The 55,501-nt window shown below is 69.2% G+C and carries 55 protein-coding genes, 1 other RNA gene and 1 riboswitch (2 of these 57 running past the window's edge); of the genes, 21 read left to right on the top strand and 35 right to left on the bottom strand.

All coding sequences use genetic code 11. The features are described 5' to 3' along the window. From HRU81_01120 to sucC, 3 genes are all read right to left on the bottom strand, one after another. Positions 1-831 carry the 5' portion of an NAD+ synthase gene (locus HRU81_01120; protein ID QOJ30819.1) on the bottom strand. The gene continues 789 nt to the left of window position 1, outside the view, so the window shows 831 of its 1,620 coding nt (coding positions 1-831); it begins with the start codon at positions 829-831; its stop codon lies beyond the left edge, outside the window. Positions 832-928: 97 nt separating this feature from the next. Then, the gene (gene sucD, locus HRU81_01115) at positions 929-1,798 is read right to left on the bottom strand and encodes a succinate--CoA ligase subunit alpha (GenBank protein ID QOJ30818.1); all 870 of its coding nucleotides are present in this window, start codon (positions 1,796-1,798) and stop codon (positions 929-931) included. After that, positions 1,795-2,964: an ADP-forming succinate--CoA ligase subunit beta gene (gene sucC / locus HRU81_01110; GenBank protein QOJ30817.1), complete on the bottom strand. Its 1,170-nt coding sequence runs from the start codon at positions 2,962-2,964 to the stop codon at positions 1,795-1,797. Before sucC ends, sucD begins: the two co-directional genes overlap by 4 nt. 161 nt (positions 2,965-3,125) lie before the next feature. On the opposite strand from sucC, the gene HRU81_01105 reads away from it, so the two are divergent. The 8 genes from HRU81_01105 (at position 3,126) to zapD (ending at position 12,515) form a co-directional block, all read left to right on the top strand. After that, on the top strand, positions 3,126-4,784 hold the full coding sequence (locus HRU81_01105) for a PAS domain-containing protein (protein ID QOJ30816.1): 1,659 nt from the start codon (positions 3,126-3,128) through the stop codon (positions 4,782-4,784). Continuing rightward, a complete protein-coding gene (locus HRU81_01100) occupies positions 4,781-6,103 on the top strand; it encodes a sigma-54-dependent Fis family transcriptional regulator (GenBank protein QOJ30815.1) in 1,323 nt (440 codons plus the stop codon). Before HRU81_01105 ends, HRU81_01100 begins: the two co-directional genes overlap by 4 nt. Before the next feature lie 242 nt (positions 6,104-6,345). After that, the gene (locus HRU81_01095; GenBank protein QOJ30814.1) at positions 6,346-6,855 is read left to right on the top strand and encodes a pilin; all 510 of its coding nucleotides are present in this window, start codon (positions 6,346-6,348) and stop codon (positions 6,853-6,855) included. Between the two features lie 156 nt (positions 6,856-7,011). Further along, on the top strand, positions 7,012-8,733 hold the full coding sequence (gene pilB, locus HRU81_01090; protein QOJ30813.1) for a type IV-A pilus assembly ATPase PilB: 1,722 nt from the start codon (positions 7,012-7,014) through the stop codon (positions 8,731-8,733). Between the two features lie 201 nt (positions 8,734-8,934). Beyond that, on the top strand, positions 8,935-10,053 hold the full coding sequence (locus HRU81_01085; protein ID QOJ33228.1) for a type II secretion system F family protein: 1,119 nt from the start codon (positions 8,935-8,937) through the stop codon (positions 10,051-10,053). Further along, positions 10,040-10,948 (top strand): prepilin peptidase, encoded by a 909-nt coding sequence (locus HRU81_01080; GenBank protein ID QOJ30812.1) that lies wholly within the window; start codon positions 10,040-10,042, stop codon positions 10,946-10,948. The genes HRU81_01085 and HRU81_01080 overlap by 14 nt, the downstream gene beginning before the upstream one ends. A gap of 26 nt (positions 10,949-10,974) precedes the next feature. Beyond that, complete coding sequence (locus HRU81_01075) at positions 10,975-11,604, top strand: dephospho-CoA kinase (protein QOJ30811.1); 630 nt, start codon at positions 10,975-10,977, stop codon at positions 11,602-11,604. 107 nt (positions 11,605-11,711) lie between these two features. After that, complete coding sequence (zapD, locus tag HRU81_01070) at positions 11,712-12,515, top strand: cell division protein ZapD (protein ID QOJ30810.1); 804 nt, start codon at positions 11,712-11,714, stop codon at positions 12,513-12,515. On the opposite strand, the gene mutT is transcribed toward zapD, so the two are convergent. From mutT to HRU81_01055, 3 genes are all read right to left on the bottom strand, one after another. Further along, the gene (gene mutT, locus HRU81_01065; GenBank protein ID QOJ30809.1) at positions 12,501-12,932 is read right to left on the bottom strand and encodes an 8-oxo-dGTP diphosphatase MutT; all 432 of its coding nucleotides are present in this window, start codon (positions 12,930-12,932) and stop codon (positions 12,501-12,503) included. The two genes, zapD and mutT, sit on opposite strands and share 15 nt — an antisense overlap. Beyond that, complete coding sequence (gene secA, locus HRU81_01060; protein QOJ30808.1) at positions 12,911-15,682, bottom strand: preprotein translocase subunit SecA; 2,772 nt, start codon at positions 15,680-15,682, stop codon at positions 12,911-12,913. Before secA ends, mutT begins: the two co-directional genes overlap by 22 nt. Positions 15,683-15,893: 211 nt before the next feature. Continuing rightward, positions 15,894-16,814 carry a peptidoglycan DD-metalloendopeptidase family protein gene (locus HRU81_01055; GenBank protein ID QOJ30807.1) on the bottom strand — a complete coding sequence of 307 codons (921 nt, stop codon included), beginning with the start codon at positions 16,812-16,814 and terminating at the stop codon, positions 15,894-15,896. Positions 16,815-16,944: 130 nt separating this feature from the next. Next, positions 16,945-17,030: riboswitch (cyclic di-GMP riboswitch) on the bottom strand. Positions 17,031-17,104: 74 nt separating this feature from the next. Between HRU81_01055 and HRU81_01050 the strand changes: the two genes are divergently transcribed. Further along, positions 17,105-17,428, top strand: coding sequence for a DUF721 domain-containing protein (locus HRU81_01050; GenBank protein ID QOJ30806.1), 324 nt, complete (start codon positions 17,105-17,107; stop codon positions 17,426-17,428). Positions 17,429-17,443: 15 nt separating this feature from the next. Here HRU81_01050 and HRU81_01045 read toward each other — a convergent pair whose 3' ends face one another. The 19 genes from HRU81_01045 to rsmI form a co-directional block, all read right to left on the bottom strand. Then, a complete protein-coding gene (locus HRU81_01045) occupies positions 17,444-18,355 on the bottom strand; it encodes a UDP-3-O-acyl-N-acetylglucosamine deacetylase (GenBank protein QOJ30805.1) in 912 nt (303 codons plus the stop codon). A 252-nt stretch (positions 18,356-18,607) separates the two neighbouring features. Beyond that, positions 18,608-19,786: a cell division protein FtsZ gene (gene ftsZ, locus HRU81_01040; protein QOJ30804.1), complete on the bottom strand. Its 1,179-nt coding sequence runs from the start codon at positions 19,784-19,786 to the stop codon at positions 18,608-18,610. Positions 19,787-19,849: 63 nt separating this feature from the next. Beyond that, complete coding sequence (gene ftsA, locus HRU81_01035) at positions 19,850-21,085, bottom strand: cell division protein FtsA (GenBank protein ID QOJ30803.1); 1,236 nt, start codon at positions 21,083-21,085, stop codon at positions 19,850-19,852. Next, a complete protein-coding gene (locus HRU81_01030; GenBank protein ID QOJ30802.1) occupies positions 21,078-21,863 on the bottom strand; it encodes an FtsQ-type POTRA domain-containing protein in 786 nt (261 codons plus the stop codon). The genes ftsA and HRU81_01030 overlap by 8 nt, the downstream gene beginning before the upstream one ends. After that, positions 21,853-22,818: a D-alanine--D-alanine ligase gene (locus tag HRU81_01025; protein ID QOJ30801.1), complete on the bottom strand. Its 966-nt coding sequence runs from the start codon at positions 22,816-22,818 to the stop codon at positions 21,853-21,855. Before HRU81_01025 ends, HRU81_01030 begins: the two co-directional genes overlap by 11 nt. Further along, positions 22,815-23,714, bottom strand: a complete 900-nt coding sequence (murB, locus tag HRU81_01020) for a UDP-N-acetylmuramate dehydrogenase (protein ID QOJ30800.1) — start codon at positions 23,712-23,714, stop codon at positions 22,815-22,817. The genes HRU81_01025 and murB overlap by 4 nt, the downstream gene beginning before the upstream one ends. An 11-nt stretch (positions 23,715-23,725) precedes the next feature. Further along, positions 23,726-25,138, bottom strand: coding sequence for a UDP-N-acetylmuramate--L-alanine ligase (gene murC, locus HRU81_01015; GenBank protein ID QOJ33227.1), 1,413 nt, complete (start codon positions 25,136-25,138; stop codon positions 23,726-23,728). 8 nt (positions 25,139-25,146) lie between these two features. After that, positions 25,147-26,232, bottom strand: a complete 1,086-nt coding sequence (murG, locus tag HRU81_01010; GenBank protein ID QOJ30799.1) for an undecaprenyldiphospho-muramoylpentapeptide beta-N-acetylglucosaminyltransferase — start codon at positions 26,230-26,232, stop codon at positions 25,147-25,149. Beyond that, a complete protein-coding gene (ftsW, locus tag HRU81_01005; GenBank protein ID QOJ33226.1) occupies positions 26,229-27,392 on the bottom strand; it encodes a putative lipid II flippase FtsW in 1,164 nt (387 codons plus the stop codon). Before ftsW ends, murG begins: the two co-directional genes overlap by 4 nt. Positions 27,393-27,415: 23 nt before the next feature. Then, positions 27,416-28,777: a UDP-N-acetylmuramoyl-L-alanine--D-glutamate ligase gene (gene murD / locus HRU81_01000; GenBank protein ID QOJ33225.1), complete on the bottom strand. Its 1,362-nt coding sequence runs from the start codon at positions 28,775-28,777 to the stop codon at positions 27,416-27,418. Then, on the bottom strand, positions 28,777-29,859 hold the full coding sequence (locus tag HRU81_00995) for a phospho-N-acetylmuramoyl-pentapeptide-transferase (GenBank protein QOJ30798.1): 1,083 nt from the start codon (positions 29,857-29,859) through the stop codon (positions 28,777-28,779). Before HRU81_00995 ends, murD begins: the two co-directional genes overlap by 1 nt. Positions 29,860-29,867: 8 nt before the next feature. Then, the gene (murF, locus tag HRU81_00990; protein ID QOJ30797.1) at positions 29,868-31,241 is read right to left on the bottom strand and encodes a UDP-N-acetylmuramoyl-tripeptide--D-alanyl-D-alanine ligase; all 1,374 of its coding nucleotides are present in this window, start codon (positions 31,239-31,241) and stop codon (positions 29,868-29,870) included. Next, positions 31,238-32,728, bottom strand: coding sequence for a UDP-N-acetylmuramoyl-L-alanyl-D-glutamate--2,6-diaminopimelate ligase (locus HRU81_00985; GenBank protein QOJ30796.1), 1,491 nt, complete (start codon positions 32,726-32,728; stop codon positions 31,238-31,240). Before HRU81_00985 ends, murF begins: the two co-directional genes overlap by 4 nt. Next, positions 32,725-34,464, bottom strand: coding sequence for a penicillin-binding protein 2 (locus HRU81_00980; GenBank protein QOJ30795.1), 1,740 nt, complete (start codon positions 34,462-34,464; stop codon positions 32,725-32,727). Before HRU81_00980 ends, HRU81_00985 begins: the two co-directional genes overlap by 4 nt. Next, complete coding sequence (ftsL, locus tag HRU81_00975) at positions 34,461-34,736, bottom strand: cell division protein FtsL (protein ID QOJ30794.1); 276 nt, start codon at positions 34,734-34,736, stop codon at positions 34,461-34,463. Before ftsL ends, HRU81_00980 begins: the two co-directional genes overlap by 4 nt. Then, on the bottom strand, positions 34,733-35,662 hold the full coding sequence (rsmH, locus tag HRU81_00970; GenBank protein QOJ30793.1) for a 16S rRNA (cytosine(1402)-N(4))-methyltransferase RsmH: 930 nt from the start codon (positions 35,660-35,662) through the stop codon (positions 34,733-34,735). The genes ftsL and rsmH overlap by 4 nt, the downstream gene beginning before the upstream one ends. Before the next feature lie 58 nt (positions 35,663-35,720). After that, a complete protein-coding gene (gene mraZ, locus HRU81_00965; protein ID QOJ33224.1) occupies positions 35,721-36,176 on the bottom strand; it encodes a division/cell wall cluster transcriptional repressor MraZ in 456 nt (151 codons plus the stop codon). A gap of 324 nt (positions 36,177-36,500) precedes the next feature. After that, positions 36,501-36,871: RNase P RNA component class A (gene rnpB, locus HRU81_00960), an RNA gene on the bottom strand. 36 nt (positions 36,872-36,907) lie between these two features. Beyond that, positions 36,908-37,756 carry a 16S rRNA (cytidine(1402)-2'-O)-methyltransferase gene (gene rsmI / locus HRU81_00955; protein QOJ30792.1) on the bottom strand — a complete coding sequence of 283 codons (849 nt, stop codon included), beginning with the start codon at positions 37,754-37,756 and terminating at the stop codon, positions 36,908-36,910. Between the two features lie 208 nt (positions 37,757-37,964). On the opposite strand from rsmI, the gene HRU81_00950 reads away from it, so the two are divergent. From HRU81_00950 to HRU81_00940, 3 genes are read left to right on the top strand one after another with little or no spacing between them, the layout of a single operon-like run. Next, positions 37,965-39,122, top strand: coding sequence for a penicillin-binding protein activator (locus HRU81_00950; GenBank protein QOJ30791.1), 1,158 nt, complete (start codon positions 37,965-37,967; stop codon positions 39,120-39,122). A 6-nt stretch (positions 39,123-39,128) separates the two neighbouring features. Next, positions 39,129-39,524: a YraN family protein gene (locus tag HRU81_00945; GenBank protein ID QOJ33223.1), complete on the top strand. Its 396-nt coding sequence runs from the start codon at positions 39,129-39,131 to the stop codon at positions 39,522-39,524. Positions 39,525-39,563: 39 nt separating this feature from the next. After that, a complete protein-coding gene (locus HRU81_00940; GenBank protein ID QOJ33222.1) occupies positions 39,564-40,148 on the top strand; it encodes a phosphoheptose isomerase in 585 nt (194 codons plus the stop codon). A gap of 16 nt (positions 40,149-40,164) precedes the next feature. Here the strand turns inward: HRU81_00940 and HRU81_00935 are convergent, their stop codons facing one another. The 7 genes from HRU81_00935 to HRU81_00905 form a co-directional block, all read right to left on the bottom strand. Then, positions 40,165-40,581 carry a ClpXP protease specificity-enhancing factor gene (locus tag HRU81_00935; protein ID QOJ30790.1) on the bottom strand — a complete coding sequence of 139 codons (417 nt, stop codon included), beginning with the start codon at positions 40,579-40,581 and terminating at the stop codon, positions 40,165-40,167. An 11-nt stretch (positions 40,582-40,592) separates the two neighbouring features. Beyond that, positions 40,593-41,192: a glutathione S-transferase N-terminal domain-containing protein gene (locus tag HRU81_00930; GenBank protein QOJ33221.1), complete on the bottom strand. Its 600-nt coding sequence runs from the start codon at positions 41,190-41,192 to the stop codon at positions 40,593-40,595. An 87-nt stretch (positions 41,193-41,279) separates the two neighbouring features. Further along, positions 41,280-41,999: a cytochrome c1 gene (locus HRU81_00925; GenBank protein ID QOJ33220.1), complete on the bottom strand. Its 720-nt coding sequence runs from the start codon at positions 41,997-41,999 to the stop codon at positions 41,280-41,282. A 76-nt stretch (positions 42,000-42,075) separates the two neighbouring features. Continuing rightward, positions 42,076-43,341: a cytochrome bc complex cytochrome b subunit gene (locus HRU81_00920; protein QOJ30789.1), complete on the bottom strand. Its 1,266-nt coding sequence runs from the start codon at positions 43,339-43,341 to the stop codon at positions 42,076-42,078. Continuing rightward, on the bottom strand, positions 43,338-43,934 hold the full coding sequence (gene petA / locus HRU81_00915; GenBank protein ID QOJ30788.1) for a ubiquinol-cytochrome c reductase iron-sulfur subunit: 597 nt from the start codon (positions 43,932-43,934) through the stop codon (positions 43,338-43,340). Before petA ends, HRU81_00920 begins: the two co-directional genes overlap by 4 nt. 168 nt (positions 43,935-44,102) lie before the next feature. Next, a complete protein-coding gene (gene murA / locus HRU81_00910) occupies positions 44,103-45,356 on the bottom strand; it encodes a UDP-N-acetylglucosamine 1-carboxyvinyltransferase (GenBank protein QOJ30787.1) in 1,254 nt (417 codons plus the stop codon). 17 nt (positions 45,357-45,373) lie between these two features. Further along, complete coding sequence (locus HRU81_00905; GenBank protein QOJ30786.1) at positions 45,374-45,616, bottom strand: BolA/IbaG family iron-sulfur metabolism protein; 243 nt, start codon at positions 45,614-45,616, stop codon at positions 45,374-45,376. Between the two features lie 135 nt (positions 45,617-45,751). Here HRU81_00905 and HRU81_00900 point away from each other — a divergent pair, with 135 nt between their 5' ends. Genes HRU81_00900 through rapZ form a run of 7 tightly spaced genes read left to right on the top strand, consistent with a single transcriptional unit; the run spans position 45,752 to position 51,718 of the window. Beyond that, positions 45,752-46,735: a KpsF/GutQ family sugar-phosphate isomerase gene (locus HRU81_00900; protein QOJ30785.1), complete on the top strand. Its 984-nt coding sequence runs from the start codon at positions 45,752-45,754 to the stop codon at positions 46,733-46,735. A gap of 2 nt (positions 46,736-46,737) precedes the next feature. Continuing rightward, positions 46,738-47,253: an HAD hydrolase family protein gene (locus HRU81_00895; protein QOJ30784.1), complete on the top strand. Its 516-nt coding sequence runs from the start codon at positions 46,738-46,740 to the stop codon at positions 47,251-47,253. A gap of 7 nt (positions 47,254-47,260) precedes the next feature. After that, entirely contained in the window at positions 47,261-47,818 is a 558-nt protein-coding gene (gene lptC, locus HRU81_00890; GenBank protein QOJ30783.1) for an LPS export ABC transporter periplasmic protein LptC, read from the top strand. Beyond that, entirely contained in the window at positions 47,808-48,569 is a 762-nt protein-coding gene (locus tag HRU81_00885) for a hypothetical protein (protein QOJ30782.1), read from the top strand. The genes lptC and HRU81_00885 overlap by 11 nt, the downstream gene beginning before the upstream one ends. After that, positions 48,566-49,291, top strand: a complete 726-nt coding sequence (lptB, locus tag HRU81_00880) for an LPS export ABC transporter ATP-binding protein (protein QOJ30781.1) — start codon at positions 48,566-48,568, stop codon at positions 49,289-49,291. Before HRU81_00885 ends, lptB begins: the two co-directional genes overlap by 4 nt. A gap of 25 nt (positions 49,292-49,316) precedes the next feature. Continuing rightward, positions 49,317-50,825: an RNA polymerase factor sigma-54 gene (locus tag HRU81_00875; GenBank protein ID QOJ33219.1), complete on the top strand. Its 1,509-nt coding sequence runs from the start codon at positions 49,317-49,319 to the stop codon at positions 50,823-50,825. After that, a complete protein-coding gene (rapZ, locus tag HRU81_00870) occupies positions 50,816-51,718 on the top strand; it encodes an RNase adapter RapZ (GenBank protein ID QOJ30780.1) in 903 nt (300 codons plus the stop codon). Before HRU81_00875 ends, rapZ begins: the two co-directional genes overlap by 10 nt. A gap of 10 nt (positions 51,719-51,728) precedes the next feature. Here rapZ and HRU81_00865 read toward each other — a convergent pair whose 3' ends face one another. Together HRU81_00865 and HRU81_00860 are read right to left on the bottom strand one after the other, a co-directional pair. Further along, positions 51,729-52,997: a patatin-like phospholipase family protein gene (locus HRU81_00865; GenBank protein QOJ30779.1), complete on the bottom strand. Its 1,269-nt coding sequence runs from the start codon at positions 52,995-52,997 to the stop codon at positions 51,729-51,731. Positions 52,998-53,106: 109 nt separating this feature from the next. Next, positions 53,107-54,114: a 2-hydroxyacid dehydrogenase gene (locus HRU81_00860; protein ID QOJ30778.1), complete on the bottom strand. Its 1,008-nt coding sequence runs from the start codon at positions 54,112-54,114 to the stop codon at positions 53,107-53,109. Positions 54,115-54,244: 130 nt separating this feature from the next. On the opposite strand from HRU81_00860, the gene HRU81_00855 reads away from it, so the two are divergent. Together HRU81_00855 and HRU81_00850 are read left to right on the top strand one after the other, a co-directional pair. After that, positions 54,245-54,868: a porin family protein gene (locus HRU81_00855; GenBank protein ID QOJ30777.1), complete on the top strand. Its 624-nt coding sequence runs from the start codon at positions 54,245-54,247 to the stop codon at positions 54,866-54,868. A gap of 71 nt (positions 54,869-54,939) precedes the next feature. Continuing rightward, positions 54,940-55,488, top strand: coding sequence for a peroxiredoxin (locus HRU81_00850; protein QOJ30776.1), 549 nt, complete (start codon positions 54,940-54,942; stop codon positions 55,486-55,488). On the opposite strand, the gene HRU81_00845 is transcribed toward HRU81_00850, so the two are convergent. Beyond that, positions 55,480-55,501: the 3' portion of an MFS transporter gene (locus tag HRU81_00845; protein ID QOJ33218.1), read on the bottom strand. It continues 1,244 nt past the right edge of the window; the window shows 22 of its 1,266 coding nt (coding positions 1,245-1,266); its start codon lies off the right edge, out of view; it ends in the stop codon at positions 55,480-55,482. The genes HRU81_00850 and HRU81_00845 overlap by 9 nt on opposite strands.

Raw genomic sequence — 55,501 nt, 5'->3', positions numbered from 1 at the left:
GTAGTCGCGCACACCGAGCACCAGCGCGCCGTAGACGCTGGCATCGTCGGCGAGCAGCGGCTCGACCTGCCCTGGCAGTGCCTGCAGGCGCCCGTCGCTGCGTGCCAATGCACAGGAGTAAAGGCCGGCCTCGAAGGCCGGCGCGCGCATGCGCACGCTGCCGCCGGCATCCACCAGGCAGGAGCCGCCGTCGAATACCAGCTCGTCCTGCCCGCCCACGAGGTTGGCGTAGGCGATGGGCAGGCCGGTCTCGCGCGCGCGCCCGGCCAGCACGGCTTCGCGCTGCGCCTGCTTGCCCACCTCGAAGGGCGAGCCGTTGGGCACGACGATGAGCTCGGCACCGGCGTCCCGCAGGGCGAGGCAGGGGCCGGCCGTCCACAGGTCCTCGCAGATGCCGATGCCGATGCGCACGCCGGACAGCGTGGCGACCACCGGGCCGTCGCCCGGCTGGAAGTAGCGCTTCTCGTCGAAGACGCTGTAGTTGGGCAGCAACTGCTTGCGATAGTTGGCGAGGAGCCGGCCGTCGGCGAGAAGCGCGGCGGCGTTGTAGACCGCGCCCCCGGCATACTCGGGGTAGCCCACCAGAACCGCAATGCCGGTGGCCGCTGCGCGCACTTCCGCGAGGGCGTTGGCCACCTGGCGACGCAGGCCGCCGTGGAGCAGCAGGTCCTCGGGCGGATAGCCGCAGAGCGCCAGCTCGGGAAACACCACGAGGTCGGCACCCGCTTCGCGCGCCGCGGCGATGGCGGCGGTGATCCGCCGGACATTGCCGGGCACGTCGCCAACCAGCAGGTTGACCTGCGCGAAGCTGACATTGAAGGTGCCGGTCATACGGTTTCGGTCTGCCGCTGCCCTTGCATGCCTCGCCCCGCTTGCACCGTGGTCCGGAGAGGGAGTTACCGAAACCGTAACACCGGCACCTTGTCCGTCAGCCGAGGAGCTCCTTCATGGCCTGGCCGAGTTCGGCCGGCGAGCGCACGGCGCGCACATGGGCCTCCTCGAGCGCGGCGTACTTGGCTTCCGCGGTGCCGGCGCCTCCGGAGATGATGGCGCCCGCGTGGCCCATGCGCTTGCCCGCGGGCGCGGTCACCCCGGCGATGTAGGCCACCACCGGCTTGGTGACGTGGTCACGGATGTAGCGGGCGGCGGCCTCCTCGTCGCTGCCACCGATCTCGCCCACCATGATGATGCCCTCGGTCTGCGGGTCGTCCTGGAACAGCGCCAGGCAGTCGATGAAGTTCATGCCGCGGATCGGGTCGCCGCCGATGCCGACGCAGGTGCTCTGGCCGAGGCCGATGCTGGTGGTCTGGTAGACCGCCTCGTAGGTCAGCGTGCCCGAGCGCGAGACGATGCCGATGCGGCCGGGCTTGTGGATGAAGCCGGGCATGATGCCGATCTTGCACTCGCCCGGGGTGATGATGCCCGGGCAGTTCGGGCCGATGAGGCGGCAGCGGTAGTCGCCGAGCACGGCCTTGACCTTCACCATGTCCTGGACCGGGATGCCCTCGGTGATGCACACCACGAGCTCGATGCCGGCATCGGCCGCGGCGAGGATGGCATCGGCGGCGGCCGGGGCCGGCACGAAGATCACGCTGACGGTGGCGCCGGTGGCCCTGACCGCCTCCGGCATGGTGTCGAATACCGGCAGGCCGAGGTGGCTCTCGCCGCCACGTCCGGGCGTGACGCCGGCAACGACCTGCGTGCCGTACTCCAGGCACTGCTGCGCATGGAACTGGCCCTGCCGGCCGGTGAGGCCCTGGCAGATGACGCGGGTATTGCGGTTGACGAGGATGCTCATGACTGGATCCCGGCTGCGGCCACGACCTTGCGCGCGGCATCGGTGAGATCGGCGGCGGCGGTGATGTCCAGGCCGCTCTGCGCCAGCAGCTTGCGTCCCTGCTCGACGTTGGTGCCCTCGAGGCGCACCACCACCGGCACCTTGACGCTCACCTCGCGCACCGCCTGGATGATGCCCTCGGCGATGAGGTCGCAGCGCACGATGCCGCCGAAGATGTTGACGAGGATGGCGCGCACGGCCTGGTTGCTGAGGATCAGCTTGAACGCCGCCGCCACCCGTTCGGGCGTGGCGCCGCCACCGACGTCGAGGAAGTTCGCCGGCTCCCCGCCGTGGAGCTTGATGAGGTCCATGGTGGCCATGGCGAGCCCGGCGCCATTGACCATGCAGGCGATGTTGCCGTCGAGCGAGACGTAGTTGAGGTCATGCTCGGCGGCCCGCCGTTCCATCTCGTCTTCCTGCGAGGGATCGCGCATGGCCTGCAGTTCGGCGCGCCTGAACAGCGCGTTGTCCTCGATGTTGATCTTGGCATCCAGAGCCAGCAGGTTGCCCTCGGCGGTGACGATCAGCGGATTGACCTCGATCAGGCTGGCGTCGCAGTCGCAGAACAGGCGGTAGAGCTTCTGGCAGATGTCGATGAACTGCTTGATCTGGTCGTTGTCGAGGCCCAGCGCGTAGCCCATCTGGCGCACCTGGTAGGCCTGCAGGCCCGCAGCCGGATGCACGGCGGTGCTGAGGATCTTCTCCGGGGTCTTCGCCGCGACCTCCTCGATGTCCATGCCGCCGGCCGCCGAGGCCAGGAAGGACACCCGCTGGCGGTTGCGGTCCACCAGCAGCGAGAGGTAGAGCTCGCGCTGGATGCTGCTGCCCACCTCGACGAACACGAGGTTGACCGGCAGGCCCGCCGCGCCGGTCTGCTTGGTCTTCAGGCGGGAGCCGATCATGCCGGCGGCGGCGGCCCGCACCTCCTCGGCGCTGCGGGCGAGCTTCACGCCACCCGCCTTGCCGCGACCACCCGCGTGCACCTGGGCCTTGACCACCCAGAGGCCACCGCCGAGCCGGTCGGCTGCGGCGCTGGCCTGGGCGGGAGTGGCGGCCACCTCGCCCCGGGTGACCGGGATGCGGTAGCGTGAGAACAGCTGCTTGGCCTGGTATTCGTGCAGGTTCATGGGTGGAGCGCGCGCCTTGGCTGCAAGTGCGCGTATTGTGGGGGAATCCGGGGTTTAGTCAAACGCGCCGCGGCGAACCGGCCCGACGACCCGCAGTGTGAAGCCGGTCACGACTGCACCCTGCCGATCCGACATAATCCCCTTTCTTCGCGGAAGACCCGATGGCCATTTCCGAGCAAACCATACCGGCCCCGTTCCGGGCGGCGGGCGAGGCTACCCGGTCACTCGCCCCCGACGCCTCGCGTCGCGTCGTGCGCCTGGTCGCGGTGTTCCGCGTGCTCGTCGGCCTGGCCCTGCTGGCCGTGTCGCTGGTTTCCGGTGATGCGCCGCTGCTCAACGAGCGGCTGCCCGGGGAATTCCGCGGCACCGCCGCGCTCTATTCGCTGGCCGCCATCGCCATCCTCGTCTACCAGCGCCGCCAGCCGATCGCCGGCCCGCTGCGCGTTCCCGCGCTGCTCTTCCTCGACATCGTGGCCATCGTCGTGCTGATCCACACCGGCGCCGGCATCCGCAGCGGCATAGGCGGCCTGCTGGTGGTATTCGTCGGCGCCGCCGCCCTGACCCTGTCCGGGCGCCATGCCTTCCTGGCAGCTGCCATCGCCACGCTGGCGGTGCTGCTGGAGCAGACGCTGGCCTTCTCCCAGCGGCTGGCGCCGGTCAACGACTTCATCGCCGCCGGCATGCTCGGCGCGGTGATCTTCGCCATCGCCGCCGCCGCCTTTCCGCTGGCCAGGCGCCTGGAGGAAAGCGAGGCACTGGCGCACCAGCGGGGCATCGACCTCGCCAACATGGCCCAGCTCAACGAGTACATCATCCGCAACCTGCGCGAGAGCATCGTCGTGGTGGACGCCGCCGACCACGTGCGCCTGATGAACCAGCCGGCAGCCGAGCAGCTGGGTGTGCGGACCCAGGCCACCGGCCAGCCGCTGCGGCGCATCTCGCCCGAACTCGCGCGCCTGCTGGAAGGCTGGCGCCGCGGCGAGGACTCGCGCCGCCAGCTGCCGACCTTCGTCTCGGCGGATGGCAGCACCCAGGTCAACAGCTACCTGGCGCCGCTGGAGGGCCGAGAGGACGGCCCGGTGCTGATCTTCCTCGAGGACGCGGGGCTGCTGGCGGAGAAGGTGCAGCAGTCGAAGCTCGCGGCCCTGGGGCGCCTCACCGCCAGCATCGCCCACGAGGTGCGCAACCCGGTCGGCGCCATGAGCCATGCGGGCCAGCTCCTCGAGGAATCACCGGCCATCGGCCCGGAGGAGCGCCGCCTGCTGCAGATCATCCGCACCAATTCCCGCCGCGTCAGCGACATCGTCGACAACATCCTGCAGCTGTCGCGCCGCGAGGAAAGCAAGCCGCAACTGCTGTCGCTGCGCAGCTGGACCAGCGCCTTCGTCACCGAATTCACCACCACCCTCGAGCTGTTCGAGGGCCAGGTGGCGGCCGTCACCAGCGAGGATGTCGAGGTGCGCATGGATCCCGGCCATCTGCACCAGGTGGTGTGGAACCTGTGCGAGAACGCGGTGAAGTACGCCAGCGAGGCCGCGGGCGGCATCGCCGTGGAGCTGTCCTGGGGCCGCATGCCCGGCAGCCGCCGGCCGTACCTGGAGGTCGCCGACCGCGGCCCCGGCATCCACGAATCGCTCATCGACCGCGTGTTCGAGCCGTTCGCCACCGGCCCCGCCGGTGGCACCGGCCTCGGGCTGTTCATCTCCCGGGAGCTCTGCGAGTGCAACCGCGCGGCGCTCATCCTCGAATCGCGCAAGGGTGGCGGCAGCCTCTTCCGCATCGTCTTCGCCGACCCGGCACGCTGGGGGAGTGACGCATGAGCAGGCCCCTGGCGCTGGTGGTGGACGACGAGCCCGACATCCGCGAGCTGCTGACCATCACCCTGCAACGCATGGACATCGACAGCCGCGCCTGCGGCGACATTGCCACCGCCAAGGCCCAGCTCCGCGGCGGCGATTTCCAGCTCTGCCTCACCGACATGCGCCTGCCCGATGGCGACGGCCTCGACCTCGTCGCCTGGATGCAGGCCTCGGGGCTGCGCACCCCGGTGGCGGTGATCACCGCGCATGGCAACGTGGAGACGGCGGTGCGGGCACTCAAGTCCGGCGCCTTCGACTTCATCTCCAAGCCGCTGGACCTCGCCAACCTGCGCAAGCTGGTCGCCAACGCGCTGAAGCTCTCCAGCGTCGAGCCGGCGGCGCCCGCCGGCCGCGCACGACTGCTGGGGGAATCGGCACCCATGCAGAAGCTGCGCGAGATGATCACCCGCGTGGCGCGCAGCCAGGCCCCGGTGCACATCACCGGCGAATCGGGCACCGGCAAGGAACTGGTGGCGCGCATGATCCACGACCTGGGCGCGCGCGCCGCGGGACCCTTCATGCCGGTGAACTGCGGCGCCATTCCCGGCGAGCTCATGGAGAGCGAGTTCTTCGGGCATCGCAAGGGCTCCTTCACCGGAGCGGTAGCCGACAAGCCGGGCCTGTTCCAGGGCGCCGACGGCGGCACGCTGTTCCTCGACGAGATCGCCGAGCTGCCGCTGCCCATGCAGGTGAAGCTGCTGCGGGTCATCCAGGAGAAGACCATCCGGCCGATCGGCCAGCCGCAGGAAGTGGCGGTCGACGTGCGTATCCTCTCGGCCACGCACAAGGACCTGCGCGCGCTGGTGGCTGCCGGCCAGTTCCGCGAGGACCTGTTCTACCGCATCAACGTCATCGAGCTGCGGGTTCCTCCCCTGCGGGAACGGGGCAGCGACGTGCTGCTGCTGACCCACCACCTCCTGGAGCGCCAGGCGCGCGACCTGGGCGTCCCGGTGCCGAAGCTGAGGGCGGAAGCCGCCGCGAAACTTGCCGCTTATGCCTTCCCGGGCAATGTCCGCGAGCTGGAAAACATCGTCGAGCGCGCGGTGGCACTCTCTGCCGAAGGCGACATCGCGGCCGAGGACATCCAGATCCATGCCAGCACGGCTGACCTGGCCGCCAGCAACGCCAGCGGCCTCGGCGAGCGCATCGACTCGGTGCAGCGCGAAGCCATCCAGAAGGCGCTGGAGGCCAATCGCTTCAACAAGACCGCCGCCGCGAGGCAGCTGGGCCTGACGCTCCGGGCCCTGCGCTACCGGATGGGCAAGCTCGGCATGGAGTGAGCGGCCGCAGCCCGGCTGACCAGGATGGTCACATCCTGACGCAGTACGTCACCCGCCAGCGGCGCCAGCCCATTCATTATGTCGAGGGGACTTGGCAGCCTGTCTTAATGCAGGCGGCAAATCCTTGTGGTACCGGCACTTGCGCCATCGACCGTGCGGGTGGCACAGCCCTTGCACTCACTCCACCCGAAATGGTCTTTTGCCATTCGCATTGCCACCACTTGAAACAGGAGCATCACACCATGAAGACGATCCAGAAGGGCTTCACGCTCATCGAGCTGATGATCGTGGTCGCCATCATCGGCATCCTGGCCGCCATCGCCATCCCGGCGTACCAGGACTACACCATTCGCTCGCAGGTGACCGAAGGGCTCACGCTGGCTGCCTCCGCCAAGGCGGCGGTGGCCGAGTCCTTCGCCAACAGGGGCCAGGCCCCGGCCGACCGCGCTGCCGCGGGCATGACGGCGACGGCGACGGACACCAGCGGCAATTACGTCACGCAGGTCGACGTTGCCAACGGCACCATCACCATCACCTATGGCAACAGCGCCAACTCGGTGATCGGTGGCGAGACCCTCAGCCTGACCCCGTATGAGTCTGCCGACCTGAGCGTCGTCTGGCGCTGCGGGAATGCGGCTGCTCCCGCCAATACGGCCCTCCTGGGTACGGCTGGCGGTGGCGCCACCGCGGCCTACGCGGCGCCGTCGGCCGGCATGCTGAACAAGTACCTGCCTGCCGCCTGCCGTCCGTAATCGCCGGTTTCTCGAGACCCGGGAGAGGGGGCTTCGGCCCCCTCTCCTTTTTGTGCGTGTTGTGCGCACCACGACCGGTTGCGCTGGCGGCGTCCACGGGATAAGACGGTATACTGTCGCGATTCGAGCCCCAGGGAACGCCCGCCGCCAGGACACATGGCCGTCAGCCCTACCTCATCGCCCCTCTCCGGCCTGTCGCGGCGCCTGGTCCAGGACGGCATCGTCGCCGAGGAAACCATCGTGCAGGCCATTCAGGCCAGCAAGGCCGACCCGGGCGGCCTGGTGCCCTACCTCGTGTCCCGCAACCTGGCCGATCCGCGCCAGATAGCCATCGCCGCAGCCAGCGAGTTCGGCATCCCCCTGCTCGATCTCGATGCCATGGAAACCGACCTCGACGCCTTCAAGTCGGTGGACCGCCAGCTGCTGGCCAAGCACCGGGTGCTGCCGCTCCTGCTGCGGAGCAAGCGGCTGTTCCTCGGCATGGCGGACCCGACCAACCTGCAGGCGATAGACGAGATCAAGTTCCAGACCAGCTTCCGGGTGGACCCGGTCGTGGTGGAACAGAACAAGCTCGAGCAGATCGTCTCCAGGACCCTGGATGCCGTCGACACCTCCATGAGCAACATGGCGGACGACGACTTCGACCTGGAAAGCCTCGAGGTCACCGGCGGCGACGAGGACGCTGTCGACGAACCAGGCCGCGACGACACGGTGGACGCACCCGTGGTGCGCTTCGTGAACAAGGTGCTGCTCGATGCCATCAAGCGCGGCGCCTCGGATATCCATTTCGAGCCTTACGAAAAGATCTATCGCGTCCGCACCCGCCTCGACGGCGTGCTCAAGCAGGTGGCGGCCCCGCCGCTGGCGCTGTCATCGAAGGTCGTGGCGCGCCTGAAGGTCATGGCGCGCCTGGACATCGCCGAGCGCCGACTGCCGCAGGACGGGCGCATCAAGATGAAGCTGTCGAAGAACCGCGCCATCGACTTCCGCGTCAACACCTGCCCGACGCTGTTCGGCGAGAAGGTGGTACTGCGCATCCTCGACCCCAGCAGCGCCAAGCTCGGTATCGATGCGCTGGGCTACGAGGAGCAGCAGAAGAAGGCGTATCTGGATGCGCTGGCCAAGCCCTACGGCATGATCCTGGTCACCGGCCCCACCGGCAGCGGCAAGACCGTCTCGCTCTACACGGGCCTCAACATCCTCAACACCGAGGACCGCAACATCTCGACCGCGGAGGATCCGGCGGAAATCAACATGCCGGGCGTCAACCAGGTCAACGTCAACCCCAAGGTGGGGCTGACCTTCGCGGCCGCCCTGCGGGCCTTCCTGCGCCAGGACCCGGACGTGATCATGGTCGGCGAGATCCGCGACCTGGAAACCGCCGAGATCGCCATCAAGGCGGCCCAGACCGGTCACCTGGTGCTCTCCACGGTGCACACCAACGATGCGCCGAAAACGCTCTCCAGGCTGGTGGACATGGGCGTGAAGCCCTACGCCATCGCCAGTTCCGTGCACCTGATCATCGCCCAGCGCCTGGCCCGGCGCCTGTGTGAAAGCTGCAAGGAAATCAAGGATATTCCGGAGGAGGCCCTGCTCCAGGAGGGCTTCACGACGCACGATGTGCACGGCGGGCTGCGCATCTATGGCCCGGTGGGCTGCAAGGCCTGCACGGACGGCTACAAGGGCCGGGTCGGCATCTATCAGGTGATGCCCATCACCGAATCCATCTCGCGCATCATCCTCGAAGGCGGCAGCGCCCAGGAGATCGCCGAGCAGGCCAGCAAGGATGGAATCTGGGACCTGCGTCGCTCCGCGCTGCAGAAAGTCAAGGACGGGGTTACCAGCCTGGAAGAGATCAACCGGGTTACGATTGATTGATTTTCTGCGGGACAGGTCCCGGCGGGCGCGCGACGGGACCGTAAGATTGGGTGAACGGGCCGATGTTTCCCGAGATCGGCCAGAAACGGTCATGGTGCGGTCATGGCACAGAGCATAGCCACCAAGCAGGCCGCCTTCCTGTGGGAAGGCACCGACAGCCGGGGCAACCGGGTACGCGGCAAGAGCGTGGCGGCCACCGAGGTGGCGGTGCGCGCCGAATTGCGCAAGCAGGGCGTCGTCCCGGTCAAGATCAGGAAGCAGTCCACCCTGTTCAAGGGCAAGGGCAAGGTGACCGCGGGCGACATCGCCCTCTTCAGCCGCCAGCTCGCCACCATGCTGCAGGCGGGCATCCCGCTGGTGCAGGCCTTCGAGATCGTCGGCGCGGGCCATGACAACCCTGCGATGCAGAAGCTGATCCTCTCCGTCAAGCAGGACCTCGAGGGCGGTACCTCGCTGGCGGAGTGCCTGGCCAAGCATCCGCTGTACTTCGACGACCTCTATCGCAACCTGGTCGAGGTCGGCGAACATTCCGGTTCGCTGGACAACCTGCTCGACAAGGTGGCCACCTACAAGGAAAAGACGGAGATCATCAAGAAGAAGATCAAAAAGGCGCTGTTCTATCCAACGGCGGTCATCGTCGTGGCCATTATCGTCACCACCATCCTGCTGATCTTCGTGATCCCGCAGTTCGAGGCCCTCTTCAAGGGCTTCGGTGCCGACCTTCCGGCTTTCACGCGCATGGTCATCAACCTCTCCAATTTCATGCAGGAGAAGGGCATCTACCTGCTGCTGCTGCTCGCAGGCGCCGTGGTCGGCTACATCCAGATGAACAAGCGCTCGCGCAGGCTGCGCGAGATCCAGGACAAGCTGGCGCTGAAGCTGCCCATCGTCGGTGATATCCTCACCAAGGCGGCCATTGCCCGCTTCGCACGCACGCTGTCGACCATGTTCAGCGCTGGTGTGCCGCTGGTGGAAGCCCTGCAGTCGGTGGCAGGTGCCACCGGCAACGTGATCTTCGAGCGGGCCGTCCTGGACATGAAGGACGAGGTGGCAACCGGCCAGCGGCTGCAACGAGCCATGGAGAACACCGGCATGTTCCCCAACATGGTGATCCAGATGATCGCCGTGGGCGAGGAATCGGGCTCGCTCGACTCCATGTCGGCCAAGGTTGCCGATTTCTACGAGGCGGACGTCGACAACGCCGTCGACGCCATGAGCAGCCTCCTCGAGCCACTCATCATGGCCATCCTCGGCGTGCTGGTGGGCGGCCTGGTGGTGGCCATGTACCTGCCGATCTTCAAGATGGGTGCCGTGGTCTGACGGACCCGGCAGCGGCGCGGACGATGGGGCCTTGTTGATCAACGCCGTCGCCGCGCTGCTAGGCCTCGTCGTCGGCAGTTTCCTCAACGTCGTCATCTACCGCCTGCCGGTGATGCTGGAGCGTGGCTGGCGGCGCGACGCGCGTCTCGTGCTTGCGCCCGACGAGCCGCTGCCTCCCGAAGAGCCGCCATTCAACCTGGCCAGTCCCCGCTCCTGCTGCCCGTCCTGCAAGACGCCGATCAAGGCGCGGCACAACGTGCCGGTGCTGGGCTGGCTGTGGCTGCGCGGCCGTTGCGCGTCCTGCAGGGTGCCCATCCCGCTGCGCTACCCGGCGGTCGAGGCCCTCACGGGCCTGGTCTCCGCCCTGGTGGCCATGCGCTTCGGCCTGTCGCTGGAAGGCATGGGGGCGCTGCTGCTGTGCTGGTCGCTCATTGTCCTGGCATTCATCGACCTCGACCACCAGATCCTGCCCGACATCATCACCCTGCCGCTGACCTGGGCCGGCCTGCTGTTCGCCCTTGCCGGCGGTGATGCCGCCGGGCATCTGGTCCTGGCAGACCTGCGCAGCGCTGTCATCGGCGCCATGGCCGGCTATCTCAGCCTGTGGCTGGTCTATCATGGCTTTCGCCTGCTCACGGGCAAGGAAGGCATGGGCCATGGCGACTTCAAGCTGCTGGCGGCACTCGGCGCCTGGCTCGGCTGGCAGATGCTGCCGCTGATCATCATGCTGTCGGCCCTGGTGGGTGCCAGCATCGGCATCGCGCTCGTGGTCCTGCGTGGTCGCAATAGCCAGCAGCCCCTGCCCTTCGGGCCCTTCCTGGCGGCCGCCGGCTTCGTCGCCCTGCTCTGGGGCCAGCCGATCATCGACGCCTACCGCCACTTCAGCGGGCTCTGAGCGCGGCCAGCTCGCCGCGGCAGCCCATGGAGCGGATCCTGCGCATAGGGCTCACCGGCGGCATCGCCAGCGGCAAGACCACCGTGGCCAGGCTGTTCGCCGGGCTGGGTATCCCGGTAATCGATACCGACGAGCTGGCCCGCGAAGTCGTGCGGCCGGGCTCCCCCGGCCTGGCGGAGATCGTCGCCACCTTCGGCAGGGAGGTGCTGGACGGCTCCGGTGCGCTGGACCGGCGGCGCATGCGGGCGCTGGCCTTCGCCGATGCCGGAAATCTTCACCGGCTGGAGGCCATCACCCACCCGCGCATCGAGGCGGCCGCCCTGGCCGCATGCCAGCGTGCAGGCGGACCCTACCAGCTGCTGGTGGTGCCGCTGCTTCTCGAATCGGGCTTCGATCGCCACGTCGATCGCATACTGGTGGTCGACTGCCCGGCGGAGACCCAGCGTCGCCGCCTGCTGGAGCGCGACCAGGAGGATCCGGCACAGGCCGCACGCATCCTGGATGCACAACTCGATCCCGCGACGCGGCGCGCGCGGGCCGACGACATCATCGACAATGACGGTGACATCGCCCGGCTGCACGAACAGGTGATGCAGCTGCACGAGCGCTACCTGGCGCTCGCGGCCCGGTCCGGGTCCGCAGACGGGGGTGGCTGAGTCGCGGCAGTCCGGTGCCCGCTGTCCGTTGCCCTGCCCGGTTCGCTGGCGCAGAATACCGGCAGATTCCGAGTCTTCCTCGTCGAACCGGGAACGAAGCCCACGACATGACGCCCTCCGCCGAGGTGCTGGTCGCACCGTCAGCAGCAGCCGCCGCCGTGCTCTACGAGCAGCCGCTGGCCGAGCGCATGCGCACCTTGCTGCGGCTCGAGGCCCTGTACCAGCAGTTCCTGTACCACGTTGGCGAGCCCGCGCCCTGGAGCACCCGGGCGGTGATGTTGAGCCTGCTCGACATGATCACCATCCTCAACCGCGGTGACGTGCGCAACGACGTGCTGAAGGAGCTGGACCGGCAGCTCTATGTCTTCGACCGCTACCAGAACATGCCGGCGGTGGACGACAGCCGGCTGAAAAGCGTGCTGCGCAACCTGCGCCAGCTGCGCGAGGAGCTGGTGGCAGTGGGCTCGCAGTACCTGCAGCCGTTGCGGGAAAGCGAGTTCCTCAATGCCATCAAGCACCGCAGCGCGATCCCCGGCGGTGCCTGCGAATTCGACCTGCCGGAGTACAGCCACTGGCTGCGGCGGCCCTACGCCGACCGCATTGCCGACGTCGAGCGCTGGATGTCCACCATCAAGCCCCTGTGCAACAGCATTGCCGAGCTGCTGTGGCTGGTGCGGGAGAGCACGCCGCCGACCATGCAGGTCGCTGTCAATGGCGCCTACCACCATGTGCTGGCCCGCGAGAGCACCGCGAGCCTGCTGCGGGTCGGCCTGCCGGCCGGAACCGCCATGTATCCGGAGATCAGCGGCAGCCATCACCGCTTCACGATGCGCTTCATGGAGTGGCCGGACTCGATGGGCCGGCCGGTACAGGTGGCGCGCGACGTCCGCTTCCAGCTATCGGTCTGCTGAGCGGGCGCGGCGGGCGAGCAGCGCATCCACCACCGGCTCGTCGGCGGGCAGCAGCCCGACACCGGGCAGTCGTTCCACGGCTTCCCAGCGCAGAGGCTGGCCTTCCAGGGCGCGGGGCTCCCCCGCGTAGCTGAGCACGTCCCAGACATCGAGCAGCACCCTGCGATCAGGGTACTCGTGGCGGCAGCGCACCAGCGGTTCGGCCAGCAGGACCTCGACGCCGATTTCCTCGCGCAGCTCGCGGATCAGGCCGGCCAGCGGCGCTTCGCCAGACGCGAGCTTTCCACCCGGGAATTCCCAGCCACCCGCCATGTGCGATCCGCGAGGCCGCCGGGCGATGAGGACCAGGCCTTCCTGGCTGCGCAGCACGCCGGCGACGACATGGATCTCCTCGCCTAGTCCACGCGCCCGTGGCATTGCTTGTATTTCTTGCCCGAGCCACAGGGACAGGGCTCGTTGCGGCCGATCTTGCGGCCACCGCGCACGAACGGGGTATCGGCCGCGGCGGGAGCCGGCAGGGGCGGGCGAGGTCCCGGCCCGCCGGGGCCGCGCAGCGAGCCGGCCGCAGCCGCCGGCGGCGGCTGCGGCGCCATCGGCGAGGCGGCCTCGGCATGGGTGAACTGCATGCGTCGCTCGTCAGGTTCCCTGGTGGCAGCAACCGCTGCGACGTCCTGCTCGCTCTGCAGGCGCACGCGCGCCAGGATCGATACGGTTTCGCGCTTCACCAGCTCGAGCATCTGGCCGAACATCTCGAACGCTTCCCGCTTGTATTCCTGCTTCGGGTTGCGCTGGGCGTAACCGCGCAGATGGATGCCCTGGCGCAGGTAGTCCATGGCCGCCAGGTGCTCCTTCCAGTGGTGATCGAGCTGCTGGAGCATCACCGTCTTCTCGAGGTGACGCATGATGGCCGGGCCGATCTCCTCGCATTTGCGCTGGTAGGCCGCCGCGACCTCGGCGACGACGCGCTGCCGCACCGCCTCGTCGTCGACCTTGCTGTCCTGACCCAGCCACTCGCCGATGGGCAACTGCACCGCGAACTCACGTTCCAGTGCCTGCTGCAGGGCGGGGATGTTCCACTGCTCCTCCATGCTGCCGCGGGGCATGTGCTCCTCGACGATGGTGCCGACGACCTCGTCGCGGATGCCGTTGACGGCATCCAGCACGTCCTCCGCCCCCATCAGCTCGTTGCGCTGCTGATAGATGACCTTGCGCTGGTCGTTGGCGACGTCGTCGTATTCCAGCAGGTTCTTGCGGGCGTCGAAGTTGTGTGCTTCCACCTTGCGCTGCGCGCGCTCGATCTGCTTGGTGAGCATGCGGCTCTCGATCGCCTCGCCCGGCTGCATGCCCACCCGGGCCAGGAGCGCCTTGGTGCGCTCCGGGTCACCGAAGATGCGCATCAAGTTGTCCTCCATCGCCAGGTAGAACCGGCTCGAACCCGGGTCTCCCTGGCGGCCGGAGCGGCCCCTCAACTGGTTGTCGATGCGGCGTGATTCGTGGCGCTCGGTGCCGATGATGTGCAGCCCGCCGGAGGCCAGCACGGCCTCGTGACGCTGCTGCCACTCCTGGCGACGGGTCTCGCGCTCGGCATCGGTGATGTCTTCGCCGAGTGCCGCCAGCTCGGACTGCAGGTTGCCGCCGAGCACGATGTCGGTACCGCGACCGGCCATGTTGGTGGCGATGGTGACCGCCCCCGGCCGCCCGGCGTCGGCGACGATCAGCGCCTCGCGCTCATGCTGCTTGGCGTTGAGGACCTGGTGCGGGATCGAGTCCTTTGCCAGCAGGCCGGAGAGGTGTTCCGAGGTCTCGATGGACGTGGTGCCGACGAGTACCGGCTGCTGCCGGCTGCGGCAGTCGCGGATGTCCTCGATGATGGCGGCAAACTTGTCCTTCGCGGTCAGGTAGACCAGGTCGGCATGGTCCGCGCGCACCATGGGCCGGTGCGTGGGAATCACCGCCACCTCCAGGCCGTAGATCTGCTGGAATTCGAAGGCCTCGGTGTCGGCGGTGCCGGTCATGCCCGCCAGCTTCTGGTACATGCGGAAATAGTTCTGGAAGGTGATCGAGGCGACCGTCTGGTTCTCCTCCTTGACCACCACGCCTTCCTTGGCCTCGACCGCCTGGTGCAGGCCGTCGGACCAGCGGCGGCCCGCCAGCGTGCGGCCGGTAAACTCGTCGACGATCACCACCTCGCCGTCGCGCACGATATAGTCGACGTCACGCTTGTACAGGGCGTGGGCACGCAGGCCGGCCGTCAGGTGATGCATGAGCCGGATGTTGGCCGCATCGTAGAGGCTGGCACCTTCGCTCAGCAGGCCCTCGCGTGACAGCAGGTCCTCCACCTTCTGGTGCCCCGCCTCGGTGAGGAACACCTGCTTCAGTTTCTCGTCGACGCTGAAATCCCCCGGGCCGTCCTCGACTTCCTGACGGACAAGGAACGGAATCAGCCGGTTGATCCGCACATACAGCTCGCTGTTCTCGTCGGATGGCCCGGAGATGATCAGCGGTGTGCGCGCTTCGTCGATGAGGATGGAATCCACCTCGTCGACAACGGCGTAGGCGAGCTCGCGCTGCATCTGGTCCTCGCGCCGAAAGGCGAGGTTGTCCCGCAGGTAGTCGAATCCGTACTCGTTGTTGGTGCCGTAGGTGATGTCCGCGCCATAGGCGTCGCGCTTCTCCGTGCGGCTCTGGTTGCTGCGGATGACGCCGACGCTCATGCCAAGGGCGCGGTACACGGGACCCATCCACGTCGAGTCACGCTGCGCCAGGTACTCGTTGACCGTTACCAGGTGCACGCCCTTGCCGGGCAGCGCATTGAGGTAGGCCGGCAGCGTCGCCACCAGGGTCTTGCCCTCGCCGGTGCGCATCTCGGCGATCTTGCCCTCGTGCAACGCCAGGCCGCCCACGAGCTGCACGTCGAAATGCCGCATTCCCAGGGTACGGCGCCCGGCTTCCCGTACCGCCGCGAAGGCTTCAGGCACCAGGTCATCGAGGCTGGTGCCGTTGCGCAAACGCTCGCGGAACTCGTCGGTCTTGGCGCGCAGCTGCTCGTCGCTGAGCTTCCGGAAATCGTCTTCCAGGGCATTCGCCCGGGCGACCACGGTGCCGTATTGCCGCAGCAGGCGCTGGTTGCGGCTGCCGAACAGGCGGGTGAGGACATTGGCAAACAAAGGTCAGGTTCTCCCGGCTGCACTACCTCACGGCTGCCAGCTCGCCGCCTTGCGGGCCTCGCGGATTGCAGCGGTCTGCGGTGCAGCGCGCACACGGCACCCCCGGACATTCGGGGGCGCCCATTCTAAGGCCCTTTGGGGGAATTCGGCACAACTCCGCGCGGCCCGCGGAGCCTCGATGCGAGGGAATGCCGCCGCAGCAATCCGGGGTTCAGGTGGCCTGGCGGATGAAGCGCTGCGGATCCACCGGCCGGCCGCGATGCCAGACCTCGAAATGGAGGTTGGGCCCGGTGGCGCGGCCCGTGGCACCCATGAGCGCGATGGTCTCGCCCTGCTGCACATGGTCGCCCACGCGGACCAGGTTGCGGGCATTGTGGGCGTAGCGGGTCACGTAGCCATTGCCGTGGGTCACTTCCACCATGCTGCCGTAGCCCTGGCGCGGACCCGACCAGGTGACGACGCCGGTGGCAACCGCCACGATCTCGGTGCCGACCTTGGCCGCGAAATCGATGCCCCGATGCTCGCGAAGTTCGCCGGTGAACGGATCGGTGCGGCGACCGAAATAGCTGGAGATGAAGCCGGCCTTGACCGGGCGGCCACGCGGCCGGATCTCCTCGTTCAGCTTGCGGTCGACCAGCAGCGTCGCCAGGATCGACAGCTGGCGCTGCTGGTGGCCCAGACGGGCGTCCAGGTCATCGAGCTCGGCACCAAGGCCGGCCACCGCTCCCGGGCTCACCGCGGGCTCCTCAGGTCCGCCGATTCCTGGCGGGGCGGAAAAATCGAATTCGCCATCATCCAGCTTGGCCATCTCGGTGAGCCTGCCACCGAGCGCATTGAGACGGATCACCTGGGCATTGAGGCTGGCGACACGGATGGCCAGCGCGTTGACCCGGTCCCGGGCCGCATCGCGGGCCTGCTCGACGGCCGCCTGCTGCCCGGCGATGGTCTGCTGCAGCTCCAGGATGCGCTCATCGGCTGGAACGTGGCCGACGCTGCGCGCCAGGCCGAAGCCGAGTCCAAAACAGCCCGCCAGCAGCGCCATGGCCGACAAGGCCATGCCGGCCGCCAGCGGTGGCGTCAGGGTCACGTGCCGGGTACCGCGCATGCTGCGGCACAGGATGATGAAATTCATGCGCCGGATCCCCTTGGGCGCTGCGTCCCGTATGTTGCTGTTCTTGTCACGGCGGACGCTGCCGGCATCCCCGGCTTGCGCCCTTGCGCCCAAGCTGTCGTCGCCGCAGGCGCGCGCACGCGCCCGCGAGTTCGGCAACCCCGCTATCATAGGATTCGCTCCTGTAGACCGGTGGCTTTGCGTCCCCGCCTTTCGACGGGTTTGCCCTTATCGCCGACGCGACTATGCCGGGCGATTTGATATAAGACAAGAATGCGGCTTCACATTGCGCGGGCCGCGGACCGTGACGGATGTCCCGGAAAACCCCCAAGTCCCTATCAGAGCTTGTGTTCCGCCCGGGTGGCCCGCTTCAGGAGCTGGCGGATCGGGCCGCGGCGGCAACCAGGCTCACCGATGGCCTGCGCGCGGCGCTGCCCCCGGCGCTGGGGGACCAGCTGCGGGCTGCGCAGCTGCACGACGACGGCACCCTCGTGGTACTCGCCGCCAGCTCGGCCTGGGCGGCGCGCCTGCGCTTCGAGGCCGATGCCCTGCTTGCCTGCGCACGACGGCAGGCGCCGGGCGCCTCGCGCGTGGAAGTGAGGGTAGCAGGCCCGGGGAACCCCGAGGCCGGCTGAGCGCACCCGCCCGGCTCAGACGGCGGCGGCAGGCGCCAGGAACGAGATGGGAGCGCGGCCCTCGTTCTCGAAGGTCACGAGTTCCCAGGCATCCCGCTCGGCCAGCAGGGCACGGCACAGCTGGTTGTTCAGCGAGTGGCCGGACTTGAAGCCGGAGTACTCGCCGATGAGCGCATGGCCCAGCAGGTAGATGTCACCGATGGCATCGAGGATCTTGTGCTTCACGAACTCGTCCTCGAACCGCAACCCGTCCTCGTTGAGGATGCGGAAATCATCCAGCACGATGGCGTTGCCCATGCTGCCGCCGAGAGTCAGGTTGCGGGCCCGAAGTGCCTCGATTTCCCTGGCGAAACCGAATGTGCGGGCGCGGCTCACTTCCTTCAGGAACGAGGTCGAGGAGAAATCGACCGACGCCTCCTGCGAGTGCCGCTTGAAGACGGCATGATCGAAATCGATGCGGAAGTTCACGCGCAACCCGGCATACGGGCGGAATTCCGCCCACTTGTCACCGTCCTCGACACGGACCGGCCTGCGGATGCGTATGAAGCGCTTCGGCGCCCCCTGCTCGGCAATGCCGGCCGATTGCAGCAGGAACACGAATGGCGCCGCGCTGCCGTCCATGATCGGCACCTCGGGCGCAGTGAGGTCGACATAGGCATTGTCGATGCCGAGGCCCGCCATCGCGGCCAGCAGGTGCTCGACGGTGGCAACCTTGACCGAGTCCTTCACCAGCGTGGTGCCAAGCATCGTCTCGCCGACGTTGAGCGCATGGGCTGCCACATCGGCGGGTGGCTCCAGGTCGACGCGACGGAACACGACGCCGGTGTTCTCGGCCGCCGGCCGCAGGGTCATGTAGACCTTGCGGCCGGTATGCAGGCCAATACCGGTGGCGCGGATCGCGGTCTTGAGGGTTCGCTGCTTCAGCATCGCATTACTCCCCGGGACTGGCTGCAAGTGACCGGCCGGCGGCTGGCGCCAGGTCCTGTCGCATCAGTGCCACACCGATGCCCGCTCGCGACCTCTCACGAAGCCCGGAATGTCCTCGAATGGCGCACTGTGGTACTCCGTAAGTCGTTGATTTGCCAGACGGCAACTGCTGACTTAGCGGATATCGCAGACACAACGCGCGCACGTTAGCACAGGACGTGATGCCGTCGCAACGAACCCCTCCCTCGAGCCTCAGTCCGCCTGGCGCCGCAGGAAGGCCGGGATATCCAGCATTTCGAAGTTCGCCTCGGTCACCGGACCCGCCATGACCGGCGACTCGTTCACCGCCCTGCGCCGGTGGGCAGGCCGCTCGTAGGCCTCGTAGCTCGGCTGCGTCGCTTCCACGGGAGCGGCGGCAGCCGCCGCACGGGGCACCACCCGCATCGGCGTGACTTCGGGCTGGCGCATGGCCTCCGGCCGACCGAGACCCGTGGCGACCACGGTGACGCGGATGCCGTCGGACATCTCCGGGTCGATGACCGTGCCGATCACCACGGTGGCGTCGTCCGAGGCGCACTGCTTGACCGTCTCGCCCACCTGATGGAATTCGCCGATCGACAGGTCCATGCCCGCCGTGACGTTGACGAGAATGCCACGCGCGCCCTGCAGGTTCACTTCCTCGAGCAGCGGGCTGGAGATGGCGGCTTCCGCTGCCTCGCGCGCCCGGTCCTGGCCGGTGGCGGTTCCGGAGCCCATCATCGCCATGCCCATCTCGCCCATCACGGTACGCACGTCGGCAAAGTCGACGTTGATCAGGCCCGGCCGGGTGATCAGCTCGGCGATACCCTGCACGGCACCCTGAAGCACCTCGTTGGCGGCACGGAATGCATCGAGCAGCGTGGTCTGCGAGCCGAGCACCGACAGCAGTTTCTCGTTGGGGATGGTGATCAGCGAATCGACATACTTGCCGAGGTCATGGATGCCCTGGTCGGCCGCGGCGAGGCGCTTGCGCCCCTCCATCTTGAAGGGCCTGGTGACGACGGCAACGGTCAGGATGCCGAGTTCCTTGGCCACCTGGGCCACCACCGGCGCCGCACCGGTTCCGGTACCGCCACCGAGGCCGGCGGTGATGAACAGCATGTCGGCACCGCTGATCACCTCGATGATCCGGTCGCGGTCCTCCATGGCGGCCTGGCGGCCGACATCCGGATCGGCGCCTGCGCCCAGGCCCTTGGTGATGTTGCAGCCGATCTGCAGCGCCGTGCGGACATTGGAGCCGCGCAGCGCCTGGGCATCGGTGTTGGCGCAGATGAACTCCACGCCCTCGATACCGCAGCTGGCCATGTGCTTGACGGCGTTGCCGCCGCCACCCCCGACGCCGATGACCTTGATCACGGCGTTCTGGCTCATCGCATCCATCAGTTCAAACATTGCCGCTTCTCCTCCACAAACAACAACAACGCACCTTCGGGGCCTCTATGAGTCAGGGGCCCCTTAAAAGCTTCCCTGGAACCAGGCCTTCATGCGGGCCCAGACGTCCTGCATCCCGGAACCGACGGGTGTCTCGCCGCCGGGCCTGGCGGCACGATCCCGCGCGTACAGGAGCAGGCCGACACCGGTGGCATGGATCGGGTTGCGCACCACGTCGCCAAGCCCGCGCACATGCTGCGGCAGGCCGAGGCGCACCGGCATGTGGAACACCTCCTCGGCCAGTTCCACCGCCCCCTCCATCTTGGCGCTGCCACCGGTGAGCACCACGCCGGCCGCCACCATCTCCTCGAAGCCGCTGCGGCGCAGTTCGTCACGGACGAAGCCGAACAGCTCCTCGTAGCGGGGCTCGACCACCTCCGCCAGCGTCTGCCGCGCCAGGCGCCGGGACGGACGATCGCCCACGCTGGGCACCTCGATGGTCTCCTCGGCCGTGGCCAGCTGCGACAGCGCACAGGCGTACTTGATCTTGATCTCCTCCGCGTACTGCGTCGGCGTACGCAGGGAGATGGCGATGTCGTTGGTCACCTGGTCGCCGGCGATGGGGATCACCGCGGTGTGGCGGATGGCGCCGGAATTGAACACCGCGATGTCGGTGGTGCCGCCGCCGACGTCGACCAGGCAGACGCCGAGCTCCTTCTCGTCGTCGGTAAGCACCGCGTGGCTGGATGCGAGCTGCTCCAGCACGATGTCCTCCACTTCCAGGCCGCAGCGCTGCACGCACTTGACGATGTTCTGGGCGGCGCTCGCCGCGCCAGTCACCATGTGTACGCGGGCCTCGAGGCGCACGCCCGACATGCCGATCGGCTCGCGGATGCCCTCCTGCCCGTCGATGATGAATTCCTGGGGCAGTACGTGCAGGATCTTCTGGTCGGCCGGAATGGCCACGGCGCGCGCCGCGTCGATGACGCGGTCGACGTCGCTGCGGGTCACCTCGCGGTCGCGGATGGCGACGATGCCGTGGGAGTTGAGGCTGCGCACGTGGCTGCCGGCGATGCCGGTGTAGACCGCGTGGATCTCGCAGCCGGCCATCAGCTCGGCCTCCTCCACCGCGCGCTGGATCGAATTCACCGTGGACTCGATGTTGACCACCACGCCCTTCTTGAGGCCGCGGGAGGCGTGCATGCCGAAGCCGATGACTTCCAGCGAGTTGTCCTCCTGCAATTCGCCGACGATCGCCACCACCTTCGAGGTGCCGATGTCGAGCCCTACCAGCAGGCGCTGCTCGGATTTCCTAGGCATGCGGGCGGCGCTCCTCCTCGGGTGCGGTGCGTACCGCGGCTGGGCTCTTCCAGCCAATGGCAAAGCCGTTCGGATAGCGCATGTCCACGTAGTCCACTTCACCCGCCATGTGGGTCAGGGTCCGGTCGAGCACCTGGAAGAAGCGCTCGATGCGTTCGTCGACGCCGTTGGCCCCGAGGCGCACCTGCAGGCCGTTGCTGGTCTGGAATGCCCAGGCCCCGCGCTCGTCGAGCGTGACGCTGGCGGCGGACATGCCGCGATGCTCGAGCTGTTCCTGCACGGCAAAGTAGCGCTGCGTCACCTGCGCCTCGGTCCCCGGCGGTCCCTTCAGGCGCGGCAGCTCGGCGGGCACGTGCTCCGCATCGGGCAGGAACAGTTCGCCGGCCGCGTTGAGCAGGCCACGCTCGCCCCAGCAGGCAACGGGCCGCTCCTCGCGCACGCCGATCTCCAGCGTGCCCGGATAGCGGCGTCGCACCTCCACGTTCGCCACCCAGGGCAGCGCCGTGAGGCCCGCCTGCAGGGCCTCGATGTCGACGTCGAGGAATCCCGCCCTCGCGTAGGGCTCCACCAGGGCCTCGATCTGGATGGCCGAGACACGCTGGAACGGCCCGGTGAGCCTGAGCGTGACGATCGGCCGGTTGAGCAGCCAGGCGCCGGACTGGTAGCCGCCCGCGGCGAGGACAAGCACCGCAGCGGCCAGGCCGATGCCGCGCCAGGGGATCGCCGGCATGGCCATGGCCGGCCGCTCGCTGCGACGCCGGTTGCGCCTACGCAGCATGGCTCGGGCCCTCCACCGGAAAACTCGTCTCGAGGATGCGCCAGACGAGTTCATCGAAGCCGATGCCGGCCGCGGCTGCCGCCATCGGCACCAGGCTGTGGCTGGTCATGCCGGGAACGGTGTTGACCTCGAGCACCCTGGCAACGCCATCCGCGCCGACCATCAGGTCCACCCGGCCCCAGCCCGATGCCGCCACGGTGTCGAAGGCCGCGGCGGCCACCGCCGCGAAGCGCCGCTCGGTTTCCGGCGCCAGGCCGCAGGGGCAGATGTAGCGGGTCTCGTCGCTGAAGTACTTGGCCTGGTAGTCGTAGAAGATCGCCCTGGCCTCGATGCGGATCAGCGGCAGCACGCGGCCATGGAGGATGGCAGCGGTGTATTCGGCGCCCTGGATCCACTCCTCGCAGAACACCTCGTCGCCGAAGCGCGCGGCCGCCGCATACGCGTGCGGCAGGTCCTCCGCGCGCTGCACCTTGCTCATGCCGATGCTGGAGCCCTCGCAGGCCGGCTTGACGATCAACGGCAACCCGAGGTCGGCCAGTGCGGGCGCGAAATCGCGCTCGCTGCCGAGCACGTGGAAGCGCGGGGTCGGCACGCCAACGGCCGCCAGCAGGCGCTTGGTGCGCAGCTTGTCCATGGCGATGGCCGAGCCGAGCACGCCGCTGCCGGTGAAGGGAATGCCAAGGCAGCTGAGCAGCCCCTGCATGCTGCCGTCCTCGCCACCGCGGCCATGCAGGGCGATCCAGACGCGGTCGAAGCCGCCCCGCTGGAGCGCGGCCGGGAAATCAGCCGTCGGATCGAGGCGCTCCGCCTGCACGCCCTGGCGCATCAGCGCCTGGTGCACGGCCTCGCCGGTCAGCAGCGAGATCTCGCGTTCCGACGACTTGCCGCCGAGGAGCACGGCGACCTTGCCGAAACGCGCCGGATCGCTGATGCGCGGATACCTGCCGGAAATCATCCCCTGCTCTCCCTGCCCGCGGCCTCGCCCAGCACATGCACTTCGGGTACGAGGCTGATGCCATGGACCTCCGCGACCCGTGCCTGGACATGACCGATCAGCGCCTCGATGTCGGCGGCAGTGGCCTTGCCGGTGTTGATGATGAAGTTGGCGTGCTTCTCCGAGACCTGGGCGCCGCCGATGCGCGCGCCCTTCAGCCCCGCCGCTTCGATGAGCCGCCCGGCGAAATCGCCCGGCGGGTTGCGGAACACGGAGCCGCAGCTCGGCATGCCCAGCGGCTGCTTCGCCTGGCGCTCCTGGATCAGCGCGCGCACCGCATCGAGGCTGGTGGGCCGCGATGGATCGAAGCGGAAGCGGGCCGCGAGGAACCACTCGCCCGCGGGTCCCCGGACCTCGCGATAGGCGACCCGGTAGTCCTCCGGGCTGCGGCGCGCCACCTCGCCACGGCGATTGACCGTTTCCACCTCGACCACGTGCTGCCAGGTCTCGCCGCCGAAGGCGCCGGCGTTCATCGCCAGCGCCCCGCCGACGGTCCCGGGAATGCCGGCGAAGAAACTGGCCGGACCGACTCCCCAGCGCGCGCAGTGCCGCGCCAGCACCGTGCAGGGCACGCCGGCCTCGGCCTCCACCAGCCCGTCGCCGATGTGGCGCAGGTGCTCGAGGCAGCCGGCCGTGGCGATGACCACGCCGCGAATGCCGCCGTCGCGCACCAGCAGGTTGCTGCCGAGTCCGACCCAGTGGACGGCGGTGGCAGGATCCAGGCGCTGCAGGTAGTCGACCAGTTCGTCGCGTGATCGCGGCTTGAAGTACACGTCTGCCGGGCCGCCGACGCGCCAGGACGTGTGCCGGGCCATCGGTTCGGCGTAGGAGATCCTGGCTTTTTCCGGTGCTGCCATGACCACGGCCCTCACGGGTTGCGCCCCGGGGCCGGGCGGCGCGCCAGCGCGGCCGGCAGCTTCTGCGCCACGGCGCCGATATCACCCGCGCCCAGGGTCAGCACCACATCGCCCTCCTGGATGACGCTCGCCAGCTGTCGCGGCAGCCGGTCCAGCCTGGAGACGAACACCGGCTCCACGGTGCCGCGGCTGCGCACCGCGCGGCAGATGGCGCGCCCGTCGGCCCCGGCGATCGGGTCCTCGCCGGCGGCATACACCTCGCAGACCAGCAGCGTGTCGGCCGCCGAGAGCACCTCGGCGAAGTCGTCGAGCAGGTCCCGCGTGCGGGTGTAGCGATGCGGCTGGAAGGCGACGACCAGGCGCCGGCCAGGCCAGGCATCGCGGGCAGCGCGCATGGTGGCGGCGATCTCCGTGGGATGGTGGCCGTAGTCATCCACCAGCACGATCCGGCCGCTGGCGGTCTGCACCTCGCCGAGTACCTGCAGGCGGCGATCGATGCCCTGAAATTCCGCGAGCGCGCGCTGCACCGCCTGGTCGTCGAGCGCCAGTTCGTCGGCCAGCGCCACGGCCGCCAGGGCATTGCGCACGTTGTGCCGCCCGGGCAGGTTCAGCGTGACCTCCAGCGGCGGCCGTCCGCCCGGGCGCAGCACGCGGAAATGCGAGCGCAGGCCCTCGGCACGGATGTCCACGCCCCGCACGTCGGCACCCTCGCCCAGTCCGTAGGTGACCGTCGGGCGCTGCACCTCGGCGGCGATGGCCGCGACGCCGGGATCATCCACGCAGAGGATCGCCAGTCCGTAGAACGGCAGGTTGTGCAGGAACTCGACGAAGGTCTGGCGCAGCCGGCCGATGTCGCCGCCGTAGGTGCCGAGGTGATCGCTGTCGATGTTGGTCACCACCGCGATCATCGGCTGCAGGTGGATGAACGATGCGTCGCTCTCGTCCGCCTCGGCCACCAGGTACCTGCCGGCACCGAGCCGGCCGTTGGTGTCCGCGCTCTTCAGGCGCCCGCCGATGACGAAGGTGGGATCCTCGCCGGCCTCCGCCAGCACGCTGGCCACCAGGCTCGTGGTCGTGGTCTTGCCGTGGCTGCCGGAAACCGCGATGGCGTAGCGGAACCGCATCAGCTCGGCCAGCATCTCCGCGCGGCGCACCACCGGCTTGCGCTGGGCGCGGGCCGCGCCCAGCTCGGGGTTGGCCGCATCCACCGCCGTGGACACCACGACCACGTCGGCGCCATCGACATTGGCGGCATGGTGGCCGACGAAGATGCGGGCACCGAGCCGTGCCAGGCGCGCCGTCATCGCCGATTCCCTGAGATCCGAGCCCTGCACCTCGTAGCCGAGGTTCAGCAATACCTCGGCGATGCCGCCCATGCCGACGCCACCGATGCCGACCAGGTGGATGCGCTGGATCTTGCGCATGCGCTGGTTCATGCGGCCTCCGCCATTCGCAGGCACAGCTCGGCGATCGCTTCCGCCGCGCCGGGCCGCGCCTGGGCGCGGGCCTTGCGGGCGCGCTCCAGCACCAGCCTGCGGGCACCGTCGTAGGCATGGATCTCGGCGGCGAGGCGCGCCGGCGTCAGCTCCGCCTGCGGCAGCAGCACCGCGGCCCCCGCATCGACGAGGAAGGCGGCGTTGCGCGTCTGGTGATCGTCCACCGCACCCGGGAGCGGCACCAGCACCGCCGGCAGCCCGGCGGCCGCCAGCTCGGCGATGGTCAGCGCACCGGCGCGGCAGACCACGAGGTCCGCCCAGGCATAGGCGGCCGCCATGTCGGTGATGAAGGCATCGGTGCGCGCCTCGATGCCGGCCTGACGATAGGCGGAGCGGGCCACATCCAGCGTTGCCTCGCCAGCCTGGTGCCAGACCTCGGGGCGTGTCGCGGCGGGCAGCAATGCCAGTGCCGGCGCCAGGTTCTCGTTGAGCACCCGCGCGCCCTGGCTGCCGCCGAGCACCAGCAGGCGCAGCGGACCGCTGCGTCCGGCCAGCCGCTCCGCCGGCTCGGGCAGCTGCGCGATGTCGGCGCGCACGGGATTGCCCGTCACGCGCCGGTTTCTTCCGGCGGAAAAACTGCCCGGGAAGGCTTCCAGCACTTCCCGGGCCAATCCAGCCAGAAGGCGATTGGTGAGACCGGCCACGGCGTTCTGCTCGTGGATGACCAGCGGCCGGCCGAGCAGCCAGGCAGCGACGCCACCCGGCCCGGAGGCAAAGCCCCCCATGCCGAGCACGGCCTTCGGCCGCCGCCGGCGCATCACGCGCAGCGCGTCCGCCAGGGCCAACGCCAGTTGCCAGGGCGCGCCGAGCCAGGCGAGCAGGCCCTTGCGGCGCAGGCCGCTGACGCGGATGGTCTCGATCTCGAAGCCGTCCTGCGGGACCAGCCGCGTCTCCATGCCGTTGCGGCTGCCGAGCCACACGACCTGCTCGTCGCGCCCGCGCAGGATGCGCGCCACCGCCAGCGCCGGGAACACGTGTCCGCCGGTGCCGCCGGCCATGATGAGGACCGGTGCGCGCTTCATGCCGTGGTCCTCCGCTCGGCCGCCGCGCGCCGGCGACCGACCGCCCCGCGGTTCTCCATGTCGATGCGCAGGAGCAGGCCGAAGCCGATCAGCGTCACCAGCAGGCTGCTCCGGCCATAGCTCACCAGCGGCAGCGTCAGGCCCTTGGTGGGCAGGATGCCCATGTTCACGCCGATGTTGATGAACACCTGCGCGCCCTGCCAGACGGCGAAGCCGAAGGCCACGCAGGCCTGGTACCAGCGCTCGCGCAGCGCCGCGTGGCGCGCCACCAGCAGCGCCCGCCAGATCACCACGCCGAAGAGCGCCACCAGCGTCACGCTGCCCACCAGCCCGAACTCCTCGGCAATGACGGCGAAGACGAAATCGGTGTGCGCCTCGGGCAGGTAAAAGAGCTTCTGCACGCTGCCGCCGAGGCCGAGCCCGGACCACTCGCCGGTGCCGATGGCGATCAGCGAGTTGGTGAGCTGGAAGCCGGTCTTGTACGGGTCCAGCCAGGGATTGAGGAAGGAGGTCAGGCGCACCACGCGGTAGGGCGCGGCCACTGCCGCCAGTGCTCCCAGCACCAGTACCGCGGCGGCGCAGATCATGAAGTCGCGGATGCGGCCGCCGGCCGCGAACAGCACCGCCAGCGTCACCACCATGAGCATCAGCGCCGCGCCGAAATCCGGCTGCAGGAGCAACATCCCGCAGGCGAGGATGCTCAGGCCGATCGGCCGCGCGAAACCGGCGAAGCTGCCACGCAATTCCTGGTTGCGACGCACGGCGTAGCCGGCGAAGTACAGCAGCATCAGCAGGCGCGCCGGCTCCGACACCTGGATGAGGTTGATTCCGGCCACGCTGAGCCAGCGCGTGCTGCCGTTGACGGTGCGACCGAAGCCCGGCAGCAGGACTGCCAGCAGCAGCCCGAGGGCCAGCACCAGCAGCATCGGCCCGAGCCGCTCCCAGATCGCGGTGGGCGTGCGCAGCATCGCCCAGCCACCAAGCAGGCCGGCGCCCACGGCGCCGAGCTGGCGCCAGAAGAAGTACAGCGGGCCACCGTAGTTGCGTTCGGCGAGCGACATCGAGGCGGAAGCCACCATCACCAGGCCGACGCCCAGCAGCGCCGCCACGGCCAGCACCAGCACCAGGTCGAAACGCTGCTCCGCCTGCACGCTGAACATCCGTCCGGCTTCCAGGCGCGCGCTCACGATGCCTGCCCGCGCACTGCGGCGGCGAAGACCTGGCCGCGGTGCTCGTAGTTGCGGAACATGTCGAGGCTGCTGCAGGCCGGAGCCAGCAGCACGGTGGCGCCGGCCGGCGCCAGTTCACGGGCGCGGTCCACGGCCCCGGGCAGCGTGTCGGCCAGTTCCACGGCAGCGCTGCCCTGCAGTTCACGCTGCATCCGCCCGCGGTCCTGCCCGATGAGGATCACCGCCGCCTGTCGCCCGCGCAGCGCCGCGGCCAGTTCGTCGAATGCCTGTCCCTTGGCGTCGCCGCCGGCGATGAGCACCAGCGGACCGCTGGTGCCGCGGATGGCGGTCACCGCAGCCGCGACGTTGGTGGCCTTGGAGTCATCGATCCAGGTGATGCCCTGCGCCCTGGCCACCAGCTGCATCCGGTGCGGCAGGCCGTGGAAGCCGCGCAGCACGGCCGCGGTGTCCGGCGGTCCGCCGGCAGCCGCGACCATCGCCAGTGCCGCCAGCGCATTGGCGACATTGTGGCGGCCGGTGGTGCCGAGGTCGGCGACCGGCAGCAGCAGGCGCTCGCCCTGCGCCAGCCACTCGCTCCCCTGGCTGGTGATGAGCCCGAAGTCCTCGCCCTGCGGACGGCCGAGGCCGAAGCCGATCACCCGCGTGCCGGCCGGCACCATGGCAGCGAGCGCCGGTTCGTCGCGGTTCAGCACGGCGACGGCGCAGCGCGAGTAGATGCGCGCCTTCGCCGCCGCGTAGGCCGCCATGTCGCCGTGCTTGTCGAGGTGATCCGGGGCGACGTTGAGGACCACGGCCGCCGCGAGCGCCAGCGGCGCGCTGCGCTCGAGCTGGAAGCTGGAGAGTTCCAGCACGTAGGCCTGCACCCCGGCGCCGAGCAGGTCGAGCGCCGGCGTGCCGAGGTTGGCACCGACGGCCACCGGCCAGCCGCCAGCCGTGAGCAGCGCGCCGACCATCGTCGTCACCGTGCTCTTGCCGTTGGAACCGGTGATGCCGAGCATCGGCGCCCGGCAGTCGGCGGCGAACAGGTCGAGGTCGCTCAGCACCGGCAGGCCGCGGCGGCGGGCGTCGAGCAGCACCGGCAGGTCGAGGTCGACGCCTGGCGAGACCACCAGCCTGCCGACTCCCTCGGGTACCGTGGCCGGCACCGCGCCCGCCAGCAGCCCGGCTTCCGGCATCGCCGCGCGGATTGCCGCCAGCCCGGGCGGTCCGGACCGCGTGTCGGCGAACCAGGCCGTGAGGCCGCGCGCCGCCAGGTGTCGCGCGCAGGACGCGCCGGTGATGCCCATGCCGAGCACCAGCACCTCGCGGGATGTGGCGGCGCCCGGTTCCACGATGCCGTTGCTGCGCGCGGCCATCATCGGATCTTCAGGCTCGAGAGCCCGACCAGAACCAGGATCACGGTGATGATCCAGAAGCGCACGATGACCTTGGGCTCGGCCCAGCCCTTGAGCTCGAAGTGGTGGTGCAGCGGCGCCATGCGGAACACGCGCTTGCCGGTCAGCTTGAACGACGCCACCTGGATCATCACCGAGACGGTCTCGGCGACGAAGATGCCGCCCATGATCACCAGCACCAGCTCCTGGCGCACCACCACCGCCACGGCGCCGAGCGCGCCACCGAGCGCGAGCGCGCCGACGTCTCCCATGAACACCTGGGCCGGATAGGCGTTGAACCAGAGGAAGCCGAGGCCGGCACCCGCCAGCGCCGAGCAGAACACCAGCATCTCGCCCGCGCCGGCCACGTAGGGAATGCCGAGGTAGCGGGAATAGATGACATTGCCCGCGGCATAGGCAAAGACGCCGAGCGCTCCAGCCACCAGCACCGCCGGCATGGTGGCCAGGCCGTCGAGCCCGTCGGTGAGGTTCACCGCATTGCTGGTGCCGACGATCACCAGCGTCACGAAGGCGATGTAGAAGCCGCCCAGCGGGATGGCCAGGTTCTTCAGGTACGGGACCAGCAGCGCCGTCTCCTGGGGCCGGTCCGCCAGCGCGTACAGGTAACCCGCCGCCGCCAGGGCCACCAGCAGCTGGCCGGTGAACTTGGCGCGGGCCGAGAGGCCCTTCGGGTCGCGGCGGGTCAGCTTGCGGTAGTCGTCCACGAAACCGATCAGGCCGTAGGCCAGCGTCACGCCGAGCACCACCCAGACGTAATGGCTGCGCAGGTCGGCCCAGAGCAGCGTGCCCGCGGCGATCGCCAGCAGGATCAGCGTACCGCCCATGGTCGGCGTACCGGCCTTGGGCAGGTGGCTGCCCGGGCCGTCGTTGCGCACCGTCTGGCCGATCTTCTTTTCCGTGAGGCGGCGGATCAGGCCCGGCCCGAGCACCAGCGAGAGGATCAGCGCCGTCAGCGCGCTCATGATCGCCCGCATGGTGATGTACGTGAACAGGTTGAAGCCCGAGACGAAGCGCGTGAGGAATTCCGCAGCGAGGTACAGCATCGCCGGCCTCAGTGCCCTGCCGGGCCGCTGTCCGCGGCCAGCGCCTGCACCACCCGTTCCATGCCCATGGAGCGGGAACCCTTGACGAGCACGGTGATGCCGGGATGTACCTCCGCCGCCAACGCTGCGGCGAGGGCCGGCACCTCCACGTAGTGGCGTGCGTTGCTGCCGAAGGCCTCGGCTGCTGCCGCGCTGTTGACGCCGGCGCAATAGAGCCGGGAGATGCCGGCCAGGCGTGCGCATTCGCCCATCTCGCGGTGCATCTTCAGGCTGTCGGGCCCGAGCTCGGCCATGTCGCCCAGCACCAGCCAGCGCTCGCCGGCCTGGCTGCCGAGAAAGGCGATCGCGGCGCGCACCGAGCCGGGATTGGCGTTGTAGCTGTCGTCGTAGAGCGCCAGCCGCAGCTGGGCCGGTACCCGGCGCAGGCGGCCGGCGACATTGCGCACCGCGGCCAGGCCGGCCGCGATGGCAGCCGGCTGCGCCCCGGCGGCGTGGGCGGCGGCGGCGGCGGCCAGCGCATTGAGCACGTTGTGCGCTCCGGCCATGGCCAGGCGCACCGGCAAGGCGGTGCCGGCCCCGTGCAGCGTGAAACCGATGGTTCCGGAGACGACGATGTCGGTGGCGCGGAAATCGGCATCCGGGTGCAGGCCGAAACTCAGGCGCTGGCGGCCCGCGCTGCGTTCCCACCAGGCGTGGAAGAAGCGGTCGTCGCGGTTGACCACCGCGGTGCCGGTCTGCGGCAGGGAATCGTAGATCTCGCCCTTCGTGGCAGCCACGTCGTCGACGCTGCCGAAGCCCTGCAGGTGGGCGCGCGCGGCATTGGTCACCACCGCCACGGTGGGGCAGGCGATGCGCGCCAGGTAGGCGATGTCGCCGCGCCTCGCGGCGCCCATCTCGATCACCGCCGCGCGGTGGCTCTCGTTCAGGTACAGCAGCGTGCGCGGCAGGCCGATCTCGTTGTTGAGGTTGCCCCAGGTCACCAGCAGCGGATCCACGCTGCCGCCGAGGGCGACGCGCATGATCGCCGCCGTCATCTCCTTGACCGTGGTCTTGCCGTTGGAGCCGGTGATGCCGATCAGCGGGATGTCGAAGCGCGCGCGCCAGGCGCGGGCCAGTTCGCCCAGGGCGAGACGGGTGTCGGCCACCTCCACCTGCGGCAAGGCGCCCGGCTGGCGCGCGGTCACCACGGCGCCGGCCGCACCGAGCCGGGCCGCCTCGGCGACGAAGGCGCCGCCATCGTTGCTGGCGCCGCGCAGCGCGAAGAACAGCTCGCCGGGCTGCAGGCTGCGGGTATCGGTGCTCACCGCGGCGAATTCGGCGTCGGCGCCGAAGAGCGTGCCGCCCACCGCCTCCGCTACCATGGACAGGCGACCCATGCTCATGTGCGTCCGGCGAGCGCCGCGCCCGCCACCGCCTGGTCGGAGAAGGCACGGGCCTCGTGACCGACGATCTGCACCGCCTCGTGGCCCTTGCCGGCGATCAGCACCACGTCGTCGCGGGCGGCCATGCCCACCGCATGACGGATCGCGGCGGCACGATCACGGATGACCTCGACCTGCGGGCCGCTGCCGGCGCCCTCGAGGATGGCCGCGACGATGGCATCCGGATCCTCGCTGCGCGGATTGTCGTCGGTGACGACCAGGCGGTCGGCCAGCTCGCGCGCCACCGCACCCATCAGCGGGCGCTTGCCGGCGTCACGATCGCCACCGCAGCCGAACACGCACCACAGGCGGGCCGGAGCCTCCTCGCGCAGCGCTTCCAGCACGCGCCGCAGGGCATCCGGCGTATGGGCGAAATCCACCACCACGCGCGGCCCGGCGCCGGAGGACAGCACCTGCATGCGTCCGGGCGGCGCCTGGCAGGTGGCGAGCGCGGTGGCAATCGCCGCCGGCGCGAAGCCCTGCGCGTGGAGGATGCCGGCGGCCAGCGCCAGGTTCTCCAGGTTGAAGGTGCCCAGCAGCAGGGAGTCGAACTCCACGCCGCTGCCCTCCACCTCCAGTCGCAGGCGCCGGCCTGGCCGGCCACCGGCCAGCGGTGAGATCTCCACGGCCGCACCCTGGCCCGGCGTGGCGGCAACGCCAACCAGCCGCATGCCCGCCGGCAAGCGGCCGGCCAGCTCGCGGCCGAACGCATCGCCGAGGTTGATGACGGCGGTGGCGGCACCGCTCTCGAGGAACAGCCGCTGCTTGGCGCGGCCATAGCTCGCGAGGTCGCCGTGATAGTCGAGGTGATCGCGGCTGAGGTTGGTGAAGGCGGTGATGCGGAAGGCCACGCCATCCACGCGCCCCTGGTCGAGGGCATGGGACGACACCTCCATGGCCACGTCGTCCAGGCCGGCGTCGGCCAGCTCGCGCAGGTGCCGGTGCACGGTCACGCAACCCGGCGTGGTCAGCGGTTCCGGCCGCAGCGCGGTGACGCTGCCATAGCCGAGCGTACCCATGTAACCGGCGCGGTGGCCGAGATGGCCGAGTGCCTGCGCCAGCAGCCAGGCCACGGTGGTCTTGCCATTGGTGCCGGTGATGCCGGTGACCGAGATGCCGGCCGATGGCCTGGCGAAGAAGCGGTTGGCGATGCCGCCGAGTTCGCGGCGCAGGCCGGGAACCGGCAGGCCCACCACGCCTGCCGGCAGGCCCGGAGGCGGGAGAGCCGGCTGCGGCTCCCAGGCCACGGCGCCGGCGCCATGGTCCAGCGCATCGCCGAGGAAGCGCAGGCCGTGGTCGCGGCTGCCGGCGCAGGCCAGGAACAGCCCGCCTGGCACCACCTCGGCGCTGTGGGTGGCGATGTCGGGCACATCCAGCGACGGTGGCGCGGGGACGAGGCCCGGAAACAGCTGGCTCAGCTCCATGTCGGTTTCCGCTGCGGCCATCATGGGTTGTTCGCGGCCGTGACCGCCGTCGCCGGTTGCCTGCCCGCCGGCGCCACGGGCTTGTCGGGGGCGATGGCCAGGATGCGCATGGCGCCCGCGACGATCTTCGAGAACACGGGCGCGGCCACCGCGCCGCCGTAGTACTCGCCAGCCCGCGGCTCGTCCACCACGACGACCACCGCCAGCCGCGGCCGGCTCACCGGCGCGACACCGGCGAAGACGGCGGTGTAGCGCTCGGAGGAATAGCCACCGACCTCGAACTTCCGGGCCGTGCCCGTCTTGCCGGCGACGCGATATCCGGCGACCGCGGCGCGCAGGCCGGTACCGTCCGGAGCCACCACGTGCTCGAGCAGCTCCACCATGGCACGCGCATTGTCCGTCGACAGCACCTTGCGGCCGATTGGCGGGTGATCCACGCGGACCAGCGACACCGGGCGCATCACGCCATCGGCCGCGAACACTGCGTAGCTCTGCGCCAGCTGCAATGGCGTCACCGACAGGCCATAGCCGTAGGCCATGGTGGCCTTGGCGATCGGCCGCCAGTTCTCGTACGGGCTCAGCAGCCCCGCGGATTCGCCGGGAAAGCCGCTGGACGTCGGCCGCCCGATGCCGAAGCGGTTGAGCACGCTCCACAGCTGCTCGGAGGGCAGCGACAGCGCCACCTTGGTGACGCCGACGTTGCTGGAGCGGGCCAGCACCGTGGCCAGGTCGATGACGCCGAGGTTGTGCTCGTCCTCGATGACCTTGTTGGCCACCTGCAGCATGCCCGGCGAGGTGTCCACGCGGCTGTCACGCTGCCACTGCCCGCTCTCCAGCGCCGCGGCGATGATCAGCGGCTTGAAGCTCGAACCCGGCTCGAACAGGTCGGTGATGGCGCGGTTGCGGAAGCGGCCCGGCGCGTACTGCGAGCGGTCGTTGGGGTTGTAGGAAGGCTGGTTGACCATGGCCAGCACCTCGCCGGTTTCCGCATCGAGCACCACGGCGGAACCCGACAGCGCCCGGTTCTCCTGCACCGCTGCCTTGAGCTCCCGGTAGGCCAGGTACTGGATGCGAAGATCGATGGAGGCGGCCACCTCCCGCCCGGGACGGGGCGGCTCCAGCCGCTCGACGTCCTCCACCACGCGGCCCAGCCGGTCGCGGAGCACCAGCTTCTTGCCCGGATGGCCGCGCAGCCAGCCGTCGAATTCCAGCTCCATGCCCTCCTGGCCATCGTCGTCGACGTTGGTGAAGCCCACCAGGTGCCCGGCCACCTCGCCGGCCGGGTAATAGCGGCGGTACTCGCGCAGCACGTGCACGCCGGGAATGCCCTTGTCGAGGATGGCCTGCGCATCGGCCGGGTTCATGTGCCGCTGCAGGTACATGAAGTCCTTGTCGACATTGCGCGTGATCTGCCGCGCAAAGCCGCCGGGTTCGATGCCCAGCGCCTTGGCGAGCCGGGGGATGAACTCCGGGGCACGTGCCAGTTCCTGCGGGCTCACCCAGAGGCTGTCCACCGGCATGGAGGCGGCGAGTGGCTGGCCGTTGCGGTCGGTGATGACGCCGCGGTTGGCCGAGATCTTGGCGGTCCTCAGGTGGCGCGCCTCGGCCTGGCTGATGAGGAAGCCCTTGTTGAAGACCTGCAGGTGCACCGCGCGCCCGACCAGCACCAGGGCCATCAGCACCAGCATCGCGCAGGCAACGGCCCAGCGGATCCGGAAGCTCTGCTGGGGCGACCGCCCCTCTTCTCCGCGCGTACTCATGGCAGCGACCGGATCTCGTCCGGGCCGGGGCTGCGCATGTGCATCTCGCCGCGGCCGAGCTGCTCCACCCTGGCGTGCGTGGACCAGGTGCTCTGCTCGACCTGCAGGCGGCTCCAGTCCACCTCGAGCTGGTCGCGCTGCTGCGTGAGCACCTGCAGCTCGGCAAACAGCTTGCGGTTTTCGTGTTTGGCGTAGACCACCGCGACGGCGGAGGCCAGCACCGCGGCCACCAGGGCCGCAAACAGGCAGCGATTGCGCAGCGCCGTGTTCATGCCAGCTTCTCCGCCACGCGCAACACCGCGCTGCGCGCCCGCGGATTGGCCGCCAGCTCGGCGTCACCCGCGTGGATGGCGCCGCCGACGAGCTGCAGGCGCGGCCGCGCCGAGGCAGGCACCACGGGCAGGCTGGCCAGCGCCGGGCTGACACGTGAATGGTCGCGCAGGAAGCGCTTGGCGATGCGGTCCTCGAGCGAGTGGAAGCTGATGACGCACAGGCGCCCGCCCATGCGCAGCAGGTCCAGCGCCTGCGCCAGGCCGGCCTCGAGCTCCTCGAGTTCGCGGTTGATGTAGATGCGGATGGCCTGGAACACCCGCGTCGCCGGATGGCGCGGCCCCCGCCGCGGCATCACCGACAGCACCAGCGCGGCGAGATCGCTGGTGGTGCGCAGCGGCTGCTGCAGGCGCCGCTCGCAGATGGCGCGGGCGATGCGCCCGGCTGCGGGCTCCTCTCCCAGCCGGCGCAGCACGCTGGCGATCTCGCGCTCCTCGGCGGCATTGAGCCAGTCGGCCGCGCTCGGGCCGGATGCCGGATCCATGCGCATGTCCAGCGGGCCTTCATGCTGGAAGCTGAAACCACGCGCCGGCGTGTCGACCTGGGGCGACGACACGCCCAGGTCGAACAGGATTCCGTCCACCCCGCTTGCCAGACCTTGTGCTTCCACGACCCGCCGCAATTGACCGAAGCCTTGTTGTTCTATCGCGAACCGGGAGTCCGCCTGTGCCAGCTCCCGGCCCACCCGTACCGCATCGGGATCCCGGTCCAGCGCGACCAGGCGGCCGCGCGGTCCCAGCGCCCCGAGGATCACCCGGCTATGCCCGCCCCGACCGAAGGTCGCATCCACGTAGGCGCCATCCGGCTGGACGGCAAGGCCGTGGAGCACCTCGTCGAGGAGAACCGGAACATGGCCTTGCACCTCCAACCCCCAGCACGACCCGCGACGCCCGACGCGGCCCCGTTCGGCGAGGAGGCTGGCTGCTTCAGAGGGAGAGCTGACCCAGCTCTGCCGGCAGGTCCATGCCGTCGTCGGCACCGCTTGCCAGCCACTTGTCCCGCCGCTCGTTCCAGCGCGCCTCGTCCCACAACTCGAACTTGTTCCCCTGGCCGAACAGGATCGCCTGCCGGTCCAGGGACGCGAATTCACGCAGCTCGCGGGGAACGAGGATTCGCCCGTGGCTGTCGAGGTCCAGTTCCGATGCGTAACCGACCATCAGGCGCTGCAGTCTCCGCGCCTTCTGGTTCAACGACGGCAGTCGCATCAGCTTGCGCTCGATCTCCTCCCAGTCCGGGAGCGGATAGATGAGCAGGCAGTAGTCGGGATCCACCGTGCAGACCAGGCGCCCCTCGCAGCGCGTGGCCAGCCGCTCGCGGTAGCGGGCCGGGAATGCCAGCCGCCCTTTCGCATCCAGGGTGATTTTGGTTGCCCCACGAAACACGGCGGACTGGGCACTGAAGCCCATTTCCTCCCACTCTGTACCACCTTCGGCCACTATAGGTTTGCAACCGCGGAGCGTCAACAGAAAACTGCGACTAAATTCTTTGAGGACAGCGACTTAGGCGTGACGCCGCAAGCCAGCCCTGCGACACGTCATCGAGACAAATAGGAAATCAGAGGCTTATGGCAAATTGCTGTGTTGCGCCTGAGCACCAGCGTTGCCGTGCAGGCGCAAGCGATCGCCCGCGCTCGCCCATCCAGTCGCGCCGATTCCGCGCAAAGGATCAGATAGGTGCCAGGTCGGGCTTTTCGGGCTTACCGAAAGAAAAGGAGCCGGCCGATAAGCCGGGTTCTGTCGTGGGCGACCATCCCTCTGGGACCGCTGTCACCAGCAGCCTCGAGCGACCTACCCGGAAGCCCGCGGGGCGACGGTGCCCGGCCCGTTGCCGGACCCGGCTGCTTCCCTATTTGGTCTTGCTCCAGGTGGGGTTTTCCGTGCCGCGGCGTGTTACCACCCGCGCGGTGCGCTCTTACCGCACCTTTTCACCCTTACCGCAGGCCGTGAAGCCCGAGGCGGTATATTTTCTGTGGCACTTTCCGTGGGCTCGCGCCCCCCAGGCGTTACCTGGCACCCTGCCCGCCGGAGCCCGGACTTTCCTCCCGGGGTTGCCCCCGAGCGATCGCCTGGCCGGCTCCAGCGGCCACCATAGGTCATTGGTCATTCGGCGGCAATCAGGACTCCGCCCGCGGGGGCTCACCCAGCGCCAGCGCATAGGCCTCCCGACGCGAGCCACCCGTGATGCGCGCGGCCAGACGCGCGGCCTGTGCCGCCGGCAGCTCTTCCATCAGCAGGCGCACGATACGCCGCAGTTCCGCATCGTCCGCCGTCGCCGCCGGTGCACCGGCCACCACGATGGTGAACTCACCCCGCCCGCCCCCCGGGTCCGCGGCCAGCCGGGCGCGGATCTCACCCAGACCCCCCCAGTAGAACGTCTCGTGCAGCTTGGTCAGCTCGCGGGCCACACAGGCCTGGCGCTCGTCACCAAAAGCCAGAGCGAGATCGGCGAGCATCTCCCCCACCCGGTGCACCGCCTCGTAGAACACCAGCGTATCGGGGCAGGCCTGCAGATCGGCCAGCCGGGCACAGCGTGCACCGGCACGTGCGGGCAGGAAGCCCTCGAAGCGGAAGCGGTTGGTGGGCAATCCGGATGCCGACAGCGCGGCGATGGCGGCACAGGCGCCGGGAATGGGCGTCACGGTGCAACCCCGCTCCCGTGCCGCCGCCACCAACCGGAACCCCGGATCACTGATGAGCGGGGTACCCGCATCGCTCACCAGCGCGACCGACTCCCCGGCAGCGAGATGCGCCAGCACCTCGTCGACCCGCGCGGCCTCGTTGTGCTCATGCAGGGCCAGCTGGCGCACCTGCAGCCCGAGGTGCGCGAGGAGCTGCCCCGTATGGCGGGTATCCTCGGCGGCCACCAGCGCCACCCGGCCGAGGACGGCCACGGCACGCATGCTGATATCATCGAGGTTCCCGATGGGGGTCGCGACCACGTAGAGCACTCCGGGATCGTTCACGGTTACTGACCTTGGTGTTGCGATGACGTTGTCGATGCGAGAAGCCGCAGCCCCGTGCCCGCACTCCGCCCCGTGGCGGCTCCGGCTCCGCACTGCGTGGCTGCGCAGCGCGTTGCCCGCCTGCGTTTCTGCCATTGTGGGCACGGCCTGCGGGCCGCTACAACAGCCGACGCAACCCGCGGCACCGGTCCCGCCGCTCACCGGTCCTGTGCGTCCCGGCAAGCCGCCAGCCACTGCGGCACCCGCAGCGGTCACGCCAGCCGCCGCGCAGCCACGCAAGCTGGCGCTGATGCTGCCGCTCTCCGGTGCGCAGCGCGCCGCGGGCGAAGCCATCCGCGACGGCTTCCTCGCCGCCTACCTCGCCGACTCCGCCGACGGCACGCGGCCCGAGGTCCTGATCCTCGACGAGACCGCCCCTGGCCCGGCGGCAAGCTATCAGGCTGCGCTCGACGCGGGCGTGGGTATCGTCGTCGGTCCGCTGCTCAAGGAATCGGCCGCCGAGGTGGCCCGCATCGCCGGGCCGCTGCCCTGGCTGGCGCTGAATTACCTGGATATCGCGACCCCCGCCGGCAGCCCCTACCAGTTCGCCCTTGCCCCCGAGGACGAGGCACGGTCGGTCGCCGAGCGCGCCGCCACGCAGGGCCAGCTGCGGGCGCTGGCGCTGGCACCCGACAGCGAGTGGGGACGACGCCTGCTCGGTGCCTTCACCGCGGCGCTGGAGGAACGCGGCGGCACCGTGGTCGCCTACCGCCTGTATGACCCGGCGGCGCGCGACTACACGGCACAGCTCCAGCGCCTGCTGCTGCTGGACGAGAGCCGGGCGCGGCATCGGCAGCTGGAGGCCAATCTCGGTATTTCCCTCGCATTCGAACCGCGCCGCCGCGATGACCTCGACTGTATATTCCTCGCCGCCAGCCCGGTATCGGGGCGTCTGCTCTGGCCCCAGCTGCGCTTCCTCTATGCGGGTGACCTGCCCATCTATGCGACATCGGCCATCTACCAGCCCGGCGACGCGGGGGGCGTGGACCGCGAAGGCATCCTGTTCACCGACGCCCCCGCGGTCATCGGCAGCGACCCGCACGCCAGCGCACTGCGTTCGGCACTCGACGCCCGCTGGCCGCCGGGCGCCATCGGCCAGCTGCGCTTCTACGCCATGGGTTACGACAGCTACACGCTGGCGCGGGCCATGATGGCCGGCAACAGCCCGGCGCTGATGCCCGTCGCCGGCCTCTCGGGCATCCTCTCGCAGGATGCCAGCCGCCGCATCCACCGCCGCATGTCCTGGGCTGCCTTCCGCGATGGCCAGGTGGTGCCCGCCGGGGAAGCGTCCACCCCTGTGCCTGCCGGCGGGCCGAATCCGGAATGAGCCGTGGTGACCCGGGACCGGCGGCCGGCTGAGGGCACGGCGGCCACTGGGGCCCGGGCGGAAGAAGCCGCATTGCGCTACCTCCGCGACCGCGGCCTGCGTCCCGTGGCGCGGAATTTCCGCTGCCGGGCCGGTGAGCTCGACCTCGTGATGCTCGACGGCGACTCGCTCGTCGTCATCGAAGTGCGCTACCGGCGCAGCAACGCCTGGGTGGACCCCGCGGTCACCATCACGGCGACCAAGCGCCGGCGCCTGCTGCAGGCAGCGAGCCGGTTCCTGCAGGCACGGCCCGCGTTTGCCGAACATCCCCTGCGGTTCGACGTGCTGGCCCTGTCCGGGGACCTGGCCGGACCCGCCTGCGACTGGATCCGCGATGCCTTCGATTCCGGGGACGCCTGGTAGGTCCGCCGCACGGCTGCCGCAGAAGCTATCATGTCGCCCATGGACACACAGGACGCTATCCGCCGCCAGTTCAACGAGAGCATCGCCGTCAAGCAGGCGGCGATGGCCACGCTCGCGGAACCGCTGTCCCGCGCCATCGGCACCATGGTGGAAACCCTGCGGAGCGGCGGCAAGATCCTCGCCTGCGGCAACGGCGGCTCGGCAGCCGATGCCCAGCACTTCTCGGCCGAGCTGCTCAACCGCTTCGAGCGCGAGCGTCCCGGTCTCGCGGCAATCGCGCTGACCACCGATTCCTCGACGCTGACTTCCATCGCCAACGACTACGCCTACGAGCAGGTGTTCTCCAAGCAGGTGCTGGCGCTGGGGCAGCCCGGCGACTGCCTGCTCGCCATCTCCACATCCGGCGGTTCGCCCAATGTCGTCGCGGCCATCGAGGCGGCGCACCGGAAGGGCATGCGGGTGGTGGCGCTGACCGGCCGCAATGGCGGACGCATGGCCGCGATGCTGCGCCCGGGGGATATCGAGGTCAGGGCGCCCGCCGAACGCACCGCCCGCATCCAGGAGGTCCACCTGCTGGCGATCCACTGCCTCTGCGACGGCATCGACGGCGCGCTCTACCCCTGACGGCCGCGCGCCGCGACTACTTGACCAGCTTGAGCCTGGCCTTGCGCGCCTCGCCGGACGGCGCGCCCCCGGCGGCGCCGGGCGGCGGCTCCTCCGGCGCGGCCGGGCCCTCCTCCTCGGAGAAGATCATGCCGCGGCCGGTCTCGTGGGCATAGATGCCGAGCACGGCGCGCAGCGGCACGAAGATGGCGTAGGGCGTGCCGGAGAAGCGGGCCTCGAACCTCAGCATCTCGTTGCCGATGTCGAGGTTGGCCACGGCATTGTGGCTGACGTTGAGGACGATCCTGCCATCGCGCACATACTGGCCCGGCACCTCGACACCCTCCACGGTGGCATCGACCACCATGTGCGGGGTCTGGCCGTTGTCGGTGATCCAGGCGTGCATGGCCCGGAGCAGGTAGGGCCGCTGGGGAATGGAGCCGGGCGGCGGCATGCGCGGGCCGCCTACTGGCGCATCTCCTGCTCGGCGTCGGACAGGCTGTCCTGGAAGGAGCGACGCGCGAACACCAGGTCCATGTAGCGGCGGATGGGCTGTACGCTGCCCTTGAGCTCGATGCCGAAGGCCGGCAGGCGCCAGAGGATCGGCGCGATGGTGCAATCGACCAGCGAGAACTCGTCGCTGAGGAAATAGCGCTTGGCGCCGAACACCTCGGAGCTGCCGACAATGCTCTCCTCGAGCTGCCTGCGGATGCGCGTTGCCTGCTTGCGGTCCGCCGCCTTCTGCAGCTCATCGGCCAGCGCGTACCAGTCACGCTCGATGCGGAACAGCGCCAGGCGGAACTGCGCGCGGGTCACCGGGTCGACGGGCATCAGCGGCGGGTGCGGGAAGCGTTCGTCGAGATACTCGATGATGACGCGGGAGTCGTACAGCACCAGATCGCGATCCACGAGCGTCGGCACGCTGTGGTAGGGATTGAGGTCGAGCAGGTCCTCGGGCAGGTTCCCACCCTCCACGTCGACGACATCGATGGCAATGTTCTTCTCGGCCAGCACCATGCGGGTGCGATGGCTGTGGAAGCAGGTGGGGCTGGAGTAGAGCGTCATGAGTCCGGGCTGGTCCCCCCCGACGGCAGCGCTGTCACCCTGTCGCAGTGCGTTCGCGTTATCCATGCAACCGGTTCGGGCATGCGGTTACTTGACGTCTTTCCAGATCTCCTGCTTGAGCAGGTAGGCCAGGATGCCGAAGAGGAGCAGGAAGGCCAGCACCCAGACGCCGAGGCGCTGCCGCTCCAGCTGCATGGGCTCGCCTATGTAGGCGAGGAAGTTGACGGTGTCACGCACGAAGCGGTCGAACTCCGCCGGCGACATCCGGCCAGGGCTGACCTGGCGGAACTCCTTGAAGACCTTCTGCGCCGCGTCGCCCTTGCCCGCTTCCTCGAACACCGCTTCCTGGGTGCCCTGCAACTCCCAGAGGACGTGGGGCATGGCGGCGTTGGGCAGCATCAGGTTGTTGACCCCCGTCGGCCGCGACGGGTCGAGGTAGAACCCGCGCAGGAAGCCGTACAGGTAATTCGCCCCCTTGTTGCGCGCGATCAGCGAGAGATCCGGCGGCTCGATGCCAAACCAGCGCTTGGCGTCGTCGGGGCGCATGGCGATGGTCATGGTTTCCTGCGGCTTCTGCGCCGCGAACATCAGGTTCCTGACCAGCTGGTCCTCGGAGATCTGCAGGTCCTGGCCCAGGCGGTTGTAGCGCACGTACTGGGCGGAGTGGCAGCCCATGCAGTAGTTGACGAAGTTGCGCGCCCCACGCTGCAGCGACGCCACGTTGTCGACATCGACCGCGACATGCTCCGTCTTGGGGCCTTCCGACGCCGATGCCGCCGACGCGGCCAGCGCCATCATCGCCAGCATGGCTGCCTGCAGCAGGTGACGGCAGCAGGCAATCGACCTCATCATGACCGTGATCCTCACCATGGGCGGCCGCATCCTAGTGGCTGGCTTCATAGACGACCCGCTCCGGCACCGGCCGGGTCTTCTCGGCGCGGGTGTAGAGGGGCATCAGCAGGAAGAAAAGGAAATACAGCGCGGCGAAGAAGCGCGCGGCATAGACGTACACCAGTTCGGTGGCGGGCTGCAGGCCGAGGTAGCCCAGCGCCACGAAACTCACCACGAACACCCCGAGCGCCAGCCTGTAGGTCCAGCCGCGGTAGCGGATGGACTTCACCCGGCAGCGATCGAGCCAGGGCAGGAAGAACAGCAGCACGATGGCCATCATCATCAGGAAGGCGCCCCAGCCCTTGCTCGGCACCGAACGCAGGATCGCGTAGAAGGGGGTGAAGTACCAGACCGGGGCGATGTGCTCCGGCGTCTTCAGCATGTTGGCCGGCTCGAAGTTGGCGTGCTCGAGGAAGTAGCCGCCCATCTCCGGCGCGAAGAACACCACCGCGGCGAACAGCGCGAAGAAGATGACGATGGCGACCAGATCCTTGGCCGTGTAGTACGGGTGGAAGGCCACGCCGTCCAGCGGAATGCCCCGGGCATCCTTGCGCTCCTTGATCTCGATGCCGTCGGGATTCAGCGAGCCGGTCTCGTGCAGCGCCAGGATGTGCATCACCACCAGCAGCACCAGGGCCAGCGGCACCGCCGCCACATGCAGCGCGAAGAAGCGGTTCAGGGTGATGTCGGAGATGAAGTAGTCACCGCGGATCCACTCCACCAGGTCGGCGCCGACGCCGGGGATGGCGCCGAACAGCGAGACGATCACCTGGGCGCCCCAGTAGGACATCTGCCCCCATGGCAGCAGGTAACCCATGAAGGCCTCGGCCATCAGCGCCAGGTAGATCACCATGCCGATGAGCCACAGCAGCTCGCGCGGGTTCTTGTAGGACCCGTAGAGCAGCGCCCGGAACATGTGCAGGTAGACCACGATGAAGAAGGCCGAGGCGCCGGTCGAATGCATGTAGCGGATCAGCCAGCCCCACTGCACGTCACGCATGATGTACTCCACCGAGGCGAAGGCCTCGGTGGCGGACGGCTTGTAGTTCATGGTGAGGAAGATGCCGGTAACCAGCTGGATCACCAGCACGACGATGGCGAGGACGCCGAACACGTACCAGGCGTTGAAGTTCTTCGCCGCGTAGTACTCGGTGGCGTGCTCCTTGATCATCGCGGTGAGCGGGAAGCGCTCGTCCACCCAATCGATGAGCCGTGCGCAGCGGCCCTGTCCGGCTGCCCCGGATTGCGCGGCACTCATGCCTTGGCTCCCGTGTCGTCACCGATGATGATCATGTTGTCTCCGACGAAGCGGTAGGGCGGAATCGGCAGGTTGGTGGGCGCCGGGGAGCCGACCATGACCCGCCCGGCCATGTCGAAGCGCGAGCCGTGGCAGGGGCAGTAGAACCCGCCCTTCCAGTCCGGGCCGAGGTCCGGTGGCGCCACGTCGAAGCGTTCGATCGGCGCGCAGCCTAGATGGGTGCAGACACCGACCACGACGAGGATGTCCGGCTTGATGGCACGCAGGGGATTCTGCGCGTAAGCGGGCTGCTCGGATTCCTCGGAGCCCGGATCCTTGAGCAACGAGGCCGGTTCGGCCTCGACGCGGCTGATCATGTCCGCCGTGCGGCGCAGGATCCAGACGGGCCGGCCACGCCAGACGACGCGCACCATGGCGCCGTCCTCCAGCTTGCTGATATCCACTTCCACCGGGCCACCCATGGCCTGCGCACGTGCGCTGGGGCGGAAGGACGCCACGAAGGGCACGGCGGTGAGCACCACGCCCACACCGCCGACGACGCTGGTCGCTACGGTCAGGAAATGGCGTCGGCTGAGGTCGGCCTCATCGCTCATCGAGCTAATCCTCCCAGGCTCTGGTCCCGGCTCTTGTGGTCGTCATGCGGCCGTGGGCCCGGATCCGGGAGCGGAATCGATCTCGGCGGGGTGACGGCGGGCGCGTTTAAACCGGCAAATTATACACATGGCAAATTCGCGTTGCCTATGGCGACGCATGGCCGGCGATCAGCCCCGGCGGCGGATGGCAGCGCCCAGCTGGTTGAGCTTTTCCTCGATGCACTCGTAGCCGCGGTCGATGTGGTAGATCCGGTCCACCACCGTCTCGCCCTCGGCCACCAGGCCGGCCAGGACCAGGCCGGCGGAGGCGCGCAGGTCGGTGGCCATCACCGGTGCCGCGGTCAGGCGCTCGACCCCCTGGATCACGGCTGTATGCCCCTGCAGGCGGATGTTGGCACCCATGCGCTGCAGTTCCGGCATGTGCATGAACCGGTTCTCGAAGACGTTCTCGCTGATGGTGGCGACACCGCTGGCGACGCAGTTCAGGGCCGCGAACTGGGCCTGCATGTCCGTGGGGAAACCCGGGTGGGGGCTGGTGCTGATATCGACCGCGGTCGCCCGCCCGGGCATCCACAGTTCGATCCAGTCCGGCCCGGTGGCGACCCGGGCTCCGGCGTCGCGCAGCTTGGCCAGCACCGCTTCCAGGTGCCCCGGGCAGGTGTTGCGCAGGCGGACGTGGCCTCCGGTGATGGCGCCGGCGACGAGGAAGGTGCCGGTCTCGATGCGGTCGGGAAGCACCTCGTATTCCGCCCCGTGCAGGCGGCGCACGCCCTGGATGACGATGCGGTTGCTGCCGGCACCGCTGATCCTCGCGCCCATGCGGTTGAGGAACCCGGCGAGGTCCTCGATCTCGGGCTCGCGGGCGGCGTTCTCCAGCACGGTCTCCCCCTCGGCGAGTACCGCCGCCATCATGAGGTTCTCGGTGCCGGTGACGGTGACCTTGTCGAGCACCAGGTGGGCGCCACGCAAACGGCCGGCCCGCGCGCGGATGTAGCCATCCTCGATGTCCACCCTGGCGCCGAGGGCGCGCAGCCCCGCGACGTGGATATCCACCGGCCGCGCGCCGATGGCGCAACCGCCGGGCAGCGAGACATCGGCGGCACCGAAGCGGCCCACCAGCGGCCCGAGCACCAGGATCGACGCCCGCATGGTCTTCACCAGGTCATAGGGCGCGTGGTACTCGCGGATGCCGGCCGGGTCGACCTCGATGCGCTGGCCCTCGTGCAGGGTCACCGCCACCCCCATGCGGCCGAGCAGTTCGATGGTGGTGGTGATGTCGCGCAGGTGCGGAATGTTGCCGATGGTTACCTGCTCGTCGGTGAGCAGCGAAGCCGCGAGAATCGGCAGCGCGGCGTTCTTCGCGCCGGAAATGCGGGTTTCGCCTTCCAGGCGCCGGCCGCCGGTGATCGCGAGCTTGTCCATTCCCGTGGCGGCCGCGCTCAGCCCTTGCGGCCGGCCTGCTCCTCGGGCGTCAGCGTCTGGATGGACAGCGCGTGGATGTCGCCGCCCATGCGCGGCCCGAGGGCGGCGTACACCATCTGGTGCCGCTGCAGCGCGCGCTTGCCGGCGAATGCCGGACAGACGATCACGGCCTCGTAATGGATGTTGTCCGGGCTTTGCACGCTGGCCGTGCAACCGGGCAGCTGTGCCTCGATCAGGGCCTGGATTTCTGCTGGGTTCATCGGCAACACGGCGCCTTGGCGGGTAGGGCGCACATTATAGGGGCCGTTCGCGGCGAGCGAGGGCGCGCTGGCGGCTCCGCGCGGCGGATGGTTCCCGTACAATTGCCTGGCCTCCGTTTCTGGACCAGCCCGCCCATGACCCAGCCCCGATCCGCCGTGGATGTCCGCAGCCTGGCCCGCCGGGTGCTGGAGATCGAGGCCAGGGCGGTTTCCGGGCTGGCCGGACGCATCGACGAGTCCTTCGTCCGCGCATGCGAGCTGATGCTCGCCTGCGACGGCCGGGTGGTCGTCACCGGCATGGGCAAGTCCGGCCACATCGGCGGCAAGATCGCCGCCACGCTGGCGAGCACCGGCACCCCGGCATTCTTCGTGCACCCGGGCGAAGCCAGCCACGGGGATCTCGGCATGATCACCCGGTCGGACCTGGTGGTGGCGGTGTCCAACTCCGGCGAAACCGGGGAAATCATCACCATCCTGCCGCTGCTCAAGCGGCTCGGCGTGCCGCTGGTCACGCTCACGGGCGCGCCCCGCTCCACGCTGGGGCAGGCGGCCACCGTGGTGCTCGACGTCGGCGTCGCCGAGGAAGCCTGCCCCCTGAACCTGGCCCCCACGGCCAGCACCACCGCGACCCTGGCCATGGGCGATGCCCTGGCGGTGGCGCTTCTCGAGAGCCGCGGCTTCACCCGCGAGGACTTCGCGCTGGCGCACCCCGGGGGCACGCTCGGCCGGCGGCTGCTGCTGCGGGTCGCCGATGTCATGAACTCCGGCACGGCGGTGCCCCGCATCGGTCCCGATGCGCCGCTGTCCGAGGGGCTGCTGGAGATGACGCGCAAGAGCCTCGGCATGACCGCCGTGGTGGACCCGGCCGGCCGCCTGCTCGGCGTGTTCACCGACGGAGACCTGCGCCGGGCGGTGGACCGCGCGGTCGACATCCACCGCACGCCGATGCGCGCGGTCATGACCACGGGCTGCAAGACCATCGGCCCCGCCGCGCTGGCTGCCGAGGCGGTGCACCTGATGGAGCAGTTCAAGATCACGGCGCTGCTGGTGGTGGACGAACACGAGGTGGTGGTGGGTGCCCTCAACGTCCACAACCTGTTCCGCGCGGGAGTGATGTAGCCGTGGCACCACCCGACGCTGCCCTGCTGCGGCGAGCCGCGGGCATCCGCCTGCTGATCCTCGACGTGGACGGTGTCCTGACCGACGGACGCCTGCATTACGATGCCGAGGGCCGCGAGTTCAAGAGCTTCAACGTCCGCGACGGCTATGGCATCAAGCAGCTGATGGCGGCCGGCTTCACCGTCGCGGTGATCTCCGGCCGGCCCTCGACATCCGCCGCCGGCCGCATGGCGGACCTCGACATCCGGCATGTGATGCTGGGCGAGGCCGACAAGGGCAGGGCGCTGGCGACGCTGCTCGAGGCCACCGGCATTCCGGCCAGCGCGGCCGCCTGTGTCGGTGACGACGAACCCGATCTGCCGGTCATGCGGCAGGTGGCACTGCCGATAGCGGTCGCCGATTGCCATCCCTCGGTGGCCGGCACCGCCGCCTGGCGCACCACCCTCGCGGGCGGGGCCGGCGCGGTGCGCGAGGTCTGCGACCTGCTGCTGGCGGCCCGCGCCGCGCGCCGCGACTGAGCCCGGCATGATCCCGCGGCGTGCGCTGGCCGTGCTGGGCCTGCTGATCGTGACGGTGGGCAGCAGCCTGCTGCTGCGCCAGCTCGACAGCGAACAGCCACCGGCACCGGCCGCACCGTCGCTGGGCGTGGGCTACTACATCAATGACGCGACCCTGACCGGCACCGGGGACGACGGTCAGGTCCTCTACCGCCTCTCGGCAGCGCGCGTCGTGCAGCAGCCGGCCGACGGCACGGTCACGCTCGAGGATGTCAGCGTGAACTACGACCCGGCCCGGCAGGTTCCCTGGCGCCTGACGGCCGAGACAGGGCAGATACTCGCGGATGGTAAGATGATCGCACTCTCCGGTAACGTCGTTGCCGCCACGCGCGGAACCGACAACCCTTCCGCCATCGTCCGCACCGACTACCTGGAGTTCGACCCGGGCACGGACATCGCGTCCACGGACAGGAAGGTTGACATCGACTATGCGGGAAGCACGGTCCACGCCGTGGGCCTGCGGGCGCTGCTGCGGGAGGATCGTCTGCAGCTGCTCGCCGACGTCACGGGCCACTATGTGCGCTGACGGCGCCCGGCGGGCGCTGCGGATCGTGGCGGCGTGCGCGGTGCTGGCCGGTACCCTGGCCTGGACCGGGCAGGCCGGCTCCCAGGCTCCGATCCAGGCTCCCGCTCCCGCTGCCGCTCCTGCTGCGGGCGCTGCCCAGCAGGCTCCGGCCCCGGTGCCGCCGCAGGCCCAGCCTGCTGCCCGGAACCGGGTCAAGGCGGCCCTCCCTGATTTCGACAACCAGCGCAACCTGCCGATCGACCTCGATGCACAGTCGTCGGAGTTTGACCGGCGCAACAACAAGCTGGTGTTCCGTGGCATGCACATCACGCAGGGCACGCTCAGCATCCGCGCCGACGTCGCCGAGGCCACGCGCCTGGACTTCGAGAACAGCCGCTGGCTGTTCCGGGGCAACGTGGAAATCATCAACCAGGGGGCCAGGGCCTGGTGCGACGAGGCCGAGCTGACATTCCTCGGACACGAGCTGCGCAGCGCGCTGCTGCACGGTGCCCCGGCGCGCTTCGAGCAGCAGGTAGCCGGTGGCCAGCGGACCGAAGGCCGCGCCGGGATCATGGACTACGACGTCGCCGGCGGCATGATGCGCATGTCCGTCAACGCCTGGGTCAGCGATGGCGCCAACGAGATCGCCGGCGAGCGCATCAGCTACGACCTGCGCCGCCAGTATGTCACCGCCGAGGCCGGCAGCGGCGGTCCGGTGCGCATGAAGATCAACCCGTCGCAGGGCGGGCGGAAAGGCGGTGCGGCGCCGTGAGCACCCTGCTCGCCCGGGACCTGAGCAAGCGCTTCAAGGCACGGCAGGTGGTGCGGCAGATCTCGCTGGAGATCAGCAGCGGCGAGGTCGTGGGTCTGCTGGGCCCCAACGGCGCGGGCAAGACCACGGCGTTCTACATGATCGTCGGCCTGATTCCCTGCGACGCGGGCAGCATCACCCTCGACGGCGAGGACCTGACGCACCTGCCGATGCACCGGCGCGCACGACTGGGCCTGGGCTACCTGCCGCAGGAGGCGTCGGTCTTCCGCAAGCTGTCGGTCGAGGACAACATCATGGCCATCCTCGAGACGCGCGACGACCTCTCGCGCAGCGACCGCGAGGCGCGGCTCGAGGCGCTGCTCGACGAACTGCATATCAGCCATGTGCGCACCGGGCTCGGCATGAGCCTCTCCGGTGGCGAGCGCCGCCGCGTGGAAATCGCGCGGGCCCTGGCCGCGGAGCCGCGCTTCGTGCTGCTCGACGAGCCCTTCGCCGGCGTCGATCCGATCTCGGTACTCGACATCCAGCGCATCATCCGCCACCTGGCCGAGCGCCAGATCGGCGTGCTGATCACCGACCATAATGTGCGCGAGACCCTTGGAATCTGCGGCCGCGCCTATATCCTCAGCGATGGGGCGATGATTGCCCAGGGCGCCCCCGCCGAGATCCTCGCGAACCAGCAGGTCCGCGAGGTTTACCTCGGCGACAGCTTCAGGCTATGAACCGGGCGCAGATGAAGGACCGATGCTGAAACCCTCGTTGCAGCTGCGTGTTGGTCAGCAGTTGACCATGACGCCACAGCTCCAGCAGGCAATCCGCCTGCTGCAGCTGCCCGTCCTGGAGCTGAATGCACAGCTCCAGCAGCTGCTCGACAGCAACGTCATGCTGGAGGTCGAGGAGCCGGCCGAGCGGGATGCGGATGCCCCCGGGATCGCCGAAGCGGCCGAGTTCGAGCGTTTCGACGGCGACCGCGAGCCCGTGGTGGCCGACACCGCCGACACGGCCGGCGATTTCGACTACGACCCCGACGAGAGCGGCGTGCTCCCCGACGGGCCGCTCGACTCCCCGCTGTGGAACGAGGCATCGGCGACCAGCCGCAGCGATCCCTGGTCGGACGACGACCGGCAGGCGGAGATTGCCGACGAAACCGGGCAGTCGCTGCGCGAGCACCTGCTCTGGCAGCTGGAGATGGACCACTTCAGCCCGCGCGAGGCGCTCATCGGCGAGGCGCTGATCGACTACGTCAACGATGACGGCTACCTGACCGAATCGACACAGGCCATCCTCGCCATGCTGCCGGCCACCGCCGGCTTCGCGCTCGCCGAGGTCGAACAGGTGCTCGCGCGGGTACAGATGCTCGACCCGCCGGGCGTGGCGGCCCGTGACCTGCGCGAGTGCATCGCACTGCAGCTGCAGCAGCTGGACCCGGCCACACCCGGGCTGGCACTGGCGCAGGCGGTCGCGGCCTCGCACCTCGATCTCGTGGCGGAGCAGCAGTTCGCCATGCTGCGGCGCAAGCTCGGCGTGTCCGACACCGAGCTCGAGTCGGCGCTCGCGCTGGTGCGGGCCTGCAATCCCCGGCCGGGTGCCGGCATCGAGGCGGCGCGGCCCGAGTACGTGGTGCCCGACGTGTTCGTGCGCAAGCACGACGGCAAGTGGCTGGTCGAGGTCAACCGCTCCCTGGCACCGCGCCTGCGGGTCAACCAGGCCTACGCGCAGATGCTGCGCGGGAATCCCGAGCACGCGGTACTGCGCACCCAGCTGCAGGAGGCGCGCTGGCTGGTGCGCAGCCTGGAGATCCGCAACGACACGCTGTTCAAGGTCGCCAGCTGCATCGTCGACCGCCAGGCCGATTTCTTCGAGCATGGCGAGGAGCGCATGAAGCCGATGATCCTCAGGGACGTGGCCGAGGCGGTGGAAATGCACGAATCCACCATCTCGCGCGTCACCTCCGGCAAGTACATGCATACTCCCCGCGGCGTGTTCGAACTGCGCTACTTCTTCTCCAGCCAGGTCGCGGGCGAGGATGGCACGGAGCAGTCCTCGACCGCGGTCCGGGCGCGGATCCGCAAGCTCGTGGGCCAGGAAAGCCCCGGGGCGCCGCTGAGCGACAGCCGCATCGCCGAACTGCTGCAGGCCGACGGCATCAACGTCGCGCGGCGCACCGTGGCCAAGTACCGCGAGGCCATGAAGATCCCGCCATCCAGCGAGCGCCGACGCCGGGGCGTGCGCCGGCCGGCACCGCCATGCGCCTGATCATCGTCAGCGGCCTGTCCGGTTCGGGAAAGAGCGTGGCGCTGCACCTGCTCGAGGACGTGGGCTTCTATTGCATCGACAACGTCCCGGCGGCCCTGCTCGACTCGGTGATTTCGCAGATCGCCGCCACCGGCGACCCTTTCTACGAGAACCTCGCCGTGGGCGTGGACGTGCGCAGCCGCGCCGCCGACCTGGAGTCGCTGCCGGAGCTGATCCGCCGCTTCCGCGGGCTCGGCATCCGCTGCGAGATCGTCTTCCTTCACGCCAGCGAGGACAGCCTGCTGAAGCGCTACGCGGAGAGCCGCCGCCCCCACCCGCTGTCGGCCCAGGGCATGAGCCTGCGGGAGGCGATCACCCGCGAGCGCGAATTGCTGGGGCCGGTCATGGCCGCTGCCGAGCTCATCATCGATACCAGCCAGACCAGCATCTACCAGCTGCGCGATGCGGTGCGCGGCCGGGTGGGGCTGCGCACGGAACCCGGGCTGTCGATCCTCATCGAGTCCTTCGGCTACAAGCACGGCATTCCGCTGGACGCCGACTTCGTCTTCGACCTGCGCTGCCTGCCGAACCCGTACTGGGAGCTCAGCCTGCGCCCGCTGACGGGCCGCGACGCCCAGGTGATCGCCTACCTGGATGCCCAGCCACCGGTGCAGGAGATGTACCGCGACATCCTCGGCTTCCTGCAGCGCTGGATCCCGCGCTACGCGGATTTCAATCGCAACTACCTCACCGTGGCGCTCGGTTGCACGGGTGGCCAGCACCGCTCGGTCTACATGGCGGACAAGCTGGCCACGGAACTGGCGCGCCAGCACCAGCAGGTGCTCATCCGGCACACCGAGTTGCGCGGCATCGACCGCCCTCCGGAAGAAGCCGGCGCGCGGCCGCCAGACTGAACGCCGCGGCTCAGCCGGTCCCGGGCATCTTCAGGGCCCGCATCCGCTGCGAGTACTGCTCCGACAGGTCACGCCAGCCGGCAATTCCGCAGGGCGCCGTGACGGGCGCGCCTTCCATGAAGGCCTGGATCTCGTCGCGGCGGGCCAGCGCATCCTCGTAGCCGAGCCGGATGAGCTCGCGGGTGTAGCCCTGCTCGAACAGCAGGTAGCTGGCCAGCTGGCGCCCGCCGTAGTTGAGCGCCCCCAGCCCGTTCATCAGCAGCTGCACCGGCCTGGGCATCTCGTGGACATGGCGCACGGCAATCTCGCGGATGTCCCGGCTCGGCAGCATGATCAGCGCATCGATGTAGCGCAGCGGCGCCGTGCCGACATCGCATTGCCGGTTCGGCTGGCATTCGAGCATCTGGTTGATGCGCGTCAGGCGCTCGAGGTCCTGCGACAGGCCATCCATGAACAGCGCATCGAGCACGTAGCCGGCGATGCGGCCGAGGCTGGGGTACGGGATGTCCTCGTCGGGCCCCGGGACCGGGTCGAACTCCTCGTCGCGCACGCCGATGACCAGCAGCCGGTCGGCACCGAGGTGCACCGCCGGCGACAGCGGCGTGGCCTGGCGCATGGCGCCGTCGCCGTAGTATTCCTTGTTGATCAGCACCGGCGGGAACATCATCGGCACGGCGATGCTCGCCATGAGGTGGTTGAGCGTGATGGTGTCGGGCCGCCCGACCCGCCGTACCCTGTCCCAGGGCCGGTGCCCGCTGGCGCCCTGGAAAAACGACACCGAGCGCGCCGAGCCATAGCCGGCGGCGGTGATGGCCACGGCATCGAGGTAGCCGCGATCGATGGACTCCTGGATGGCGCCCAGGTTGATGGCCCGGGTCAGCAGTTCGCGCAACGGCGAGTTGTCGAGCAGCGAGCGTGGGTTGGCCACGCCGAGGCCGCCGAAGATGATCGCAGCCGTCCAGTGCGCGCTGCTCTTGAGCATGGTCCAGGAATCGGCACGGAACACGTGCTGGGACCGGAAGTGTCCCCACACCCGCTCGAGGTCCGATACGGCATGGCGGAACACCCGCGCCTGGCTGGCGATGACGGCCGCGCTGATGGCGCCGGCCGACGTGCCGCTGATGATCGGGAACGGATTGGGTGCGCGCCGCGGCAGGATCTCCGCGATCGCCTTGAGGACGCCGACCTGGTAGGCGCCGCGTGCGCCGCCGCCGGGCAGGATCAGCGCGATGCGCAGGTCCCGGGGCGACCCCGCCGTACCCGTTGGCTTGTCCGGCATTGGTGCCCGAATCTCCCGAAGCGACCTGCGACCGCAGTGCGCCCAAGACTATACGCGGCAGCTCCCGCGCCACAAGGGACTGCGTCAAGCCGCCCGCGGCCGGCAGGCATCATCCGGCAGGCAGACCCTCGACCTGGTTGGCCGGCACACCGGACTTTTCCAGGCTCGTGAGGTTGGACAGCGTCGTCTGCGCGATCTGCCGGAGCGCTTCGGTCGTCAGGAATGCCTGGTGGCTGGTGATGAGCACGTTCGGGAAAGTCAGCAGCCTGGCCAGCTGGTCATCGGAGATGCCCGCCTCGGAAAGATCCTCGAAGAAGATGCCCTCTTCTTCCTCGTAGACATCCAGGCAGGCGCCGCCAATCTCCTTCCTCTTCAGCGCGCGGATCAATGCCGGGGTGTCGATCAGCGCGCCCCGGCCGGTGTTGACCAGCATCACTCCTGGCTTCATTTTCGCCAGCGACCCGGCATTGATCATGTGGTGGGTGCCCTTGTTCAGCGGCACATGCAGCGAAACGATGTCGGACGCGGCCAGCAGCTCTTCCAGGGAGACATAGCGGATGCCCGCCTCCTCGCCGAAGCGGCTGTCGGGATACAGGTCATGGGCCAGCACCTGGCAGCCCAGGCCGCGGAATATCCGGCACATCACCCGGCCGATGTTGCCGGTGCCGACGATGCCCGCGGTCTTGCCGAACAGGTCGAAGCCCACCAGCCCCTCGAGCGAGAAATTCAGCTCGCGCACCCGTGCATGGGCCCGGTGGATCTTCCGGTTCAGGGTCAGCAGCAGCGCCAGGGCATGCTCGGCCACCGCATGGGGCGAATAGGCCGGGACCCGCAGCACGGGAATCCCCGCTGCCGCCGCAGCCCGCAGGTCCACATGGTTGAACCCCGCGCAGCGCAGGGCGATGGCCCTGACGCCGCCATCCTTCAGCCTGCGGATCGCCGCTTCGCTGACACGGTCGTTGACGAAGCTGCAGACCGCATCGAAGCCGGCGGCGAGCCCCGCGGTTTCCGGCCCGAGCCTCACCTCGACGAACTCGATCTCGTGGCCATGCCCGGCGTTGGCGGCGAGGAACACGTCCCGCTCGTACCTGTGGGTATCGAAAAACAGGATCTTCATGTCAGGCAGCTCCCTCAGGGGCACAGCACATTTGGCGGCGAAATTCACCCAATTGGGGCAGGTGCCCCATCGCGCATGAATGCTAGCATCCCGGGGACGCCATCCCTGAACCGGCTTGAAGGAGTCCTCCATGCACGATTCAATGCTGAAGACAGCGGTGATGACCAGCTTGCTCATGGCCTGTGGGTCGCCGGCAGGGGCAGCCGGCTTCTTCCTGACCGGCGGCCTGACCGGTACGAACATCGAGACGGATGGCCTGCCCGAGGCAATTGCCGCAGAGGGACTGTGGGCATCCGGTGAAGTCAAGGATACCGCGGTCGGCTACCAGATCGGCATCGGCTACGACTTCAACGAAGCCTTCGCGGTCGAATTCAAGTATGGCGACTCAGGTGATGGCGAAGAAACCATCATCATCAGCGATGGTATCGACTCGGTACCCGTGAATATCAAGTCGAGCATCGACGGCTTCACGCTCTATGGTGTGGCGCAGGGCTCCTTCGCACCGGACTGGTTCGTCTACGGGAAGGCCGGCTATACCTTCCAGGATGGCGAGGTGGACATTTCCGCATTCGGCGCTTCGGAGTCCGTGTCCGACGACGATGACGGCCTTGCCCTGGCCGCTGGCGTGCGCCACCAGGTCAATGCCAACTGGTCCATCAGCGGTGAGCTCGAATACTTCTCTGTCGACTTCGACAGCTCCTTCAAGGAGCCACTGCGGGGATCGATCAACCTGATATACCACTTCAGCAGGTAGCGCTCCGGGGTGCGGCCGCAGCACCCGGCCGGTGGTAAGATCGAAGCCACCAACGGACGCGGAGCAGGATCATGCAGGGATCCCGGTGGCATCGATGGCTGGCGGCGGCGGTTGCCCTGATGGGGCTGACCGCGGTTGCCGCGGCGCAGGCGGATGTGGCGGTCGGCCAGCCGGCACCGGACTTCCGCCTGCAGGACCAGAACGGCAAGTGGCACACACTGGCGGATCATCGCGGCCAGTGGATCGTGCTGTACTTCTATCCCAAGGACCAGACGCCGGGCTGCACCAAGGAGGCCTGCTCGTTCCGCGACAACATCTTCGCCTTCGAGGCCCTGGGTGCGGTGGTGCTCGGCGTCAGCCTCGACGACGTCGCCTCCCACGACGAGTTCGCCAGGAAGTACAGCCTGCCCTTCCCGCTGCTGGCCGACAGCAACGGCACGGTCACCAACCTGTACGGCGTGATGGGCGGCTTCGGCCCGATCAAGCTCGCCAAGCGGCAGTCGTTCCTGATTGCGCCCGACGGCAAGATCGCCAGGCACTACGAGAGCGTGGAGCCCGAGAAGCACTCCGCCGAGGTGCTGGCGGACCTCAAGGCGCTCGGCGCGAAGAAGTCATCCTGAGGCCGGTGGCGCC

This window comes from Gammaproteobacteria bacterium (genome assembly GCA_015709695.1).
Classification (GTDB): Bacteria; Pseudomonadota; Gammaproteobacteria; order Steroidobacterales.
Note: the sequence above shows the minus strand (reverse complement) of the source record. Positions and strands in the feature narration are given on the sequence as shown.

Excerpts from the sequence above, each read along its gene's own strand:
- HRU81_01025 (QOJ30801.1), bottom strand. The coding sequence starts at position 22,818 with ATGATTTCCGGCAGGTATCCGCGCATCAGCGATCCGGCGCGTTTCGGC.
- HRU81_00855 (QOJ30777.1), top strand. The coding sequence starts at position 54,245 with ATGCACGATTCAATGCTGAAGACAGCGGTGATGACCAGCTTGCTCATG.
- murG (QOJ30799.1), bottom strand. The coding sequence starts at position 26,232 with ATGAAGCGCGCACCGGTCCTCATCATGGCCGGCGGCACCGGCGGACAC.
- murF (QOJ30797.1), bottom strand. The coding sequence starts at position 31,241 with ATGAGCATGGGTCGCCTGTCCATGGTAGCGGAGGCGGTGGGCGGCACG.
- HRU81_00920 (QOJ30789.1), bottom strand. The coding sequence starts at position 43,341 with ATGAGTGCCGCGCAATCCGGGGCAGCCGGACAGGGCCGCTGCGCACGG.
- sucC (QOJ30817.1), bottom strand. The coding sequence starts at position 2,964 with ATGAACCTGCACGAATACCAGGCCAAGCAGCTGTTCTCACGCTACCGC.
- HRU81_01095 (QOJ30814.1), top strand. The coding sequence starts at position 6,346 with ATGAAGACGATCCAGAAGGGCTTCACGCTCATCGAGCTGATGATCGTG.
- murC (QOJ33227.1), bottom strand. The coding sequence starts at position 25,138 with ATGCGCAAGATCCAGCGCATCCACCTGGTCGGCATCGGTGGCGTCGGC.
- HRU81_00930 (QOJ33221.1), bottom strand. The coding sequence starts at position 41,192 with ATGACGCTCTACTCCAGCCCCACCTGCTTCCACAGCCATCGCACCCGC.
- ftsW (QOJ33226.1), bottom strand. The coding sequence starts at position 27,392 with ATGTTCAGCGTGCAGGCGGAGCAGCGTTTCGACCTGGTGCTGGTGCTG.
- HRU81_00935 (QOJ30790.1), bottom strand. The coding sequence starts at position 40,581 with ATGCCGCCGCCCGGCTCCATTCCCCAGCGGCCCTACCTGCTCCGGGCC.
- HRU81_01105 (QOJ30816.1), top strand. The coding sequence starts at position 3,126 with ATGGCCATTTCCGAGCAAACCATACCGGCCCCGTTCCGGGCGGCGGGC.
- HRU81_00860 (QOJ30778.1), bottom strand. The coding sequence starts at position 54,114 with ATGAAGATCCTGTTTTTCGATACCCACAGGTACGAGCGGGACGTGTTC.
- HRU81_01075 (QOJ30811.1), top strand. The coding sequence starts at position 10,975 with ATGGAGCGGATCCTGCGCATAGGGCTCACCGGCGGCATCGCCAGCGGC.
- HRU81_00885 (QOJ30782.1), top strand. The coding sequence starts at position 47,808 with ATGTGCGCTGACGGCGCCCGGCGGGCGCTGCGGATCGTGGCGGCGTGC.
- HRU81_00980 (QOJ30795.1), bottom strand. The coding sequence starts at position 34,464 with ATGAGTACGCGCGGAGAAGAGGGGCGGTCGCCCCAGCAGAGCTTCCGG.
- HRU81_01030 (QOJ30802.1), bottom strand. The coding sequence starts at position 21,863 with ATGCTGCGTAGGCGCAACCGGCGTCGCAGCGAGCGGCCGGCCATGGCC.
- petA (QOJ30788.1), bottom strand. The coding sequence starts at position 43,934 with ATGAGCGATGAGGCCGACCTCAGCCGACGCCATTTCCTGACCGTAGCG.
- ftsZ (QOJ30804.1), bottom strand. The coding sequence starts at position 19,786 with ATGTTTGAACTGATGGATGCGATGAGCCAGAACGCCGTGATCAAGGTC.
- HRU81_00900 (QOJ30785.1), top strand. The coding sequence starts at position 45,752 with ATGACCCAGCCCCGATCCGCCGTGGATGTCCGCAGCCTGGCCCGCCGG.
- lptC (QOJ30783.1), top strand. The coding sequence starts at position 47,261 with ATGATCCCGCGGCGTGCGCTGGCCGTGCTGGGCCTGCTGATCGTGACG.
- ftsL (QOJ30794.1), bottom strand. The coding sequence starts at position 34,736 with ATGAACACGGCGCTGCGCAATCGCTGCCTGTTTGCGGCCCTGGTGGCC.
- HRU81_01100 (QOJ30815.1), top strand. The coding sequence starts at position 4,781 with ATGAGCAGGCCCCTGGCGCTGGTGGTGGACGACGAGCCCGACATCCGC.
- HRU81_00905 (QOJ30786.1), bottom strand. The coding sequence starts at position 45,616 with ATGAACCCAGCAGAAATCCAGGCCCTGATCGAGGCACAGCTGCCCGGT.
- HRU81_00865 (QOJ30779.1), bottom strand. The coding sequence starts at position 52,997 with ATGCCGGACAAGCCAACGGGTACGGCGGGGTCGCCCCGGGACCTGCGC.
- zapD (QOJ30810.1), top strand. The coding sequence starts at position 11,712 with ATGACGCCCTCCGCCGAGGTGCTGGTCGCACCGTCAGCAGCAGCCGCC.
- mutT (QOJ30809.1), bottom strand. The coding sequence starts at position 12,932 with ATGCCACGGGCGCGTGGACTAGGCGAGGAGATCCATGTCGTCGCCGGC.
- HRU81_01045 (QOJ30805.1), bottom strand. The coding sequence starts at position 18,355 with ATGCTGAAGCAGCGAACCCTCAAGACCGCGATCCGCGCCACCGGTATT.
- murD (QOJ33225.1), bottom strand. The coding sequence starts at position 28,777 with ATGGCCGCGCGCAGCAACGGCATCGTGGAACCGGGCGCCGCCACATCC.
- rapZ (QOJ30780.1), top strand. The coding sequence starts at position 50,816 with ATGCGCCTGATCATCGTCAGCGGCCTGTCCGGTTCGGGAAAGAGCGTG.
- pilB (QOJ30813.1), top strand. The coding sequence starts at position 7,012 with ATGGCCGTCAGCCCTACCTCATCGCCCCTCTCCGGCCTGTCGCGGCGC.
- murB (QOJ30800.1), bottom strand. The coding sequence starts at position 23,714 with ATGGCAGCACCGGAAAAAGCCAGGATCTCCTACGCCGAACCGATGGCC.
- HRU81_01055 (QOJ30807.1), bottom strand. The coding sequence starts at position 16,814 with ATGAATTTCATCATCCTGTGCCGCAGCATGCGCGGTACCCGGCACGTG.
- sucD (QOJ30818.1), bottom strand. The coding sequence starts at position 1,798 with ATGAGCATCCTCGTCAACCGCAATACCCGCGTCATCTGCCAGGGCCTC.
- HRU81_00995 (QOJ30798.1), bottom strand. The coding sequence starts at position 29,859 with ATGCTGTACCTCGCTGCGGAATTCCTCACGCGCTTCGTCTCGGGCTTC.
- HRU81_00850 (QOJ30776.1), top strand. The coding sequence starts at position 54,940 with ATGCAGGGATCCCGGTGGCATCGATGGCTGGCGGCGGCGGTTGCCCTG.
- HRU81_00985 (QOJ30796.1), bottom strand. The coding sequence starts at position 32,728 with ATGATGGCCGCAGCGGAAACCGACATGGAGCTGAGCCAGCTGTTTCCG.
- HRU81_00925 (QOJ33220.1), bottom strand. The coding sequence starts at position 41,999 with ATGCTGGCGATGATGGCGCTGGCCGCGTCGGCGGCATCGGCGTCGGAA.
- murA (QOJ30787.1), bottom strand. The coding sequence starts at position 45,356 with ATGGACAAGCTCGCGATCACCGGCGGCCGGCGCCTGGAAGGCGAAACC.
- ftsA (QOJ30803.1), bottom strand. The coding sequence starts at position 21,085 with ATGCCTAGGAAATCCGAGCAGCGCCTGCTGGTAGGGCTCGACATCGGC.
- HRU81_00940 (QOJ33222.1), top strand. The coding sequence starts at position 39,564 with ATGGACACACAGGACGCTATCCGCCGCCAGTTCAACGAGAGCATCGCC.
- HRU81_01050 (QOJ30806.1), top strand. The coding sequence starts at position 17,105 with ATGTCCCGGAAAACCCCCAAGTCCCTATCAGAGCTTGTGTTCCGCCCG.